Origin of the sequence: Jeotgalibacillus sp. R-1-5s-1, from assembly GCF_004405105.1 — a bacterium.
GTDB lineage: Bacteria > Bacillota > Bacilli > Bacillales > Jeotgalibacillaceae > Jeotgalibacillus.
The window spans coordinates 1-56965 of the sequence record NZ_SORW01000022.1 but is presented as its reverse complement, the minus strand read 5'-3'; the positions used below and the strand labels follow the sequence as shown (position 1 = coordinate 56965).

Below are 56965 nucleotides of genomic sequence, written 5' to 3'. Positions count from 1 at the left end.
AAAGCAATGAACGACGCCTACGAGCTGGGCAAACAGGACGCATCCAATCAATAACCCATCAAACAGGACCAATGCCCATCAGCCTTGGTCCTGTTTTTAATTTAAAGTAACAATTGAAAACTTGGCAGGACTCATCTGGTAAGAATTACAAAAGCCGGACCGGAAGCCCCCTACGCTCCGTGGCCGGGCGGTGAACCCGCTGTGCTTCGCACATCGGTTTCACCTGTCCCTTTTCGCCACAGGAGTCTTCGGGGGCTTCCGGTCCTCTGGTTTAAATTTAGTAAAATAAATGGATTTTATACTCATATTGTATTATGTGGAGATCCTTCAATAAATTTGGATTAAAATTTGATAGAAAGTGAACTCTCCGGTCTTTGCACTTTTTCAGTTGTTCAAAATTATTAGCTTAATGATGATCAAACTCAAAGGGCAGGACTCATCCGTAGACTCCTGCGGCAGAGAAGCGACAGGTGAGACAGCGTAGTGCGAAGCACTAGCTGGCTCACCGCGCGGCCGCGGAAAGCGAAGGATGAGTCCTGCCCGGTTTTATGGTTAATTTCTCGTTATTTATAAAAGTGAAGGCTTTCTGTCCGACTTTTTATAAAAATTATGTGGGTCACAAACCAGCAAAGTGACTCTCCAGTTGAAAAAAATAAAAACATCCGATAAAATTAGTACCAAGTCATAATAATTGATCATATAATTTTACCAGCATGAAAATAGACCATAGAAAGAAGGAAGATATATGCGTGCAGGAGTATGGGGGATCGGCAGATATTTACCGGAACAGGTCGTAACCAATGCAGACCTTGAAAAAAGAATGGATACATCAGATGAATGGATCCGCACCCGCACTGGAATTGAAGAGAGAAGAGTAGCAGGTGACGATATTGATACTTCTGACATGGCATTAAGAGCAGCAGAAAAAGCCCTTGAGGATGCAGGAGTGAAGGCTGAAGAGCTTGATATGATTCTTGTTGCAACCGTAACGCCGGATCGTCCGTTTCCATCGGTAGCCACTATTCTTCAGCATAAACTTGGTGCTGTTAAAGCGGCAGCAATGGATTTATCTGCAGCATGTGCCGGCTTTATGTACGGCATGGTTACTGCAAAACAGTTTATTGAAAATGCCGGATATCAGAAGGTTTTGGTTGTAGGGGTTGAAAAGCTCTCAAAAATCACAAACTGGGAAGACCGGAATACGGCGGTGCTGTTTGGTGACGGCGCAGGTGCCATGGTACTTGGACCTGTTGATGATTCTAAAGGGATTTTATCTTTTGAACTTGGTGCCGACGGTTCAGGTGGATCACACCTTTATCAGGCTGATGACGGAATTTTCATGAATGGTCGTGAAGTATTTAAGTTTGCTGTACGTCAAATGGGTGAATCAAGTATTAATGTATTGGAGAAAGCCGGACTGACAAAGGAAGATGTTGATTATCTTATCCCTCATCAGGCTAATATCCGTATTATGGAAGCATCTAGACAGAGGCTTGAGCTTCCGGTTGAAAAAATGTCAATGACGGTTAATAAGTACGGAAATACGTCTGCTGCTTCGATTCCGATCTCTTTAGTAGAAGATCTGGAAAGTGGAAAAGTGAAGGATGGAGACTTACTGGTCATGGTCGGTTTCGGCGGTGGACTTACATGGGGCGCGATTGCTATGCGCTGGGGAAAATAAAACATACAGGTAACGGGGAGATGAAAGTATGACGAAGCGACGTGTAGTAGTAACAGGTCTTGGAATGGTTTCGCCTGTTGGGAATGATGTGGAAACTTCATGGAATAATATTGTAAATGGTCAATCAGGGATTGGAGAGCTGACAAGACTTAATCAGGAGGAGTTTCCTGCAAGGGCTGTTGCTGAACTGAAAGACTTCAATATTGAAGATTATATGGAGAAAAAAGACGCGCGTAAAATGGACCGTTTTACGCAGTATGCAGTCGTTGCTTCTGAAATGGCTGTGAAAGACTCCGGACTTGATATCAGTAAAAACGCAGAGCGTATCGGAGTGTGGATCGGATCAGGTATTGGCGGAATGGAGACGTTTGAAAAGCAGTTTGAAACTTTTCAGAAGAGAGGATATAAGCGTGTAAGTCCATTTTTTGTTCCGATGATGATTCCTGACATGGCGGCAGGGCAAGTGTCGATTTCACTTGGGGCGAAAGGCATGAACTCCTGTACCGTTACAGCGTGTGCGAGCGGGACAAACTCTATTGGTGATGCGTTTAAAGTGATCCAGCGCGGAGATGCTGATGCGATGATCACAGGAGGAACGGAAGCGCCAATTTCTCAAATGGCAATGGCAGGGTTTGTCGCAAATACGGCTCTCACGTTGAATGAAGATATTTCAAAGGCAAGTCGTCCTTTTGATAAAAACCGTGATGGTTTTGTGATGGGAGAAGGGGCAGGTATTCTTGTCCTGGAGGAATTAGAGCATGCGTTAGCACGAAACGCGACCATTTATGCTGAAATCGTCGGCTATGGTTCAACAGGAGATGCGTATCATATTACGGCTCCTGCTCCTGGTGGTGAAGGCGGCGTCCGTGCGATGAAACAGTCTCTTGAGGATGCAGGTCTGGATCCTTCATCAGTCGGTTATATTAATGCACATGGAACGAGCACACCATATAACGATAAATACGAGACGATGGCAATTAAAGAAGTATTCGGTGAACATGCTTATAAACTCGCTGTCAGTTCGACAAAATCCATGACGGGACATCTTCTTGGGGCAGCAGGTGGAGTGGAGGCGATCTTTACTGTTTTATCTCTTAAAGATCAGGTGCTTCCTCCAACGATTAACCTTGAGACACCGGATCCTGAGTGTGATCTGGATTACGTAGCGAATCAATCAAGGAAATCAGATTTAGACGTTGCGATGAGTAATTCGTTGGGCTTCGGTGGACATAATGCAACCATAGTATTCAAAACGTATAAAGCTTAATCATGAGTCTATAGACTCGATACCTATGCAGGGTGTGCAGACGCACACCCTGTTATTTTTTATCCAAATGAATGAATATTCATGCACCTTATTGTAATATAATTCATTTTACCCACTTGTATAACGTAAATATAAAAAAATTGTAAATTTACTTGTCGAAAATAACAATTTCAGAAAGAATTTGAGATTTTTTTATCGCAGAAAATCCTTATATATCAAGGGTTTTCAAGTAAATGAAAAGAAAAAATTAAAGAAATTAGAAAAAACAAGTTGAAAATGTAATCTATTTGTAATAGTATTTTATACAAATAATATAAATTGATTGAAAATAAGAAATATTAGAGGTGTTCAAATGGTTAGACAATCATCAGGACAAAATGACACACCACTTCTCGAAATAAATGAACTCCAGACGGGATTTAAAATCGGAAAAGATTATTATAATGCCGTTGAGAAAGTTTCATTTAAGGTAGACCGCCGTAAAATTGTCGGAATAGTCGGAGAATCCGGCTGTGGAAAAAGTGTTATGTCACTGTCCGTTATGCAGCTCCTTCCGAAAGGAATCGGAAAAGTACGCGGAGGAGAAATTAAATTTGAGGGAAGGAATCTGGAGAAGCTTTCTGAACGTGAAATGAACAAGATTCGCGGGAAAGAGATCTCAATGATTTTCCAGGAGCCGATGACCGCTCTTAACCCGGTATTTACAATTGGATATCAGTTGGAGGAAGTCCTGCTGAACCATGAGAATATAAATAAAAAAGAAGCAAGACAAAAAAGTGTAGCTCTTTTGAAGAGTGTCGGTATTCCAAGACCAGAAAAAATTGTTGAAGAATATCCTCACCAGCTTTCAGGAGGAATGAGACAGCGTATTATGATCGCGATGGCGATTGCTTGTCAGCCGAAGCTTCTGATTGCAGATGAGCCGACCACAGCACTAGATGTTACTGTACAAGCCCAGATCCTTGAGCTTTTGAAGGATATTCAGGAAGTAAATGATATGTCCATCATCATGATTACACACGATTTAGGCGTCGTCGCTGAAATTTGTGACGAGGTCATTGTTATGTATGCAGGTAAAATTGTTGAGCGGACTGATGTAGAGGAGCTTTTCGAAAATCCAAAACATCCTTATACTCAACTGTTAATGGGTGCCATCCCGAAAATGGATGAAAAGGTTGAAACGCTTGCAACGATTGAAGGGCTTGTACCATCCATTCAGAAGATGCCACAGGTTGGCTGCCGATTTGCGAACCGCTGCCCTCAGGCAATGCCTGAATGCTTCACGGTAACACCTGAACTTGCTGAGGATGCTCCACAGCACGAAGTGGCATGTCTCCTTTATGAAAACAGCAAGCCGAAAGAAAGGGTGGGAGACAGATGACCATGACACAATCAAGAGAAACAGCCGTTGACCAGCCAAAAACTGAAAAAGAAGTTCTTTTAGATATTCAGAATCTAAAAACCTACTATCCTGTTAAAGGCGGATTCTTTAAACGGACTGTCGGTTATGTTAAAGCCGTTGATGACATCAATATCCAGCTCAAAAAAGGTGAAACGTTCGGCCTTGTAGGGGAGTCAGGCTGTGGTAAATCAACAACGGGTCGTACGATTTTAAGACTATTGACACCAACAGAAGGTAAAATCCTGTTTGATGGTAAAGATATTACGAAAATTAAAGGATCGGCATTAAGAAAAGCACGCCAGGATTTCCAGATGGTATTCCAGGATCCTTATGCTTCACTTAATCCAACTCAGAGTGTTGGGGATATTATCTCTGAACCGATTCGTAATTTCAGAAAAGTCAGTAAAAAAGAACTGAAAAGTGAAGTGCTTGAGCTGCTTCGCAGAGTAGGTTTACCACCTGAAGCGTATGACAAATACGCGCATGAGTTTTCAGGCGGTCAGCGTCAGCGTATCGGTATTGCGCGAGCACTTGCACTTAAACCAAAGCTGATCATTGCTGATGAGCCGGTATCAGCACTGGACGTATCAGTTCAGTCCCAGGTTTTAAATCTTTTAAAAGAGCTGCAGAACGAATTCGATCTCACTTACTTATTTATTGCCCATGATTTAAGTGTGGTTAAACATATGAGCGATCGAATTGGTGTTATGTACTTAGGAAACATGGTGGAAGTTGCGACAAATGACAGTCTGTATGCTGAACCATTGCATCCATATACTCAGGCCTTGATCTCTGCCATTCCTGAAACGGATCCGAAGAAACGGAAAGAAAGAATCGTCCTTCAGGGAGATGTACCATCACCTCAAAATCCACCATCAGGCTGCCCGTTCCATACGCGCTGTCCAATGGCAAAAGAGGAATGTTCGCAGATCAAGCCTGCTTTAAAGGAGGTGAAACCTGGTCATCACGTAGCTTGCATTCTTTATTAACAAACAAACATTTTTGGGGGGAACAGAATGAAAAAGAAGTCCTTATTGCTAATGCTTGCTATGCTGTTAATTCTATCAGCATTCCTTGCAGCATGTAGCTCAGACAATGCAGAGCCTGCAGAAACAGATAATGAAACTGAAACAGAAGATGGTACAGCTGGTGAAGCACAGTCCGGCGGTACACTAACATACGGTTTTGAAACTGCGCCGGAAGGTCTTTTCAACCCTGCATTCTACGGAATCGCAACAGATGCAGAAGTACTTGCATTATTTGACGAAGCCTTAATTACTTATGATGAAAACCTTCAGCCTGAACCTGGTATTGCCAGCTGGGAAACTGAAGATAACAAAGTTTTCACATTTACATTTGAGCAAGGTGTAATGTGGCATGACGGTGTTGAATTAACAGTTAATGACTGGGTGTTCGCACTTGAAACAATTGCAAGTCCTGATTATGATGGACAGCGTTATTCTAACGTACAGACTATTGAAGGAGCAGAAGCTTTCCGTAACGGCGAAGCTGATTCGATCTCAGGTCTTAATGTAATTGACGATTACACAATTGAGATCACTTTCGACCAGGCTCGTGTTAACAACCTTGTTAACGTTTGGTCTTACCCAATGTCACGTGCACAGTTCGAAGGTATTCCAGTTGCAGAAATGTCTGCATCAGAACAGGTACGTACAAAGCCGGTTGGTCTTGGACCATTCAAAGTTACAAACGTAATTCCTGGTGAAGCAGTAGAAATGGTGAAGTTTGAAGATTACTGGAGAGGCGAGCCTAAGCTTGATGGAATCAACATCCGTGTTCTTGACAGCTCAACAATCGTTGGAGCTCTTGGACAAGGGGATATCGATATGGTTACTCTTGCTCCTGTAAATGCTCCTGAAGTTGAAGAACTTGACAACGTAGAAGTTATTACAGCACCTGGATTAACTTACTACTACATTGGATTCAAACTTGGAACATTCAATAACGAAACAAAAGAAATTACTGAAGACAAAGAAAAATATGCTGACCTGAACCTGCGTAAAGCAATGGCTCACGCAATTGACCGTCAGGCATGGGTAGACGCATTCTTCTTCGGTTATGGTAAGCCAATTGATGGACCAGTACCATCTAACCACTGGATCGCTGCAGACTCTGCTGATCTTGAAACGTATGATTATGATCCAGAGAGAGCAAAAGAACTTCTTGAAGAAGCTGGTTATGTAGATGTAGACGGTGACGGATTTGTTGAAGATCCAAATGGAGAGCCTTTCGTAGCGAAGTTCTCTCACTATGCAACTGGTAACCCAACATTTGAAACACGTGCTCAGGCAATTGTTCAGTACTGGCAGGAAGTTGGTATTAATGCTGAGCTTGAAATGACTGAAGTTAACCTTTACTACGAAATGATCGAAAAAGATGATCCTGCAATGGAAACATTCTTTGGTGGATGGGGAACTGGAGCAGATCCAGATCCAACAGCTCTTTGGGGATCTGACCAGCTTTGGAACTACCCACGTTTCAAAAACGAAGAGTCTGACAAGCTTCTTGCTGACGCTCTAAACGTTGATGTGGTTGGTACAGATGAAGAGTTGCGTAAAGACCTTTACGTTCAGTGGCAGCAGCTTGTAGCCTCTGAAGTTCCTATGATCTTTATTGCTGAGCTTGATGAAATCTGGGGCCTAAGTGACCGCGTTGAAAACGTAACATTCGACGTATCTGGTTACAACAACCCTTACGAGTGGTCACTTGCTCAATAAGACTTAATTAAGTAATGCTTGATAAGGAGAGTATCTATGTTAAAGTATACAATTCGCCGATTAATCGGTATGATTCCAATGCTTCTCCTTATCTCCTTTGTGGTGTTTCTCCTGGCGAAAGCAATGCCGGGAGATTCACTCAGCGGGGAGATTGATCCACTGAATACAAATCCTCAATATATTGAAGAAATGCGTGAAAAACTGGGGTATAACGATCCTCTCCCAGTACAGTATTTCAACTGGGTAAGTGGATTCCTACAAGGCGACTTTGGAAAATCAACACGATATAAAGTACCTGTTTCTACACTGTTGGCAGAGAGACTGCCAAATACTATCTTTTTAGGTGTGACGTCACTTGTAATTACGTATATTCTAGCTTTTGCGATGGGGATTTTTGCGGGGCGAAGGCCTTATACAATAGGTGATAATATTATCGGTGGTCTGAATTATCTCGGACTTGCGATTCCATCATTTATTGCCGGGGTATTTGCGATTTATTTCTTCTCGTTTAATCTTGGATGGATCCCTTATGCAGGATCTGTTGAGGTTGGACTTGAACGTGGAACCTTTGAATATTATGTAAGCCGTGTGCATCACGTGTTAATGCCGGCAATCGTGCTTGGGCTGTTGGGTACTGCGAGTTACACCCAATTCCTGAGAAACGATATTATCGAGAATAGCCGTAAGGACTTTGTCCGTACTGCACGTGCGAAAGGTACACCAACTTCAAAGATTTACAACGTTCATATTATGAGAAATTCTATTATTCCGCTTATCACATTTTTAGGCTTTGATATTGCGACATTAATAAGTGGTGCGATCATTACCGAAACGATCTTCACATATCCTGGAATCGGACAGCTGTTCCTGGAATCGGTAGGTAATCGAGATTACCCGACATTAATGGTTATTACAATGATGCTATCAACACTGACATTAGTAGGTAATCTAGTTGCTGATATTTTGTATGGTGTTGTTGATCCAAGAATACGTCTGGATTGATGGAGGAGGAATGTAAATGGTGAACGTAACAGCAGATACAGGAAAGTCACAGGAAAAAACCATTAATATGTCTCCTTGGGCCATTGCCAGACGTAAGTTTCTTCGGAACAAACTGGCTATGATCAGCAGTTTCTTCCTGTTGACTGTTATTATTATTTCGTTTTTAGCGCCGTATATTACGACGGCCGACATCTCAAAAGTAAACATCAGTCAGATGTCACTTGAGCCGAGTGGAGAACACTGGCTTGGAACAGACAAATCAGGTCGTGATATTTTCACCCGTATTTTGTACGGAGGACGTGTATCTCTTCTCGTTGGAATGTCATGTACAGCGCTAGTAATCCTGTTTGGAACAATTGTTGGAGCCATTGCAGGGTTTTACGGCGGTTTTGTTGACTCAGCACTAATGAGATTTACAGACTTCGTCTTGAACTTCCCATTCCTTGTGTTCGTAATCGTTATCGGTGCGATCTTCCAGGGACAGATCGACGGTTTAACCATTTTGATTGCCGTTATCAGTTTACTCAGCTGGGGTGGGGTTGCCCGTATTGTACGGAGTAAAATCCTTGCTGAGAAAGAAAATGAATATATTCTTGCAGCGGTTTCAATCGGCTGTAAGCCATCAAAAGTGATTATTAAGCATCTTTTACCGAATGTGCTTTCTACAATCATTGTACAGGCAACGATTCTATTTGCTGGTCTGATTGTCGCTGAATCCGGGTTAAGTTATCTTGGTTATGGTGTACCACAGACGATTCCTAGCTGGGGGAACATGCTGTCTGCTTCGCAGGAGTCAGATGTGTTAGCCAATAAGCCTTGGATCTGGATGCCGCCTGCGATTATTCTTACGGTGACGATTCTTTCAATTAACTTTATTGGTGAAGGGTTGAAGGATGCGTTTAATCCTAAATCAAATCGATAATATTTTTTCTTGAAAAAGCTGAGACTTTGTCTCGGCTTTTTTGTATATAAAAGCCGGAGCTGGGACATCCTGCGCTTTCCTTTGTCTAGCTGCGGCGGGCAGGGACTAGCAAACTTCCCGTCCCCTCGTCCGATAAGTCAACATCAGCTCACTCCGTTCACTGTGTTTCCTTTATCTCCGTCGGGGCCAGTCCAGTTTGTACGTCCCTAAACGCCCGCCTCCGCTTTTCTTAATGTCTAGCTGCGGCGACTAGCCCCTCGAGGTCATAAGTCAAAGATGAACGGGGGCAAAGGTCAGCCCACTTTTCATCTTCGACTTATGCTTGTCGGGGCTGTGCGAGTCGCCTCCGCTTTTCCAAGGCCGCGCGGTGAGCCAGCTGTGCTGCGCACATCTGTCTCACCTGTCGCTTCTCTGCCGCAGGAGTCTCCGGATGTCCCAGCTTCTTTGAATGCTTCAAAAATATTTTAGATTTAATTAATATTCCATGGCAGGACTAGCAAACTTCCCGTCCTCTCGTTCGATAAGTCAACATCAGCTCACTCGCCCGCAGTAGTTTTCAGATCTTGCTGCTATATTATAAATATAAATCCAATTTGAATTGATATTAAAAGATGAAAAAATTTCCCGGGGAATTTTTGGATCTTGTGCATAGATTGTATTGAGGTGGGGGAGATGTTAAGGGTTTGTGTTTATTTGGCTGGTTTTTGGCTGTTGTGCTTTGGTACGATACATAGTGCGGTTTTTTTGAATTTGATTCCATCGGGATATACGGAAGAGGAGTACGTTACTTATATGTTTTCTCATACTGAGACGTATTTTATTCCGGTGGGGTTATTGTTGATTCATTTGTCCACGATTAAAAGAAAAAGCCCGGACTGAATTCCAGGCTTTTTTTGTGTTTATTTTCTTTTGCGGCCGAGACCCATGGCGTTTTCCATTTTCTTCAGCATTCTTGTAGCTTCTGCATTGGCCTTTTCTGCGCCTTTATCAAGGATACGGTCAAGTTCCTCAGAGTTCATTAACTCATTGTAACGATCTTGAATCGGTTTAATACAATTGACAACAACTTCTGCTAAATCAGATTTGAAGTCACCGTATCCTTTCCCTTCATACATTTCTTCAATCTCACTGATGGCTTTACCTGATAAAATTGAATAAATGGATAGAAGGTTAGAAACGCCGGGTTTGTTTTCTTTATCAAATTTCACAATACCTTCTGAGTCAGTAACAGCACTTTTAATCTTTTTAGTGATTTGTGAAGGCTCATCCAGCATGGAGATAAATGATTTTTTGTTTGGGTCGGATTTACTCATCTTTTTAAGCGGGTCCTGTAATGACATGATACGGGCCCCTGTTTTCGGGATACGCACTTCTGGAATCGTAAAGATATCATTAAACTTCTTATTGAATCGTTCAGCAAGGTCTCTTGTCAGCTCAAGATGCTGTTTTTGATCCTCACCAACAGGGACAAGGTCCGTCTTATAAAGCAGGATATCTGCAGCCATTAATGGCGGATACGTGAGAAGGCCTGCTGAGACACCTTCTTTACCGTCAGACTTATCTTTAAACTGAGTCATCCGTTCGAGTTCCCCAATATAGGAAACACACTGGAGCATCCATCCTGCCTGAGCATGTGCAGGAACCTCTGACTGAATAAAGAGAGTCACTTTTTCAGGATCGAGTCCGCTTGCAATATACATGGCCGCAAGACTTTTCGTGTTTTTTCTTAGCTCTAAACGCTCCTGAGGGACGGTAATCGCATGCTGATCTACCACGCAAAAATAACAGTTATAATCATGCTGTAAATCGACAAATTGGCTCATTGCCCCAATATAATTTCCAAGGGTGATTGTACCACTTGGCTGAATACCTGAAAAAATTGTTTTCATTATGATCCTCCTGTTTTAAACAATATAAAAAACCATCCATCCCAACCTAAGTAAATAGGAAGGGACGAATGGTTGTTCCGCGGTGCCACCCTTGATTGCAGCGTCATGCTGCCACTTCATTTCCTCATAACGCTGAGGCGCGCCTAAGGCTAATACCCGATAAGGGGTTCACCGCGGAGCTCAAAAGTCCATTCGCTGTTTCCATGCATCTGCTTTCACCAGCCGCAGACTCTCTTAAGCATTTTTACAGGTACTATTCTTTATCACTGCCGTTACTTTATTTCCTTTTATTATAATAGATGAAGAATTAAATTATCAACTCGATTCAATTATATTTTTATAATTTGATTTTAGTCTATTTACCTAAAGTGAATTGAAAAAAATATGCTTTAATGCCTGTTTTGTATCAAAAACGAAATTATTAACAAAATCCTTTCAACACCCGTTTCAATTGGGCTGAATCATTGTTAAAATTAATACATACATAAAAATCAGACAAGTAGGAGAGATAAGTCGTGTCATTGAAAAAACTAACCGCAGCTGCCGGTAGCGCATTATTGGCCGTATCAATATTACAGCCCGCCATTAAGGCAGAAGAGAAAACAGAACATACACACGATCATCAGATCAGGGAGATGTTCCTGACAGCGAAAGCATTACCTGAATCGATGCCAAGGTTTGTCTATGACTCGGGTTTATCATTTGAATATCCTGATGCGGTAAGAGGGGTTTACGTAACAGGTCACTCTGCAGGAGGCGAGCGCTTCAATTCGCTTTTAGAGCTGATGAATACAACAGATTTAAACGCTATGGTGATTGATGTAAAAGAAGACCACGGATATCTTACATATATGCCTGAAGAAGGTTCTCCTTATTATGATATTGGCCAGCCTTACATAAAAGACATGAGAGCAGTACTTGAAACGCTTGAAGAAAATGATGTTTATCCGATTGCCAGAGTCGTTGTATTTAAAGACTCTATTTTAGCTGAAAAGAGACCTGACCTGTCCTTCCAGGATAATGGGGAAGTGTGGGCAAATGGACGTGGTGAATCGTTTGTCAACCCATTCGAAAAAGAGGTATGGGATTACAATGTAGACATTGCCATTGAGGCAGCGAAAATGGGCTTTCAGGAAATTCAGTTTGACTATGTCCGTTTCCCGGAAGGTTTTGAAAACAGGGATGATGAGCTCGTCTACGGAACAGGTGAATATGGAGATGATGAAGGTGACAATGTGTCAAAACGTGTTGATGCTGTCTCTGACTTTGTAGCGTATGCTTCTGAGCAGCTTGAACCTTATGATGTAGACGTGTCAGTTGATATTTTCGGTTATTCGGCAACTTTGCCTGAAGCGCCTGGGATCGGTCAGAACTTCAACCGTATATCAGAAAACGTTGATGTGATTTCATCCATGATCTATCCAAGTCACTGGACTTCTTATTTCGGCATTGAAAAGCCGGACCTGGAACCTTATAATCTGGTGGCTGAATATTCAAAGGTTGAAAATGCCAAGCTTGCGGAGCTTGAAAACCCTCCTGTTTCAAGACCATGGCTGCAGGACTTCACAGCCTCTTATCTTGGGTCCGGCAATTATCTGGTTTATGGTGCAGCGGAGGTAAGAGCTCAGATTGAGGCGCTTTACGATAATGGAATTAATGAATTCCTTTTATGGAATGCAGGAAACACTTATTCTGAAGGAGTGAATTATTTACCTTAATGACAGTCAGGCGTAACATGATACCGGTCAGTATCATGTCACGCCTTTTTTAATCGAAATTATAAATGTTTTTGAAAAAGTCAGGTTTAGAAATATTTATTCAGGGTAATAATAAGATGTTAGATACAACCCCACGAAACATCCTCATACAGTTCATATCCAACGCCTTATTTCAATTGAAAGGAAGAATGCCAATGCACTGGTATGAAAAGCTGAAAGATTACTTCCCGGTAGAAGAAATGAAATCCCGTGAGCATATGGAAACGCTCTTGAAAGACAAGGGAGATATTTATTATAAAGATGAAGGACCGAAGCATGTTTTAATGTACGTTGAAACAGATGAATTTATTTTTATTGATTATTTGTTTGTTTCGAGTGAAGCGCGTGGAGAAGGTCTTGGAGCAAAATTAATTCAAAAGCTGAAGGATAAAGGCAAGCCGATTATCCTTGAGGTGGAGCCTGTTGATTACGAAGATACGGACACGGAAAAACGGCTGCGCTTTTATAAACGGGCAGGCTTTGAGCATGCTGTTTCTATCGGTTATAACAGAAGATCTCTTGCCACTAATGAGGTTAATACAATGGAGATTCTTTACTGGGCACCAAACGGGGAGTCCGAGGAAGTTATTTATGAATCAATGAAAAAAACATATGAATCAATCCACACTTATAAAGATCAGGAATTGTATGGGGAACCATATGAACCCGTCGAAAAAGTGCTGAAAAATGACAGGCAGGATGGAAAAGATGTTCTTGAAGGGATATGACATTTTCAATCATATGCAGTAATTGAGAATGATTTATTCAATTAGAAAACATGTGTTTAAAAAAATGTATTTCGGGAATAGTAGTTGTATGTAAAATTCACATATTAAAAACCGCTCTATATCACTTTTATGACAATTTCGTTAACCCCCTGTTCAACTATTGTACACTTGTGTATAATAAAATTAAGATATCTAAGTTAAAACAATTTTAATGTAGGTATCTAAGTGAAGTAAAAAGATTTTAAATTTCTTTCATTGAGGGAGTGTGAATGGTTCATGGTAACTTTGTTCACTTCACCTAGCTGTACATCGTGCAGGAAAGCAAAGGCCTGGTTAGAAGAGCATGAGATTCCATATACAGAGCGCAACATCTTTTCTGAACCTTTAAGCATTGATGAAATTAAGGAAGTATTGAGAATGACTGAGGATGGAACTGACGAAATCATCTCAACGCGTTCTAAGATTTTTCAAAAGCTTAATGTGGATTTAGAATCTCTGCCACTACAAGACCTGTTTGAATTAATTCAGGCAAACCCGGGATTGCTTCGCAGACCGATCATTATGGACGAGAAACGTCTTCAGGTTGGATATAATGAAGATGAAATCCGTCGATTCCTGCCACGGAAAGTTAGAACTTTCCAGCTTCTTGAAGCTCAAAAAATGGTTAATTAATTTTTGATAGTGAGACTTGTCCTGTTTTCTGCCGGACAAGTCTTTTTCATTAATATAATTTATAATTTGAAATTATTTTTAAAAGTACCGAGCTAATCGTTCCAGCTTGAGACAGCCCGAATATTATAACTGAAAATGCTGCTACGAAACGTTGTTTGTTAAGGAACGAGCGTATCCACTGAATTCAGAATGCTTGAAATTAACGGCTAAATAGTCTACACTCAAGTGACAATCGATTTAAAGATTTGGACGTTTATAATTTCCCTTTGCAGAGTAATTATCATACAATAACAGTATAGAAAGATCACCCTATTCTCACAAGTAATGGAAGGTATTATCACCTATGACTTAGGGGGGAGATTCCCTTCATCCAACACATAGGAAGGGAGAGTTGAAAGATGGAAATAGAACGCATTAACGATCATACCGTAAAGTTTTACATTTCGTATGGCGATATTGAAGATAGAGGATTTGACCGGGAAGAAATCTGGTACAACAGGGACAAAAGCGAAGAGCTCTTCTGGGAAATGATGGATGAAGTTCATCAGGAAGAAGATTTTGCCGTTGAAGGCCCGCTATGGATTCAGGTTCAGGCCCTTGAAAAAGGACTGGAGATTCTCGTTACCAAAGCTCAGGTTACGAAAGATGGAGAGAAATTCGAGCTGCCTATGCCGGATGATAAGAATCAGTCAGGGTCGATTACGAACCAGATTGAAGATTACCTCGGTGACCATTTTGATATGGATGATGATTCTTCAGCTGAACAGGAAATGAATATTATGTTGAAATTTAAGGATTTCGAAGACGTAATTTCACTTTCGAATCGATTTGATCACGATGATCTCCATTCAAAATTGTTTGTTTTTGAAGGCATTTATTATCTGTATGTTGAATTCCCTGAAGAATATTTCGACGAGGCAGATCTTGAAAATATCTCAAGCATCCTTCTTGAGTACGGACAGGAAACTCAAATCACGATTCACCGTCTGGAAGAGTACGGCAAGGTCGTAATAAATGATCAGGTATTTAAAAACGTACAACAGTATTTCGCATAAAAATATTCTTCTGCACGGCTTTATTGATTTCAGTAAGGCTGTGCAGATTTTTTTTGAGGTGAAAAAATGCTGACTGCCCTTAACGAAAAAAATGAGCTCGTTTCTCTGATTCAATTTAGTTCAAGAGAACAGCTCCATTGCATCCACGCTACATCCTCTTTTATCTGCTCCTCATGTAGATCCCCTGTTATCCTGAAGGTAGGAAAAATAAAAACCCCCCATTTTGCTCATCGTTCCAGGAAGAATTGTCCATCTTCTTCTGAAGGTGAAACTGATAATCACCTGAAAGGGAAGAAGTCTTTGTATCTCTGGTTACAGAGTATCGGACTGAATCCTGAAGTTGAACAGGTTTATCAGCAAATTGGACGAAGAGCGGATATTGCTGTTCATACTGGTGATCAGGAATATGCCATTGAATTTCAGTGCTCGCCGATTTCTTCTAAGGTAATGTTGGAACGGTCAAAGGATTACTATTCATTAAACATTATCCCGGTTTGGATTTTATCTTATGAGGCTCTTCAGCTTTCAGCGAGCGGGATAATTAAATTTACAGAATTCCATCAGCAGTTTCTGCGCTATTCAGAAACCCTCAAGCAATATTTTCTTCTTTCTTACTCATCAGAAAAAAACATCTTTATCATCATTTATCTTATTTCCCCGATTTCAAAACATTCCTTTATCGTAACAGTTGAACATGTCCTACATCAGTCTTTTCCTTTTCCAAAGTTTCCATTGACAGCCATCAGCCTTAATACTGATCATGTCGGCTCATATATTCTTTACCGGGAAAAGTGGATTGTCAGCCGCTTTAAATATAATCAGGGACATAAAGATCATTTTCTGCGCAAACTGTATGAAGAACAGGAAACGATTCTGCTTAATCCTCCGTGGAATGGACTCCCTTTGTGTTCAAATACATATTTCGTTACGCATTCCTGTGAATGGCAGACTTATTTATATTTGCACATGAAGAAGGAGAAGGCACTGACAAAAGAGAGGTTACTTGCTCATTTTATCCAGCTAATTAAGCAGAAGATAATCGAAACAAGACAGCTTCAAATAAATGGTAGCATTGATTATGCTGTGAAATCTGTATCAGAATGGCTGAAGATGATGGAGCTGTGTCATGTGGTCACCAAACAAGGAAAGATGTATTTTATAAACGATAATTGCATGAAACATAAGGTTGAGACGGTTGAAAAGAGGGATGAAGCAGTGAAAAATTTTATGAATAAATATATGAATGACATCATAAACTTATATAATGCCAGATAGTTGCAAGTTGCATTGAAAAAAGAGAAAATAAAGAAAGTTCTAGAAAATGATAGGGGGACGAAATGAATGGCAGAACAGGCAGTACAAACTTTGAAGGAACGACGTGAAGTACCCGTCGAATTAACTTGGGATTTAGAAGCTATTTTTTCCACAGATGAAAAATGGGATGAGGAATATAAGGCTGTTCTTGAAGATTCAAAAAAAGCTCATGATTTAAAAGGCACACTATCAAAAGATGCGGATTCTTTTTATCAGGCGCTGGATTTCCAAAGTCAGATCATGCAAAGACTTGAAAGACTTTATACATATTCTCATATGCGATTTGATCAGGACACAACCAACTCGTTCTATCAGGGGATGGATGACCGTGCTAAAAATCTGGTATCACAGGTAAGCAGTTCATTTGCCTTTTTAGTACCGGAAATTCTTTCGATCGAGGAAGAAAAAATTAATCAGTTTATTGAAGAGAAGGAAGAGCTGCAGTCATACAAGCATTCCATTGAAGTGATCAATGCACAGCGTCCGCACGTGTTATCAGCCGAAATGGAAGGTCTGCTTGCAGAAGCTTCAGAGGTTCTGAATGCGTCTTCAAACACGTTCGGTACACTGAACAATGCAGATTTGACATTTCCAACGATTAAAAATGAAAAAGGTGAAGAGGTCGAAGTTACACATGGCCGCTTTGTGAATTTTCTTGAAAGCAGTGACCCGCGTGTCAGAAGAGATGCGTTTAAAGCTGTGTATGACACGTATGGAAAGTATCGCAACACGTTTGCATCGACACTTGGAGGTCAGGTGAAAAAAGACAATTTCTCTGCGAGGGTACGTAACTACGATTCTGCCCGTCACGCTGCGTTATCTGTCAATAGTATTCCTGAGGACGTGTATGAGAACCTTGTTAATACTGTAAATAAAAACCTTCCACTGCTGCATCGCTATGTGAAGCTGCGTAAAAAGGTGCTTGGTTTGAACGAACTTCATATGTACGATCTGTATACGCCGCTTGTGAAGGATGTAGACATGAAAGTCCCTTATGAAGAGGCAAAACAAATGATGGTTGAAGGTCTCAAACCGCTCGGAGAGGAATACCAGGCAATTGTGAACGAAGGGCTTGAAAACCGTTGGGTGGATGTCGAAGAAAACAAAGGCAAACGCAGCGGTGCATATTCATCTGGCGCTTTTGGAACAAACCCTTATATTCTTATGAATTGGCAGGATAATGTGAATAATCTCTTCACACTGGCTCATGAATTTGGACACAGTGTGCACAGCTATTATTCAAGAAAAAATCAGCCGTATCATGACAGCGGTTATTCGATTTTCGTTGCTGAGGTTGCCTCAACTTGTAATGAAGCGCTGTTGAATGATTATCTGTTAAATACAATCACCGATGAGAAGAAGCGCTTATATATTTTAAACCATTTCCTTGAAGGATTTAGAGGGACGGTTTTCCGCCAGACGATGTTCGCTGAATTCGAGCATATTATTCACCAAAAGGCTCAAAATGGTGAAGCACTTACAGCTGAATCACTCACTGAAGAATACTACCAGCTGAATAAAAAGTATTTTGGTGAAGATGTGATTGTAGACGAGGAAATCGGACTGGAATGGGCGAGAATTCCACACTTCTACTATAACTATTATGTTTATCAATATGCGACAGGCTACAGTGCTGCAACAGCATTGAGCAAAAAAATTCTGCAGGAGGGACAGCCTGCAGTAGAGCAGTATATCAACGAATTCCTTAAGGCCGGCAGCTCTGATTATCCAATCGAAGTATTGAAGAAAGCGGGCGTAGACATGACAACGGCAGAACCGATTGAAGCTGCATGTAAAGTATTTGAAGAAAAGCTGAAGGAAATGGAAGAGCTATTGTCTTAAATCACTTTCTTTTGTGAACAAAAGAAGCCGGCTGAGGCCGGCTTCTTTTTTTATGCCCTGACTTACATCATCTTCTGCTCAGTGCCTCCTTGAAAATAAACCTGAACGATTAAACGTCTTACTGTAGTGAAACGTCCAGATGAAAAACAGAATGGATAAAAAGAGAAATAGTGATGAGAGAAAAACACTGTAGATCTCAAGCAGCGCAAGAAGATGAAAGATAAAAGCCGCCGGGATGACGAAAATACACATAATCAATCGAATCCATTTCATCGCATTTCCTCCCATTTGAATGTATGTATCCAAAAACAAATTTATTCAGCCAAATGACTTGTCACACTTGTAAATACATGATAAGCTAGACGTGTGAAATTGATCACATGCAAACATATACCCCTTTGTTTGACCGTGAAAAATTTCTCCCATCCCCTTTGTTCGTAATGAAAAGCCTTCATCTGCTGATGAAGGCTTTTCGCTTTTTAAAGCTAATATTTATATCCATGAATCATTCAAAAAAGCTGGATCAGATCTCCATGAAGATCTGATCCAGCTTTTCATTAGATTAATAAAGATAACGCCAAAATGTTCCCTGTTGTGCATCGATTTTTTCTATTTTGTTTTTGAACATCAGCTTCTTTAATGATTTTTCAGCTTCCGCGGTTGTGAGTCCATAGACTTCAGCAACCTCAGGAGTTGATGCGAGCCGGTAGCGTTTAATGAATTCCTCAATTGAAGGGAGTTCTTTTTTCTCCACTTTTCTTTCAAGCATTTCTTCCACAATTTGCGCATAAATCTCGTAAGGATACAGACCGTCTACTTTAATTCCCTCATCCTCAATATTTTCATTGAAGAATACAAGTGTCGGTGTACTTTCAACGTCCATTTCACCGGCTATTTTGACATCGCACTGAAAGGCTTTGGAAGCCGTTGCAGAATTGATATCATGTATAAATTCCTCTGTGTCCAGCTGCGCTTTTTCAGCACACTGTATGAGAACGTCAAATTTTGAGATGTTCTGCTTTTCCATAAACAGTTGTTCCTGAATCGCTCTGAGAAAGCGGCTGCCTGCTTTTTTTCCTTGAAGTTCTGCTGCCTTAACGGCAATAGAGGCGATAAATGGAGACTCTACAGGATTTTCGATCCATAAAGAGCCGTCACATGGCATATCAGAATGCTCTGCTGTTGCTTTCCATACATTTGCTAATTCTTTTCTCTTTTTCGCTGTGCAGCAATTTAGAGTGGAGAGGTCGCTGCTTAAAATATATTTGATCCGGATATACGGTTCGTATTCGATCATCAGCTTTTTCAGTTTCGGTTCCAATGCCCAGCATTTAGAACAGAGCGGATCCGTGAATAGATAGATTTCCAGTGGCTTTTGGTCCTGGGTATACCAATTGGCCTCAGTCCATTTTTTTGCAGTCAATCCAAATCACCCTCATCAGCTGGAAACGTATTCACCATATGGTTGGCTGTTAACGTAAGCCTGGAGAATAGAAAGTCTCTGAATTCTCCTTCAACACCTGTTTCAGTCATGGCTTCATCCATACAGGTGAGCCAGGCTTTCGCACGTTCCGGCGTAATTTCATGTGGCAGATGTCTTGCTCTCAGCATTGGATGTCCGTGCTCTTCTGTGTAATAGGCTGGTCCGCCTAAATATTGAGTCAGAAATTGTTTTTGTTTTCGAATGGTTTCTGTCAGATCATCCGGGAAAATAGGTATAAGTAGCGGATGGTTCCCGACTTTTTCGTAAAAAGCATGTACAAGCTCAGTCAGCTTGGCTTCCCCGATCATCTCGTATGGTGTTTCTGTCTGTTCAGCCATGATACATAACCCCTTTACGCTCGATTTCTTGTCGATTGTATGTATATTGTAGCAACCAGGGATTGTTTTCTCAAATAACTCGCTTTGGGAGAATCAGACAGGTGTATATGTATAAGAAGTTTTTGGAGTAGTTGATGCTTATTATAAGCAGAAGAATCGGACCGGTGTCATCCTTCGCTTTCCATGGCCGGGCGGTGAACCCGCCTGTGCTTCGCACATTCGGTTTCACCTGACCCTTTCCGCCATAGGAGTCTACGGATGACACCGCCCCTAGAATTGTAGTTAACCGTCTTACTAAGGAGATAAAAAAAGTTCCTTAATAAAGAAAAAAAGATATTTTTTTATTGTGAATATACTTTTGGTGGTGTCCTTGCCCATAATTTTTTTTGCCAAAGTAGCCTACGGTTGACACCAGCCCTTTGTAGAAGACAGCAGGCTTTTAATTGTACAGTTATGAAATCAAAAAACCTTGCTGCATGTTTGGCAAGGTTTTTTGATATTTGTTTGTGATTTTACTTGAATGTGAATTATGCCAGGTATGAGTCCATTACTTTTCTTACATAGTTGGTGGTTTCTTTGAATGGCGGGATGCCATTGTATTTGTCGACGTTTCCTGGTCCTGCGTTGTAGGCGGCCAGGGCAAGTTTTGGGTCCTGGTTGTAGCGGTTCAGCATGTCGCGCAGATATTTAACGCCGCCTGTGACGTTTTCCTGCGGGTCAAAGATATTTTTTACACCTAGCCATTTGGCTGTTCCGGGCATTAATTGCATTAAGCCTGAAGCACCTGCATGGCTGACAGCGGCCGGGTTGAAGTTGGATTCATGTTTGATGACAGCTCTGACCAGTTTTTCAGGGACACCGTAGCGTGCTGAGGCTTCTGAAATAATCCTGTCTATTGAATTACCGGCTTTAGGCATCTCGCTTACAGATTTCTCTGGTGCTGGCGGCTGCAATAAGGCAGACTGATTGATTAGAGGCAGGAGAGACTCCTTTTGTTCAAGAAGCCCAGCTACGGAACCAAGCATGTTCGGATTCAGATCAGCCTGCTGGAGCAGCTGGCTGAAGGAACCTAGACCAAAATCCATGGTGTCCGATTGGGATGACTGTTGAGATCCAAGTGTTTGCATAGCCTGGAGCTGAAGCATTTTATTAAGGGATTGAATGTCCATATTATGATTGCATCTCCTTCAGAAGACAGTGTGTTCCTGTCGTCATTGTGGATTATCGTCCTGATTGAATAAGGCGAACTTTTTCCTTATAAAATCTCTTTATCTTACTATCGGTTTCACGGACAGGAATTTCATAGGAAGATAGTAACGACATGAATTTTGTTTCTCCGTCCTGTTTGTTACTCACTTCATATTCGAGTTCAAAATCTTCTTTGTTTAAATAAAAGCTGTGGTCAAGCACGAGAAGACCACCTTCATATTCCGTTTCCACCCGTTCTGTTGTCAGGCTTCCGAAGTGAATAATGTCACTGACAGGGATGTTGAGGAGCTCAAGCAGATCTGAAATTTCTCCGCGTTTCAGTCCGCCGCCGTTCATCATGTCCTCTGCATCAAGTGATGTAATCACCTGATGAGTTTCAAGAATCCCTTCTTCAACAGGTTGTTTTAAAGTGAGCACTGTTTTTTTTCCTTTTTTTCTGATTCTGAGAGCAGCCCCGGATTCCTTCAGATGGAATAGAGGGGTATCAAAATAGTGATTAACCTGGCTGACGGGGGACGTATGTCCGTATTCATCCATCAAACGCTTATATTCATCTTCTGTCAGGAGGTTCTTAAATTCAATTTCAAGTTCTTGTGACATTGTTATGCGCTCCCTTTACATGATATCTTCAATTATGGATGGTTTTATGAGAAACTGCAATGCCGGGATGAAAACCTTGAGCCGGCTGTGCTAAAATAAAAAAGCGGGAAGGGGTCATGTCATTATGATAAAAAAAGTATGGCTTAACAGCCTTGAATTAAAAGAAAATGAATGTACATTAACAGGAGAATCCAACGATACGTTTGGCGTACTTTCTCCGGCAGGGAAAATGATCGTTGATTCAGATGAAAGAGCCTTTGTTTATCTGGCTGATGAAGAAAATTCAGCTCATTATACATATCTATACATCCCCGATTTTTTATGGACAGATCTTAAACGTTCCCTCGGTGTTCATCCGGTATACGTCTCTCTTGAAGGACAGAAGCTTCTTTTAACGGACCTTGAGGAAGAAATTGAGTATTTAATTTCCAATATTGAGGGTAACAGTAATTATGGAGAAGAAATGGTCAAACAGGTTGAGCATATTTTTCTTGAAAAGAAGACAGAGGAATAATTCTGCAGCATACAAACTGAAGAGGTGATGCGGATGAAGAACTGGGAGGCTTTTTTAGAACCGTATAAGCAGGCCGTTGACGAGCTGAAGATCAAATTAAAAGGGATGAGAAATCAGTTCCAGCTGGAGCAAACTCATTCTCCTATAGAGTTTGTGACCGGAAGAGTGAAGCCTGTAGCGAGTATAAAAGATAAAGCCCGTGAAAAGAATATCCGAATGGACCGGATCGCGGAGGAAATGCAGGATATCGCCGGGGTCAGAATGATGTGCCAGTTTGTCGATGACATTGAGCGTGTTGTGGCGCTTCTGAGACTCAGAAAAGACTTTGTAATTGTGGAGGAAAAAGATTATATTTCCAATAAGAAAATCAGCGGTTACAGATCCTATCATGTGGTAATCGAGTACCCTGTACAGACGATAACTGGAGAAAAAAAAATCCTGGCAGAGATACAGATCAGAACGCTTGCGATGAATTTCTGGGCAACGATTGAACACTCACTGAATTATAAGTATCAGGGACAATTCCCGGAAGATATTCAGAACCGTCTTCAGCGCGCAGCGGAAGCCGCTTTCCGCCTTGATGAGGAAATGTCTGAGATCAGAGAGGAAATTCAGGAAGCTCAGGCGTTCTTTCAGAAAAAGAAGGACGACAGTAATGAAAAAGCCATTCGAAAACATGATCAGAATCGCTGGAGAGAAGGGGGGCGCTATATATGAAATTTGCCATTACATCAAAAGGGGATGCCAAATCGAATGCCCTGATGCATAAAATGAGGACATATTTAAAAGATTTTAACCTCGAATATGATGAAAATGAACCTGAGATTGTCATTTCTGTCGGTGGAGACGGAACCCTTTTGTATGCTTTTCACCGTTACAGTTCCCGACTTTCCAAAACAGCCTTTGTAGGGGTTCATACGGGGCATCTCGGATTTTATGCAGACTGGGTCCCTGATGAGATTGAAAAGCTCGTGATTGCGATCGCCAAAACGCCATATCAGATTATCGAATATCCGCTTTTGGAAGCGATTATCCGTTATAAGAGCGGTGGACGTGAAACGCGCTATCTGGCTTTAAATGAGTCAACCGTTAAAAGTGTGGATGGAACACTTGTAATGGATGTTGAAATTCGCGGCCAGCATTTTGAGGTGTTTCGCGGCGACGGTTTGTGTCTTTCTACTCCTTCCGGTTCAACAGCCTACAATAAAGCGCTCGGCGGGGCGATTATTCACCCTTCTTTACCTTCCATTCAGCTTGCAGAGATGGCTTCAATTAATAACAGGGTGTTCAGAACCGTTGGATCCCCTCTCATTATGCCGGCCCATCATACGTGTATGCTGAAGCCTGTAAACCGTTCCGATTTTATGATTACCATTGATCATCTTACCCTGGTACATAAAGATGTGAAATCGATTCAGTACCGCGTTGCCGACGAAAAAATCAGATTTGCAAGGTTCCGTCCGTTTCCATTCTGGAAGCGGGTGCACGATTCGTTTATCGATGGATAAGCAGTTTTCGCTCGAATGGACGGTTCAACAGCAGGAGGATCAACTTCTGCTGAGAGATTTTCTGGCAATAAAAGGCGTTTCAAAAAGAGCACTCACCTCTATCAAATTTGATGGCGGCCTGATTACAGTCAATCAAAATGAAGTAACGGTCCGTTATGTACTAAAGCAGGATGACCATGTGAAAATCTGGTTTCCGGTAGAGCAGATTAGTGAACAGCTCAAGCCGGAAGAGGCCACGCTGGATATTGTATATGAGGATGACTATGTTCTGGTGGTCAATAAACCGCCTGTCATGAATACGATTCCTTCAAGAGAGCATCCGTCAGGATCGGTTGCCAATCTGCTTGCCGGATACTATCTGAAAAAAGGTATTTATTCCGGCATTCACATTGTTACGAGGCTGGATCGTGATACGTCAGGAGCTATGCTTATCGCCAAGCATTCGCATATACATCATCTTTTGAGTGAGATGCAGAAGCAAAAGGAAATTAATAGAACGTATGAAGCGATTGCAGAAGGTGAGATCACTCAAATGTCCGGAACCATTGATTTGCCGATTGCGAGAAAAAACAGCAGCATCATTGAGCGTGAGGTAAGCAGTTCCGGAAAACGGGCGGTCACTCATTACGAAGTTCAGAAGAGCAGACGGGGGTTCAGTCACCTGTTTATCAGGCTTGAAACGGGAAGGACCCATCAAATTCGTGTTCATTTTTCGTACCTTGGATACCCACTGGCAGGGGACGATTTGTATGGGGGAAGCAGAGAAATAATTTCAAGACAGGCGCTTCATTGCCGATCTGTTGCTTTTGTTCATCCGGTAACAGGAGAGGACCATCAAATTTTTGTGCCTGTACCTTTTGATATGCAGCAAATGTTAACAGACATCATAAACAGTCCTGATTGAAGTTTCAATTCTTCAATCAGGACTGTTTTCATTTTCCTGCTGCAGTTGGCTGGCTCATGCTTCAAACTCTTCATCCCTGAACTTTTCAGGAACATAAGGCCTTGAAGAAGGAACTGAGACAACGTCCATTTCCGGATACCTCAGGGCAGTGAGTTTGTTACCAAAAACACAGCCTGTATCGATATTGACTGTGTTGTGTTTAAAGCGTGGAGCATGAACAGGAGTATGCCCATATACGACAAACGGGTCACCTTTATAATGCTTAGCCCAATCACGTCTGACCGGCATACCTTTTTCGTTTTTCTCCCCTGTAATGTCTCCATATAACACAAAGGTTGCAATGCGTTTATTCGTCTGACCGATATCGTGCTCTCTGATCCCTGCATGCGCTATGACCAGCTTTTTCTGATCAAGCATATGGTAAAGAGGGGCCTTTTCGTATAAAGTCATGAATTGGTTCTTAATATCACCGTATTCATCAGGGTTCAGTCTGTTTAATTCCTCCACAGTCGTTTCTAAACCGTGTACGATTTTTACATTATTTCCTGAGAAATAACGGTAGAGCTTATTGCAGTGATTTCCTGGAACGTAATAACCACCATGGTGTTCAACGATACCGTATACATCCCGGATGACACCGAGTGAGTCAGGCCCCCTGTCAGTCAGGTCTCCCACAAAGGCAAGCTTTCTGTCATCCGGGTGAACAGGGAGACCGCCAGACCAGTCGTAACCGAGTTCCTTTGTTAGCTGAATCCATTCTTCCCGGCATCCGTGGATGTCACCAATAATATCTATTTTCATATCAAAGCCTCCAGTTTCAATTCTTTCCTTCTGAATCAGGCAATTAGACACTTTTCAATCAGTTTACCACCATATGCGGTGAAAAATAAGCAAACTCCTGCTATGATTATGTTTGGATGGAAAGGAGTGTAGATAAAATGGCTGAACAGCAAATGGATAATGAACAAAAAGTATTTGATGAAGTATTGCTGATAAATTTACTGGAACAAAATGATTTTGATACGTTCAGGGAAGAATATTTTGATCTGCACCCTTATGATCGTGCACAATTTTATTTCCGCCTGGAACCTTCACAACGTGTGAAAATATACGAGTATCTGTCTCCCGAAGAAATGGGAGAAATAATGGAAAACATTGATGCAGATGATGAAGACTATGAGCCGCTTTTTGCAGAGATGAATCCTCAATATGCTGCTGATCTGCTTTCTCACATGTACACAGATGACGCGGTTGATGTGCTGAATGAACTCGATAAAGACCAGGTAGCAAGCTACTTAACGATCATGGATAAAGAATCGGCAGAGGAAATCAAAAATCTTCTGCATTATGAGGAATATACAGCCGGTTCTATTATGACGACAGAGTTTGTCTCGATTCCTGAGCATTCTACTGTTAGATCTGCCATGGCAATCTTAAGAAACAAAGCGCCTGGCGCCGAGACGATCTATTATACATTTGTCATAAATGAAGATAGAAAACTTGTAGGTGTTGTATCCCTGAGAGACCTGATCACGTCTGATGAAGATGTACTCATTAAAGATATTATGTCAGAGCGTGTTGTGTCGGTATCGGTCGGAGATGACCAGGAAGATGTTGCCCGTACCATGAAGGATTATGACTTTCTTGCACTTCCTGTAGTGGATTTTCAAAATCATCTATTGGGGATTATCACAGTTGATGATATTATCGACGTTCTTGAAGAAGAGGCTTCAGATGACTACTCCAAGCTTGCCGGGATATCAGATATGGACTCCCGGGACCGTACGCCGTTTCGTGCAGCGAGAAAACGTCTGCCTTGGCTGATTGCCTTATTATTTTTAGGAATGATGACGGCTAATCTTATTGGCCGCTTTGAAGACACCCTTGAACAGGTGGCGATTCTTGCGGTATTTATCCCACTTATTGCCGGAATGGCAGGAAATACAGGCACTCAGGCACTCGCCGTTGCAGTCAGAAGCATCGCAACCGGTGATATCAAAGACGAAAGTAAAATGAAGTTGATTTTAAGAGAAGCTGGAACTGGCTTTATTACAGGCAGCATATGTGGTGTCATCGTAATCGGCATCGTCTACGTCTGGCAGGATTCATTCTTCCTAGGGGTCCTGGTCGGCATATCCATTTTCGCCTCACTGATCGTAGCAACACTTGCGGGATCGCTCGTCCCACTCGTCATGCACCGCTTCAACATCGACCCTGCCGTTGCATCCGGCCCATTTATCACAACAATTAACGATATTATCAGTATTCTTATTTATTTCGGAATCGCAACTTCGTTTATGAGTTATTTATAGTATGTTAAAAAGGACCACCCACACCCGTAGACTCCTGCAGCAGAGAAGGGTGTGGGTGGTCCGGTTTTTGATAAAAATGAATTTTACTTCATTATCATAAAGGGGGCTGGGACATCCGGAGACTCCTGTGGCGGAAAGGGACAGGTGAAACCATTGTGCGAAGCACAAGGGGTTCACCGCCCGGCCACGGAAAGCGCAGGATGTCCCAGCCACCGATTTTATAAAAATAAATACATATCATTGATAAAATCATCATGAATATGCTAAATTAGTATCAGGTACTAATAACTTGTTCTAAAACAGGAGGCCAACAATGAGCTTATCGTTAAAAGGAAAAACCATCGTCGTCATGGGTGTGGCAAATAAGCGCAGCATCGCATGGGGAATCGCTAAGTCACTTGATCAGGCAGGAGCCAATCTGATTTTTACATATGCAGGGGAAAGATTTGAGAAACCTGTCCGTGATCTCGTCAGCACACTTGAAGGAAATCACGAGCTGATTCTTCCTTGTGACATCACAAATGATGAAGAAATCAAAGAATGCTTTAACATTATTAAAGAAAAAGCAGGCGTGATCCACGGATTCGCTCACTGTATTGCTTTCGCTGAAAAAGAGGACCTTCAGGGTGAATACTTAAGTACAAACCGTGATAACTTCTTACTTGCTCACAACATCAGCTCATATTCACTGACAGCTGTTGCAAAAGAGGCACGCCCTTTAATGACTGAAGGTGGAAGTATTGTCACGCTAACTTACCTTGGCGGAGAGCGCATCCTTCCCAATTACAATGTAATGGGTGTCGCCAAAGCCTCTCTTGAAGCAAGTGTCCGTTATCTGGCTGGGGATCTTGGTAAAGACCAGATCCGGGTTAACTCGATTTCAGCCGGCCCGATCCGTACACTTTCTGCAAAAGGAATCAGCGATTTTAATTCAATTCTGAAAGAAATTGAAGAAAAAGCGCCTCTTAGAAGAAATACGACTCCGGAAGAAGTTGGGGATACCGCTGCATTTTTGTTCAGCGATTACTCAAGAGGATTAACAGGAGAAAATCTTCATGTGGACTCGGGCTATCATATTGTAGGTTAATCAAAAGCTGTCTGACCATTGTGTCAGGCGGCTTTTTTTGAAAAAAGGGCTGGTAATTGAAGGGCTGAATAGATTTCCGAAAACCTGCATATCGTTTACCATACAAGGAGGGATCTTGATGGATCAAAAGAGTCAGTCAGGAAAACCGTTGCTGTATGTGAATCAGCCTGATTTCAAGTCAGTGAAACCGGTTATGCAGCATGTTTATCAGTCATCAGCCGATGTGCAAAAACCCGTACCTAAAAAGAAGGTCCCATTACCTCCGCTTGAATTTGTAGAAAAAGAAACCGAACATAAAAAACCGGTAGAAGAGCCCATTGCTGAAAAGAAAGAAACAAAGCAAAAAGCACTGCCTTTTTTTACAGAATTAAAACCGTTCCGCAAAATGACATTGACAGAAAAAATGGATTACCTTCATTCCTTCGCAGGAAGAAGAGCACCTTACAGTTGTATATTTACTTTTAACGAAGGAGAACCAGTGAACGGTTATCTTCATTCAATAAAAGGAGAACTATTCGAAATTAAAACACTCTCGGGAGATATCACTGAATACAAAAAGAAGGATCTTCAAGCTATCATGATTCAATAATCAGCTGTGATACTTTTTTTATAAAAAACCTTTTGTTGCGTTTTTGTCTTAGTTGTCATGACGTTTAATTTTGAAAGGTAACTAATATTCAGAGGGCCGGATTTCCCCGAAGACTCCTACGGCAGTGAAGGGACAGGTGAACCCATTGTGCGAAGCACAAGGGGTTCACCGCCCGGCCGTGGAAAGCGAAGGGGGAATCCGGCCCGGTTTACATATCAACAAAATTGAAGAAACCGAAATCCAATAAGGATTCCGGTTTTTTTAGAAAGATCAGGGAGTTCCCTTCGTTAGTCGCAAATACCGAGATAAACGTCCTTGATACACTGCACAGCGCAGAAGCAGCTCAAATCAACCGTAATACAGCTGTCAGTTGATTCAAAATCGTATACCTTACATAACTTGCCCAGCTTAATTTTCGTGCCGCATTCATTCAGAAGGTCCACTTCTTTTCCTTCCTTATCCTTCGGCTCAAGCACTCTCAACGTGGCACAGCAGCCATCAAAAATGCTCTCCACTCGGAAAAAGACAGAAATACAGTCATGGTCGTACTTGTCACCGTCTCTATAAAAAGCATGGAATGGTGAACCATCCTTTGTTTTTAGTACGAATACGCGTGTATCCGCACGGCGGCGTCTTGAAGGTGCAACAAGATCACCCAGCGGCTCAAGAAAACAGTTTGTTAAACAAGGCTGGCAATCCACATCAACTGCGTTATCCTGGATATCTTTAATCGCGCGTACAACCTCACAAACGCAATTGCGGTCAAAGCGATCTCCAGCTACATCATTATTCTTACCACAGCAACCCATTTTTTCTCCTCCTTTTATTGGATTCTCTATACGGTATTCAATTTGGAATCACATGGAGTGGTCATTCGCCGTTATTTTAAAAATTGGGCATGAAAACTTAAAAAGTGAAGCAGACTACTGCTATATAAATGATAAAGAGGCGATGGTATGAAAAAAGGATTAATAGTTGTCATATTAATCAGTTCGATTTTATCCGGCTGCGTTTTGTTTGAAGAAAAAGGAGCCTCTCATGCAGTGATCCATACTTCACAGGAGGAAACCATTACTCAGATTGCTGAACGGCTGGAGGATACGAAGGAATTATATGACACAGTTGTGATTGCGGCAGATTCTTCACTGCTGATCAGCTATAAGGTGAAGCATTTATACCGTTTTGATATGAAAGGAATTGAAAAAGATCTTGAGGCGTGGCTTAAGGATCAATATCCGGATCAGGAAATTACGTTGTCGAGTGATTATAAGATTTTCCTTGAATCGTTTCAGCTTTTTGAAAAGTTATCACAAAAAAACATATCTGAAAAAGAGGCTTTAAGTGAAATGAAGAAAATCATTTCATTAAAGAATGAGCTGACATAGGGAGCTGCATAAGATGAGTCAACAAAAAGAACCGCTGTTCCAGGCTGAAACATCGCGGCATGATAAAAAGAGACCTCTCGTTAAAAACTGCATAAAAGCATTTGTTGTTGGAGGCATTATTTGTACAATCGGTCAGCTTGTCACGGTACTGCTGATTATTTATTTCCCTTTTACTGAACAGACAGCAGGGAATCCAACAGTTTCAATTATGGTCTTTTTATCCATGCTTCTGACCGGCTTCGGGTTATATAACAAATTAGGTCAATTTGCAGGAGCGGGTAGTGCTGTTCCGGTTACAGGATTTGGCAATGCTGTAGTGAGTGCAGCCATTGAGCATCGTAGTGAAGGGCTGGTGCTCGGTGTTGGGGGGAATATTTTTAAGCTTGCAGGATCAGTCATTGTATATGGTGTCGTATCCGCTTTTTTTCTCGCGCTCATTAAAACGCTTCTCATACAATGGGGGGTTCTGTGATGACAAAAACGTGGATATTCGAATCAAAACCCGCTATCTTATCGGCCGGCATTTCAGGAGGGCCATTTGAAAAAGAGAGTCCTTTTGCCAAGCATTTTGATTTTTTTTCGGACGATTTGTATAACGAGGAGAAAAGCTTTGAGAAGGCACAAAGAAGTCTGATTGAAAAATCGATCACAAACTCACTCGAAAAAGGGCAGGTCACTGAATCAGAAGTAGATGCTCTATTAATGGGAGACTTAATTAATCAGCTGACGCCATCAGGATTTGCAGCAAGACAGTTTGATATTCCGTACCTTGGTCTATTCAGTGCATGTGCAACCTCCATGCAGGGATTAGCGCTTTCTGCTGCATTAATTGATGGAGGCTATTGCGAAAAAGTCCTGACAGGCGCATCGAGTCATAATGCTGCCGTTGAAAAACAGTTTCGTTATCCGACTGAATATGGCGGTCAGAAACCTCCTACAGCACAATGGACTGTTACAGGTGCCGGTGTCGTACTCGTTGGAAAAAGCACAGATCCACTGGCACAAGCCTATATTGAAAAAGCAACAATCGGCCGGGTCAGGGATATTAACGTATCGGACCCATTTAATATGGGAGCAGCGATGTCGCTTGCCGCGGCAGATGTGATTGAAAGACACTTTATTCACTCTGGTGATACGGTTGACGATTATGATTTTATCGTGACGGGTGACCTTGCAGAGATCGGTCACAGTATCACAAAAGATATATTATCTGAACGGGGGGTCAGTATACCGGATGAAAAATTCCTTGATTGTGGAAAAATGATTTACGGAAATCGTCCTGAAGTACTTGCCGGTGCAAGTGGACCTGCGTGTTCAGCGCTGATGATCTACGGTTACTTTCTGGATGAACTGAAAGCCGGTAACATGAAAAGAATATTATCAGTTGCAACTGGCGCTCTATTATCCCCACTCAGTTTTCAGCAAAAAGAAACGATACCCTGTATCGCCCATGCCGTTGCGATTACGAGTCATAAGGGAGGAGTGGTCTGATGTGGATGATGTTTTTCTGGGCGTTTATTGTGGGGGGATTGATTTGTGTAATTGGACAGATCATGATGGATGCATTTAAATTGACGCCTGCTCATACCCTGAGTACATTAGTCGTTGCGGGTGCTTTACTGGAGGCGTTTGATCTTTATGAACCATTAATTGATTTTGCGGGAGCGGGAGCAACTGTGCCAATCACTTCGTTTGGAAATGCCTTGCTGCACGGGGCAATGGCTGAGGCTGAAAAGCACGGCGTTATTGGTGTAATGACCGGTATGTTTGAAGTTACAAGCTCGGGGATATCTGCTGCGATTATCTTTGGTTTTATTGGAGCACTGATTTTTAAACCAAAAACCAATTAATAGTGCCCACTCTTCTTTTTGTCTTCTACATATGATGTAGATAGCAGGGAGGTGAGGAGATGGGCTACGGATATGGCTATGGCGGCTGTGGATATGGCTACGGTGGGGGTTATTCAACTTTTATCCTGATTGTGGTTCTGTTTATTCTGCTGATTATTGTTGGTGCAAGCTTCGTTTAAAAGAGTAAGGCGGAATCTACTATGATGCCGCCTTTTCATCCTTTGATTATCAGAGAACATAAAAGGAGGAATCTTGATGAACGATGCTTTCTTTAAAAAAATGGAGAGTAAAACTGGTGTCAGCATGGAAAAGATGTTTGCGCTGGCGAATGCGTTTCAAAACGCTGATTTTCGTGATGAAAAAACTGTCAGGAAACTTATCCGGCAGGTATCGGAAGCGGCAAACAAACCGGTCGCTAAAGATATGGAAGATAAAATTGTGCAGACCATTACCGCAAAAGGGAAATCAATTGACTTTAATACATTGTCAAACATGATAAATAAAAAATAACCCCCATAAAAAACGACCTGTTTACGTAATATGTTTTATCACGTTTGAGAAGGCTTTCAAGCGGTAATAATATGAGCAAACAGGGGGTGAGAAGGATGGGTTATATCGCACCGGTTAACAACTATCAGTATCAGCAATATGCTGAAAGAGTAACGATGAAGGATTACGATCCTTATCAATTAACGCCTGTGTACCGTGTACAGCCTTACAGAAGATCAAACAGGGATTTTGAAGATCAGCTTGAAAGGCAGATGAACCGGACTGATCAGACAGATGAAGTAACGATAAAAAAAGAACTGCCACTATACCATTCTGCACCAATTCCACCTCACTTAATCCCGAAGTACACAGGAAAAGGCCAGCATTTTAATGAATCCATCTAATATGAAAAGCCCTTTGCATATCCGCGAAGGGCTTTTGGATGTGTAAGAAACTATGAAAGGATCTTTTCCATTGTGACATGAGGAATTCCGGCATCCAGAAATTCTTCAGAAGTAACGGAGTATCCGAGTTTTTCATAGAATCCTAATGCGTGCGTCTGGGCATTCAGAATGAGTGAAAGGACGGACTGTTCTCTGGCAAAGAGCTCCATGGCATCCATCACCATTACACCTGCATTCTTGCCACGGTATTCTGATAAGACACAGACGCGCTCTATTTTACCTTTTCCATCCTTTACCCTGAACCTTCCTGCACCAGCAGGGAGGTTTTTATCATACAGGACAAAATGAGTTGCGGTTTCATCGAATTGATCGAGTTCCTCTTCTTCAGGAACCCGCTGTTCTTCAACAAATACTTTCTTTCTGACAGCAAATGCATGCTGTTTTTCCTGTTCTGTTTCAGCTACCTTTACGATCATCAGGATTCAGCACCACCCAGGCGGTAGGTTTCATACACGGTCCATGATCCATTTTCAAGCTGGTATAACAAATGAAAACGGTCCACTGTTTCTTCGTGATCCACACCAGCCATCCGTAGAGAGCCATATACATCTGAATGTTCATCATTTGAAAGCTTTTGTGCGATCGTGATGTGTGGAACAAACGCATACTCAGGTTTGCCGCCAAGATCTTCAGTATGAAGCTCTTCATGAAGCTGCAATAATTCTGGTGTAGCGTCGACTTTAAAGTAAATCACGTTATTAACAGGCTGGAAAGAACTGATTTTATAGGCTCTGAGTGTAAATGGACGAGTTTTTTTAGCCGTTTCGGAAAGTTTTTTTGCCATTTCATTAATTTCTTCCTCTGATGCCTCAAATGGGTTTTTCAGTGTAAGATGAGGCGGAATGAGCGAGTAATGCGGGTCATATCGCTTTCTATAAGAATTAGCAAGGTCCTGTAATTTTTTTGAAGGGAATACAGCAATTCCGAATTTCATCATGTTTCAGCCTCCTTGGTCAGTTCTGTCATAATCAGTTTTATTATAGCAAAAAAATCAACACGTACGCTGTTTAAATGAAGTCAGTGATGAATGAAATCAATATCCCGTGAATAAATATGCCTTTAATAATTCGTTTTTTTGAACATGATGTCCATCACTCTCTCAAGGTCGGGTTGCCAGTATTTCCATGTATGACCGCCATCGAATTCATCATAAAAAACAGTGTAGCCACTTTCAGTCATGAGCTCGTGCAATTGACGGTTTGGAGTAAGGAAATCTTCTTCGGAACCCCGGGTTGTTTTAACGGAAGTTTCCTGATTGCCGATAATATGGTAGAAATTAATCAGATGCTTATCTTTGAAGCCTGAAGCTGCTTCCAGAACCTGCTCATTCACAAGTGGAGATTGCATAACGACCCGGCCAAATGTATTTGGATATTTTAATGCCGTCATAAATGAAACGGTTCCTGCCAGAGAATCTCCTATTAAAGCTCTGCCAAGTCCCATTTGATACGTTGGAAAATGCTCATCAATGTATGGAGTCAGCTCTCTTGCAAGAAACCGGATATATGCTTCATGCTGAGCACCTTCCGGATGATATTTTTCATAACGGTCTTTTACATTTTGATAAGGAACGCCAACAAAGATCATGTTTTCGATTTTTTCTTCAGACTGAAGGCGGTCCAGAAGACGTGGAACCCTTCCAAGTTGAAAATAATCTTTCCCATCTTGTGCCACCACAACGGTATACTTATATAAAGGAGAGTAATTTGAGGGTAGATAAACAAGAAATGAGATCTCTTCCTGCAAGGCCTCACTGTAGATTGTATGTTCATTCACTGTGCCTGTATTCGCCATAACGAGTCCTCCTGTTTCGACAAAAAAATTTGAAGCGTTTACAGATAGATTGTATCATATCATGCTAGAGAGGACGCTTTTTAAACCGATATAAATAGAAAAGGGGTAATCATTGATGAATCAAAATCGTGTTCATTCACATGAGGTTACAAAAGCCGCTCACGAATCGCTGATCGAGCGTGGAGTCAGTATTCAGGACATTGCTGATATTGTGTACGAAATGCAATCACCTTATAACGGAAAACTGACAATGGATGAATGTGTCGACAGCGTTGAAAAGGTACTGTTAAAAAGAGAGATGCAGCACGCAATCCTCGTAGCCATTGAGCTTGACCGGCTTGCCGAACAGAAAAAGCTTTCTGAACCGCTGCAATCAATCGTTGAATCAGACGAAGGGCTATTTGGCGTAGATGAGACCATTGCACTGGGAGCATCACTCGGTTACGGCAGTATTGCTGTGACAACATTTGGTCATCTTGATAAGAACAAGATCGGCATCATTCAGAAGCTTGATACTAAAAGAGGTGGCGGTGTGCATACTTTTCTGGACGATATGGTTGCAGCCATTGCCGCCAATGCTTCTTCAAGACTTGCCCACAAGTTAAGAGACATTGAAGAAAATCTCCCTGAAAATGAAAGAAGAATTATTGAAGACGAATGATTTCATACAAAATCTATGCAAAGTTCTGCAGGGTGTATTGTAAATGAAATATAAATGAAGGATACAACACGAAAAAAATGAATGCGTTTAATCCTTATTATATCAAGGATTAAACGCATTTGTATTTTTGTTCCTGTCACATGATGTTTGACATAAATGTAACATTGCATGATAAAATGGTATACGTAGTTATGTAAATTTATAAGAGGGGGAAACAAAAATGAACAAGAAAAAGATTTTTGGTACCGTGGCACCGATTCTTGCTGCATCGATGATTCTTGCTGCTTGCGGCGGCGAAGAAAGCAGTGGCGGAGGAGAAGGTGGCGGTTCCGAGACACCTGATTTCCTAAACATTGCAACGGGCGGTACAGGTGGTACTTATTATCCGCTTGGTGGTACTTTTGCACAGTTAATTCAGGATGAAACAGGTATTGATACGACAGCAAATACATCTAATGCATCCGCTGAAAATATGGTTCTGATTAACGATGGAGATGCTGAGATCGCATTTGTACAAACGGATATTGCTTCATACGCTGTTGAAGGAACGCAGATGTTTGACGGGCCGATTGAAACAATTCAGGGACTTGCAACGCTATACCCTGAAACAATTCAAATCGTAACGACGGCTGATTCAGGAATTGAGTCTGTTGAAGATTTAGCAGGCAAAACAGTTTCAGTTGGTGAATCAGGATCAGGAACGCGTCTGAATGCTGAGCAGATCCTTGAAGTACACGGAATGTCTTTTGAAGACATGGATGTACAAAACCTGTCATTCGATGATTCAACTACAGGTATCCAGGACGGCTCAATTGACGCCGCCTTTATCACAGGTGGAACGCCAACAGGTGCCGTTGAGGGACTTGCGGCTCAGGTAGACGTAGTCATTGTACCGGTAGAAGCAGATATGGCTGAAGCCCTGATGGAAGAATACCCATACTACTCAGTGGATGAAGTAGCTTCAGGAACTTACGGACTTGAAGAAACAGTTCCAACAGTAGCGGTTCAGGCGATGCTAGCCGTTTCTTCAGAGCTTTCTGAGGATGTAGTATATGACATTACAAAAGCAATTTTTGAAAATACAGATTCAATTACTCACCCGAAAGGTGAATTTATTACTGTTGATACAGCACTTGAGGGGATCGGCATTGACGTTCACCCTGGTGCCCAGCGTTACTTTGATGAACAGTAATCAATAAGCTTTAAAATGGCAAACAGGTCCGAAGGGGCCTGTTTGCCCATTCTTATGGAGTTGTACTGAAGATGAAAAACAAAAACATTAAATGGATTTTAATTATTTTTATGGCTGGATTCATAATAACCGTATTTTTCCTGCCTTTTCAACACGTTATTGCTTTTCATCATCAGCGGACAAACGAATTGTTGGCTTATATCCCCGCAAATGAAAATGCTGCTTTTCAGCTTGAATACACTCATTCTATTCATCGTTCACCAGTCATTGATTATTATGAAATGACAGAGGACAACCAAATCAGGCAAACTGCGCTGGAATTTGAAGATACGGCGATCGGGATGCCATCCAATTCTTTGTATGAAGGCGAAACCTTTGTACAGGAAGACGGGAAATTCAGAATTGAAAACATGAACAGGTTACTTCCTGCAATCAATTTGTACACAAGCCAGGTCGTGGTCAGTCATGTATTCAGATATAATCAGGATGCTCACGCTCTGGATGATTATATAGAACCGGGGACTGCGATTTCTATTTCAGTGAAAGACTTAACATTATGGGAATTGTTGAGAGGAGTGAAGATGGATGTCAGATCATAAGAACCCTGAACTTGAGAATAAAAATGATGAACAGTTCAGTGAACAGGACCAAAAGGATCTACTGGCTAAATATGACCCGGATGCCAGAACGAAACAATATAAAGGAATATTAAACTGGGTTGTCTTTATTGGCTTGATTGCTTTTTCAACTTTTCAGATCTATGCCGCTATTACACAATCCATCCCTCGTCAGACCTTGCTGTCCATTCATCTTGGATTTGCACTGACACTGGTATTTTTACTATTTCCAGCTTCTAAAAAGAAGATCGGTCACAATAAGCTCAAATGGTATGATGCACTCTTAGCTCTGACCTCTATTTGGGTTGGTGCCTATTACCCGTTGAATGAAGAACGAATTGTTAATACGATTGGATCTGTTTCACCGATGGACTTCTGGACGGGCCTTATTGCGATTATTTTAGTACTGGAAGCGACCAGACGAGCTGTCGGCCTTCCAATTATGATTATTGCGATGACTTTTATCGCTTATGCCTATTTTGGACCTTATATGCCTGGATTCCTGCGCCATAGAGGTCAGGATATAGAGTCCATTGTAAATACGTTATTTATTTCTTCTGAAGGTATTTTCGGAACTCCGTTATATGTATCAGCAACGTTTATCTTCCTGTTTCTGTTGTTTGGAGCGTTCCTCGTTAAAACGGGGATCGGTCAGTACTTTAACGATCTGGCAGTTGCCTTTGCCGGTAAAGCCGTTGGAGGTCCTGCAAAGGTTGCGATCTTCTCTAGTGCCATGCAGGGTACAATCAGTGGAAGCTCTGTAGCAAACGTTGTGACTTCCGGTTCCTTTACCATTCCGATGATGAAACGACTCGGTTATCGTAAAGAGTTTGCCGGTGGAGTAGAAGCTGCCGCATCTACAGGTGGTCAGCTGATGCCACCAATCATGGGAGCTGCAGCGTTCCTGATGGTTGAATTCATCGGGGGCGTCACTTACTGGGAAATTGCGAAAGCAGCAGCGATTCCTGCAGTGCTGTACTTTGCAGGGATCTGGATTATTACACACTTTGAAGCTAAAAGAATTGGATTAACCGGACTTCCGGACAGTGAGATTCCAAAGAAGTCTGTTGTACTTAAGAAAATTTATCTGTTAACACCAATTTTTGCTGTTATCTTCCTGCTGCTTGACGGTAACTCCATTATCCGTGCTGCTCTTTATTCAATTGTCATTACGATTCTTGTCAGTATGATTCGAAAGGATACACGAATTAATATCAGAAAGTTCTTTGATGGATTGGCTGACGGGGCAAGAACGGCACTATCCGTTGCGGTTGCAACTGCATGTGCGGGTATTATTGTTGGAGTTGTAACCCGTACAGGACTTGGATTAAAGCTTGCTAATGGTATTGTAGATCTGTCCGGCGGCATCCTGCTGTTAACGTTATTCTTCACCATGTTTGCAGCGATTATTCTCGGAATGGGATCACCTACTACTGCAAACTATGTTATTACAGCAACGATTGCTGCTCCGGCATTGATTCTGCTTGATGTACCGCCGCTCGCAGCTCACCTGTTTGTATTCTACTTTGGTATTGTGGCTGACATTACGCCTCCGGTAGCACTTGCTGCTTTTGCCGCCTCAGGGGTGTCGGGAGGAGAACCGATACGAACCGGGATCAATGCCGCCAAGTTGGCAATAGGGGCATTTATTATCCCGTATATGTTTGTTCTGTCTCCTCAGTTATTGTTGATCGATACGAATGCACTTGAGATATCACTCTCGGTAGTTACAGCACTTGCGGGTATGACCGCTATTGGAGCGGCTGTAATCGGGTACTGGTACAGACCGGTTCACCCAATTGAGCGTATTCTTGCGCTGGCTGCGGGTATTATGCTTGTGTATCCTGAAGGAATTACGGATATTCTTGGTGCAGCGTTGTTTGTTGGTTTATTGGTGCTCCAGTTTGTTTGGAAGCGGAAAGATAAGGATAAGCTTCAGACGGCGAGTGCCTGATGATATGATCTTGAGCGAAGCCGGGACGGTGTTGTCCCGGCTTTTTATATTGTATGGGGTAGAACGGGTAACTATAAGTCGGTCCGGGCCTCAGGGAAATCAATCCACTACTTTTTTTCTTATGATGTGAAAAGCCGGTCAGGACTTATGCTTAGCGTGGCTGGTTTCACCTCACCCTTTCCGTCATAGGAGTTTGAGGATGAATCAGGATCTCAGAGTAAAGTCATATTTCAGGCGTACTACGGGTACTTTAATGGTTGTTTTAATATAAGGTAATTTGAAAAGCAATTTAGAGAGTGCAGGTTTGATTATGAACTGATCAGGTATGGGTTTTTCCGTTTGGCTGGAGCGGCTGACAGGATGCAATCGATTTGAAATGTGCGGATGGATTTTCTGGTGAAGCAGTAGGCACGTATGGAATTTGCAGCAATGGTATATACGATAATTTTACGTCTTGTGAATGTTCCTGTCCGGTCAAGATAGATGATCTCAACTGGTGTTTGGTCAGCCATCCATTTTCTTAATTGTGTTTGCACGGGAATCCCTCCTTGATTATAGTATATACGAACATACGTTCTTTATTCAAGGTTTAAGTGTTCTGGAAAAAAAGCTTTTGAACCCTGCTTTTTCATTGACATCAGCTTGTTTTGCGATTAATATAAAAGATGTCGATTAATCCTACATATCATGATTCCGTAGCTCAGTTGGGAGAGCGCCACCTTGACAGGGTGGAGGTCGCTGGTTCGAGACCAGTCGGAATCATAATGCTGAACGCTCATCTTCCAATGGAATGAGCGTTTTTTATTTTTCGGGGAGTGTGTTTTAAATGAAGAAAATGATCGTAATTGGTGGCGGGATTCTTGGCGCGTCTACTGCCTACCATTTAGCGGTAAGAGGGTTTCAGGTTACAGTGGTGGATCGAAAAGATCAGGGGCAGGCAACGGGAGCAGCAGCAGGCATTATTTGCCCATGGCTGTCACAGAGAAGAAATAAAGCATGGTATGCCCTGGTCAGGGAAGGGGCTGCTTATTACCGTGAGCTTATTCCGATGCTGAATGAAGCAGGGGAGAGTGATCATGGATTTAAGCAGACCGGAGCGATTTGTCTTCATGATGATCCCGTTAAAAGGGACAAGATGCTTAAGCGAGCACTTCAAAAAAGGGAAGAGGCACCGGAGATTGGGGAACTAACTCCTGTAAGTAATGAAGAAATAAATCGGTATTTTCCTTATTTAACAGATGAATACGCAGGCCTCTATGTTGAAGGTGCGGCGAGGGTGGATGGTGCGAAACTTCGGGACTCACTTCTGTCGGCAGCTGTTAAGTCTGGAGCCAGGATTTTGGAGGGACAGGCGGATTTGGCGATTGAACAGGGGAGCATGAAAGGCGTTCACGTTTCGGGACAGTTTATTTCAGCAGATATGGTTATCGTAACAGCAGGTGCATGGGCAAAAGAGCTGTTTTCTGCAGCGGGGATTGAAATCGATGTGTCCTATCAGAAAGCGCAGATTTTGCATTTGAAGGTAGAAGATCAAACAGACCACTGGCCGGTCGTTATCCCGCCTGGAGACCAGTATCTGCTCGCGTTTGATGATGGAAGGCTCGTTGCCGGTGCCACTCATGAAAATGATGTGCCAATGGATGATCGTTTGACGGTTTCCGGTATACGCGAAGTGTTTGATAAAGCGACCCTTATTGCCCCTGCTCTAGAAGAAGCTGAATTCATTGAAGGCCGGGTTGGCTATCGTCCTTTTACACCTGGCTTTTTGCCGGTGATCGGTGAGTTTCCCGGAATCAAAAATCTATTGTTTGCCAATGGGCTTGGTGCATCCGGTTTAACATCCGGTCCGTTTCTTGGTGCGGAGCTTGCCAGGCTTGCAGCCGGTGAAGAAACGGTTTTGGACTTGTCACCATATACACCCGAATCTATTCTGAAATAAGTAAAACCCGTAACAGCCGTTACGGGTTTTACCTTTATTCATGAGGCGCTTCATCATGTATAGGTAGCGTGATGATAAATTCAGTTCCCTTATCAGGTTCGCTGGTCACATCTATCTGTCCATTCAGCGCACGAATGATGCTGTATGAGACCATCAGACCGAGCCCTGTACCTTTATTTTTGGTTGAAAAGTAGGGCTCGCCAAGACGGTTGATTTCTTCTTTTTTCATACCTTGACCTTCATCACGGATGTTGATCACGACATGTTCTGATTCGAGACCGCAGTTGATATACAGGTTTCCACCATCCGGCATGGCTTCGATGCCGTTTTTTATAATATTGATCATACACTGTTTGAACTTTTTCGGTTCAGTTTTGACAAGCCGATCTGTTGGCAGTGTAAGAACATGGTGTATAACCACATTATTCATATTGGCGAGCGGTTTCATTACGTTAATGCTTTGCGTAATCTCTTCAGTGATTCTGACATGCATTTGCTGCTCCGGAGCAGGTTTTGCAAAGGTTAAATAATCGTTAATGATGTCAGTGGCACGGTCTATTTCTTTTAATGCGGTTGACAGATAGTCAGAGGTTTCCCGATTGTTCTGTTGTTGGATGGCCATTTGTATAAATCCTTTGCTGACTGTTAACGGATTTCTTACTTCATGAGAAATACTGGCAGCTAAATGACTGATAACGGCCAGCTTCTCCGCTTTAATCAGGTCATTTAAAATCACAAAATTTGTTCTGATAATTTCCCATAAAATGATCGCAAGTATCATCCCAATGATATTTATGAAAATATATTCCATCCAAATGAATAGGCTCATTTCAACGTCAAATAGTATAAATGCCAGTAATGCGTTCGACAATACAAAGACTGTGACGAGGATGCAGGATACTGTGGTTTTAACTAAAATAGATGAGCTTCTGAAATATTTAACAGCAAAAGGGAGCAGAATACACATTAATAAAAGGGTATAGGTGATGACCAGCACACCATCTCCACCAATCATGATGCGTGATATCAGCATGACACCAATCAGAAAAAACGCCATACGGTAACCGCCATATAAAGCACCGATGATGAGAGGGACGCCTCTTAAATCCCAAAGGAAGCCTTCATTAACAGAGAAGGGAAAAAGCATGCACAAAACAATTGATACTGCCGGAAACAGGGCAGCCAGCCATTCTTTGCTGCTCTCGAGCCTTTGTCTGTATGAATAAAAATAGACGATCTGTATAAACAGTAAAGGTAAAATCATGAGTAAAAAGTTGACAAGTAAATCTTTTGTTAGAACATCCATCATTTAAACTCCAGTACATAATTTGTCTCAAGTATCATAACATATTGTTATGCAGGCTTAACAATTGAACTTTTAAGTAAACTGCGCTATGATTCAATTCAGGCTGCATTGTGCGTAAGTTCTAAGTAAGTTTTAACCTTTGAGCTGTAACAGGGAGTTTTAAATAAAAGCGGGATTGTTATGCCTCTGTCATCTTGACAAGGAGGACGCACATGAAGGCTTTTGCGAACACCCACTTTGAGAAGTGGTGGTTTAAAAACTTTCTTAATTCAACTACGGCAAAAGCGGCTTGAGCAGGCTGTCCAATTTTTTGGACAGCCTATTTTTATTTTCCAGGATAAGCGGGGCTTTGGCTATAGTTCCGTTCTCAGCTCCCATAATTCCGGGAAAAAAGATTGTTCAAGGACGCTTTTTAAATAGTTTACACCTGACGATCCCCCGGTCCCCATTTTAAAACCGATAATCCGTTCCACTGTTTTCATATGTCGGAAACGCCACTGCTGAAGGCAGTCCTCAATATCCACGAGTTTTTCAGCCAGCTGATACAGCGTCCAGTGGGCATCTTTATTTTTGTACACATTCATCCATGCCTGTTTGACACTCTCGTTCGACTCATATGACTGCCTGACATCACGTGCAAGAACTTTAGGATCAATCGTAAAGCCGGCCTCTGCAAGTTTTTCAATAGACAGATCGTAAATGCTTTTCGTGTTGAAGGCTTCCTTCAGTACCTCGAGCAGGTCCGGATCCTTTTCATAGATTTTTAATACGTGTGGTGTCTTGTGTCCGAGCAGAAACTCGATTTGCCTGTACTGAAAGGACTGAAATCCGGAGGCTTTACCAAGCGTATCCCGAAATTCAATATATTCCGATGGTGTCATTGTTGCCAGCACGTCCCATGCCTGAATAATCTGATTCTGAATTTTGGACACACGTGCAAGCTGTTTAAAGGCAGCTTCAAAAGAATTGACTCCAATCGATTGACAGGCAGCTCTCAGTTCATGCAGAATCAATTTCATCCAGAGTTCGCTCACCTGATGGATCACGATAAATAGCATTTCATCGTGATGGTTGGACAACCTTTTTTGAGCACCGAGAACCTGATCAAGTGACAGGTACTCGGAATATGTCATCGAATGCTTAAAATCAGTATGGGCATTTTCCTGCTTCATTTAATCCACTTCCCTCTACGTATTTGATAACGCTTTCATTTTATCAGAGTAAGCCCTCCGTTCATAAAAAATCTTGCAGACTGGCTGTTTTTTATGAGGTGTGTGGTAAAATAGTTTTATAAACATATAAAGAAACGGGTCTTTCTGCTTTGTTTATGAACATAATGAAGCATTTTACATTAAGAAGGTGAACGTTATGTCCAATGATTCGAATTCATCCTTTAGTCTTCAACAGCAAAAACTTTTCCAGCTTGCAAAATCAAAGAGAATCTCATCTGTTGAATTACAGCATACGATCGAACAGCTATGTGAAGGCATTGCTGAAATGATTCAGTGTGAACGGATCGGTGTCTGGCTGTTTGATGATGAGCAGCCTTCGTTAACTGCCCTTAATGTATATCAGCAGCATAATGGAAAGCATACGAGTGGAGAGCGGTTATACAAGCATCAGTTTCCTGCCTATTTTACTCTTTTAAAAGGAACGAGAGTGATCGCGATTTCCGATGTATCGAACGATGAGCGCGTGAAGGAATTGTATCCTGATTATTTCTCTGAGGCTGGCAATATACAGTCCATGATTGATGCTCCGATCGTTTTAGCCAATGGTGTGGCGGGTGTGGTTTGCTGTGAATCCTCTATAGCCCGCAGCTGGTCCAGGCTTGAGGAATCGCTTGCCGGGACGTTTTCAGATCTTGTCGGCTTTCTTCTGGATAGTCTTCAGCAGCAGGAAATGGAGAAAAAGCTGGAATATCTCGCCTACTATGATCAACTGACTGGACTTCCGAATCTGAATTTGTTTTACAGCGAAGTTAACGGATCAATACATCGTGCAAAGAACCCTGTCCTGTGTTATCTCCAGGTTGATCAGGTGGATCAGATTATTGATGCGTTGGGATACGACGGGGGAGATCAGATTATAAAAGAAATTGCAGGCCGTTTTAACAGGGTGTTAAAAAGCAACGAAACGGTTGCGCGGGCAGACCACGATCATTTTGCGCTGTTTCTTGATGAAGCAGACGTGGAAAACAGGCTGAAAAATATTCTTTTTTTGATGAGTCCACCGTTTCTGGTAACCGGCTATGATGTGACCGCAACATTCAGCGCAGGTGTCAGCCGCCACTTTCATGGTGAAAACCCCGCAAAAGAACTTCTGCAGAGCGCTCAGATTGCCCTTAACAGAGGAAAGATGAGATCAGCCAGGAGCTCTGTGACATGGTTTACGGAAGAGATGAAGGAATCAAGCAAGGATCATTTTGCCATTGAAATGGATTTAAGAAAAGGGCTTGATCTGAACCAGTTTATTTTATATTTTCAGCCTCAGGTTGAAGGGGAAGAAGGGGAGATAACAGGGTTTGAGTCTCTGATCCGATGGAATCACCCAGAGATTGGTCTGGTGCCACCCGGAGTCTTCATCCCTCTCGCGGAATCAACTGGTTTTATCATTCCTCTTGGTGAGTGGGTCATAAAAGAGTCGATTAAAGAGTTGAAGAAATTCCATGATAACGGTATGGATCAGGTGACGATATCGATTAATATTTCACCGAGGCAGTTTCTCCATCACAGGCTTCCTGCCATTATCAATGAAGGGCTAATGCAATATCATATTCCGCCTGAAAGGCTCTGTCTGGAAATTACAGAATCAGTGGCAATGGAGGAAGAGGACCTTGTTATTGAGCGATTAAAGCTGTTTGATGACATGGGTATTCAGCTGTCGGTTGATGATTTTGGTACAGGGTTTTCGGCTTTTGTGTATTTACAGGAATATCCGATAAAAGAAATTAAGATTGATAAAGAGTTTATCAGACGGTTAACGACCAACCATAAGAGTATAGCCATCGTAAAAACGATCATTGACCTTGCGGAAAACCTTAATATCAGTGTGATTGCGGAAGGGTTGGAAACAATTGAACAGTGGGCGCTTTTAAATGAACTGGGCTGTAAGAGGTTTCAGGGGTATTTGCTGAGCAGGCCTTTGCCGCCGGATGAGATTAATGGGTGGATCGATAGTTATAAGCGTGCTTCTTTTTATTCGATTACGAGAAGGAAATAAAACCGTGCCGGAGACATCCTTCGCTTTCCGCGGCCGCGCGGTGAGCCAGCTAGTGCTCCGCACTACGCTGTCTCACCTGTCGCTTCTCTGCCGCAGGAGTCTTCGGATGTCTCCGGCACTTTTTTAATCTGATTTAAAACAATTCCATTATAGAGATAATCATGATGTTTAAAATGGTTAACAGATCGAATCTTTTGGCTTAGGGTTTTTCAGGCCGAATAATGGTCGGATGAATAGGGCGAGGCCGGTTCCGAGCATGGCCATGATTGCCCATACCCAGCCGTGAAGGCTGAATGAGGCGATTCCGCCAAAATAGGCTCCAATGTTACAGCCGAATGCAAGGCGTGAGCCATAACCCATCAGTAAACCGCCAATAATAGAACTCATTGCGATACCTGGTTTGATTTTCCCCGGTTTGAAAGAACCGGTAGCTGTTGCAGCAATGAAGGCTCCAAGAATAATCCCGAAGTTCATAACGCTTGTTGAATCTGCCAGAATAGGATTCGCCAGCTGAGCTGCATTTGCCTGCCAGTAGCCCCATTGTGAAACGTCTACTCCGACTGCTTCGAGTCCTTTTGATCCCCATAGTGCAAATGCGGACGTAATACCCCATGGATTTCCACGAACCGTTAATGTTAGTGCATTTAATACAGCGAGTACAATAGCAGCAGTTAACAGCGGCCATGATCCTCTGAACACTTTCTTTAAGCCTGTTGTTGTTGGTAATGGCTTCATCATTGGTGGATTTTTTTTGCGTGCAATCAGAACAAGTACATAATAAATGATGCCAAACAGCGCCATTTGTACAGCCCATGCACCAAAAAAGCCAAGGCCTGTTGATTCTGCCAATGATATTGGTGGTAATGCCCACGTTTCTTCCATCCAGAATGTAAAGTGATAAGCACCTATAACAGATCCTGCGATGAAGCTGATTAATGTCAACAGCATTGAAGACTGTCCCCCTCCGACAGAGTACAGCGTTCCTGATGCACAGCCGCTACCAAGCTGCATCCCGATTCCAAATATGAATGAACCGAAAATAACGCTGATTCCTACAGGGGAAACGTACCCTTGCGGATCAACCCCGGTAAAACTGAATCCGGTACTTAAAATGATGGCAAAAAGGGTGGAGGCTACAGCCAGCATCACCATGTGTGCCTGTAATCCCTGTACGTTTCCAACAGCCATCAGACGTCTGAAAGCTGACGTGAATCCGAATCGCGCGTATAAAAGGGTCAGACCCAGCGCTAAACCGATCATGAACAGTACACCCTGCGTTATGTTAGTCGTTGTGATAATCCATGTGAATAATACAACAGCAGCAATAATGCCTAATATGACCTGAGGTTTCTGGATAGGCGACAAAGTGGTAACGACGGTTGTGCGTCCCGGTATCCAGCCCTTAGGTATCTCCTGTGTTTGCTGAGTCATTTGAATCCCTCATTTCATATTGGTTTTATCGGGATTTAATTTACCACGGGAAAGCAAATATGTAAACGAATTAAGCTCTGTAAACGGACTTTTTAAAAAAGCAAAACGGTTCCAGCTGCGACAGCTGAAACCGTTGATGAATAAGTATATGATAGCTGTTAAATATTTGTCAGAAATAATAGAATTGCTGTAATCACGCCGGTGCCTGCCAGACCTGTCAAAATATCTGATTTTGTATATGTAACCTGTTCGTCTCTCATGATTACGACCTCCCTGTATAATGTAATAGTAATCTATTCCCATTTTAATAAGAGGTAAACATTTTATAGAAAAAAATACCGCACTGACCTGACTTCAGTGCGGTAATGATAATATTATTCGGTTTTATACTGCATGTATGCAACATGCGTGATGAGGAAATCCTCCAGACCGTGTTTTCCATCTGCTCCGCCTAATCCTGATTTTCTAATTCCCGCATGATAACCCTGTATGGCTTCAAAGTTTTCACGGTTAACAAATGTTTCACCAAACTTCAATCCGTTAATGACTCTCATTGCCTCATGGTAGTTCTCTGTATAAACAGATGAGGAAAGTCCATAGTCAGTATCGTTACCCATTTCAATCGCCTCATCAAGCGTTTTATAAGTGACGATTGGCAGAACAGGACCAAATACTTCTTCCTTAATAATGGAATGATCATGTTTTACATTTGTCAAAAGCGTCGGGGGATAGAAAAATCCTTTATCACGGTCAAGAGGTTTGCCACCTGTCAGCACTTGTGCACCTTCTTGAATCGCCTTTTCTACCATCTCATGTACTTCATCCAGTCGGTCTTGGCTGACGAGTGGTCCGAGGTCAAGGTCTGATTCTTCTGCTGGATTACCAGCCTTGGCATTGGCCATGGCTTCCTTCATTTTTGCCGTGAATGCTTCAGCAACGGATTCCTGTACGTAAATACGTTCCGCATTTGTACATGCCTGACCGGAGTTCGTCAGTCTTGATGTAAGAATATGCTTAACGGCAAGGTCAAGGTCAGCATTCTCTGTCACGATGGCAGGTGCTTTACCACCCAGCTCGAGATTGACCTTCGTAATGTTTTTGGCAGCAGCCTCCATGACTTTTACTCCTGCACCGACGCTTCCGGTCATCGTTACAATGCCGACCTTCGGGTGGGATGCCATTACATTTCCGACAGTTGAACCGGTACCGGTAACATAGTTGTAAACGCCCTTCGGAATTTCACTCATGGAGTCGACAATTTTTGTGAATTCCGCTGCGGTATTAGGTGTCTGCTGACTCGGCTTAAGAACAATTGTGCAACCGGCAATCAGTGCGGTTGCGACCTTCCTTGCAAGAATAAAAACAGGAAAGTTCCACGGAACAATTCCGGCAACGACGCCAATCGGCTTTTTGAATATAAGGATATTTTCATTCGGACGGTCACTTGGAAGGATTTCTCCTTCGATTCTGCGAGCCCATTCAGACATGTAATAAAAATATTCAACAGCAGTATCTACTTCATCCGTGGCCTGGTCTTTCGGTTTCCCCTGTTCCTCAATTAATAGGGAGATGAATGTTTCTCTCTGTTCTTTCAGTTTATCTCCGAGCTTTCGGACGATTTGACCACGTTCATTAGAGGGAACCTTTTCCCATGTTTTTTGTGCCTCGAATGCGGCTTCAATGGCTTTGTTCACATCTTCTTCTGTGCTTTTTGGTGTCTTTGAAATTACCTCTTCCGTAGCAGGATTGATAATGTCAATCCATTCATTGCCTGTTGAATCTGTGTATTCACCGTTAATATAAAGCTTATGTTTTTGCATAAAAAAATCCTCCTGTATGTGGAATACTCTCTGTTTTCCACGTACAGGAAGGACAAAACATTAATAAGAACATTCAACTCTCGATAACGGGTTCTAATTCAATCTCGACATTTCCTTTTAATGCGCGTGAAATCATACAGCTTTCCTCTGATGATTCCATATAGCGCATAATTTTTTTATGAGAAGCCTGATCCGCTTTAACATATGGCCGGTGAATGATCTTGCGGTACGTAATGACGCCGTAATCATCTACCTCCACAAGTCCTTCAGATGTTAGTGCCATTTCTTCGATCTCTACTTTTCCGCGCTCAAGCTTAGCAGCGAGCGTAATAATATAACATGTTGCTGCGGCCCCGAGCAGCATTTCATCAGGATTAGTGCCTACTCCCGGACCGTTCATCTCAGGAGGAATTGAGATTTTTGTCTGCAGATTTTCAGTCTCAATCATCCCGACACTGTTACGTCCGCCGGGCCAGTCAGCTTTTAAATGAAATGAATGGATTGCCATCAAACATTCTCCTTTACAAAAGACATTCTTTTTTCAGTGTATCATCAGACCGCGTCAGGAAGGTGTAATATGCTTTGCCTGTGCTACAATTGAAGAAAAAAACAGGTGATCAGCATATGAAAAAAAGAATTTTAATTGTAGAGGATGAAGAGAAAATCGCCCGTGTATTAGAGCTCGAGTTATCATTCGAAGGATATGAAACAGAAAAAGCGCTCACGGGTTATGAAGGGCTTGAAAAATACCGTTCTGAGCAATGGGATTTAATCTTACTCGATGTCATGCTTCCTGAAATGACGGGTATTGAACTGTTAAGAAGAATCCGCTCAGGGGACGATAAAACGCCTGTCATCCTGCTGACAGCAAAAGATTCAGTTGAAGATAAAGTAACGGGTCTTGACCTTGGGGCCAATGATTATATAACAAAGCCCTTCCAGATTGAAGAACTGCTGGCTCGCGTACGTGCATCCTTAAGAATAAAAAAGGATAGCGTATCTGATGGCCTGACGGCAGGGAATCTTAAGCTGGATGAACACACGAGAGAGGTATACCGTGGAGGCAAAGAAATCGAACTGACGCCACGGGAATTTGATCTGCTGGTGTATTTAATGAAAAACGTCAGACAGGTTTTGAACCGTGAACAGATTTTAAATGCTGTATGGGGCTACGATTATTATGGAGATACAAATGTCGTAGACGTTTATATTAGATATTTACGTAAAAAAATAGATCTTCCTGAGGAAGCACCTCTTATCCATACGGTGAGAGGTGTAGGGTATGTACTGAAGGTGAATGAATGAAGCTTCAAAATAAAATTCATCTATACACTTCTGCTGTTTTTGCCCTTTTATTAGTCATGATCAGCCTGGCTGTCTACTTTACATTCAGTACACTGACTTATCAGAGTGAATTGCGGTCCTCTCAGGCGACTGCAGCTTCTACGGCAGCCGGTATTGCATCTTCGGCAGGAGTCATAGAGGATCAGGCGATATTGAGAGCCTATCCTCCCGCAAATGGAGCTGCTTCAATCATTCTTGAGGATAATACCTCAATTGGTCCTGTGACGTCAGTCGGACAGAATGATCTCAGAAATACAGAGGAAATTTTCTATTCTGAGGAGCGGGCTGAGATTATCGAGTTGAATGGAGAACGATATACGTTTGTCTCCATCCCTATCATATGGTCAAATGGATCCATTGCCAACCTGCAGATATACGAAAGTCTTGAAAATGCAGTAAACAATCTGCAAATACTCAGAAATGTGTTAATCGCTGTGACACTGATTGCCTTTATTCCTGTTATTATTTCAGGGCGTCTTCTTGGCAATGTGATTACAGTTCCAATCCGATCAATGATTAAAACGATCAAGTCCATTCAGCAGAGCGGCGAATTCAAAAGGATTCACCTGGAAGGCAAGTCCCGGGACGAATTATACGAAATGGGGGACTCCTTTAACCATATGATGTCGCTTCTCGAAACAAACTTTGATAAACAGGAGCAGTTTGTAGCGAATGCGTCACATGAATTAAAAACGCCGCTGACCGTCATTGAGAGCTATGCCAATCTAGTGAAAAGAAGAGGGCTTGATAACAGGGAGGTTGTGGAGGAATCCATCCATGCCATTCATTCAGAAGCCATCAGGATGAAAGAAATGACACAGCAGCTGCTGTTACTGGCAAAACACGGAGAGCAGTGGAAACTGTCTCCGGAGTCCATTTATGTTCCAGAGCTTCTGGAAGAATCAGTACAGGCCTTTACGAACGCATACGGAAGGGAAATTAAACTGATGATTAAAGAAGGATTGGAAATTGAAGCAGATAAACAGAAATTAAAGCAACTCATTTATATATTTCTGGATAACGCCCACAAATACAGTGACGACTCCATTGAGATTGTTTCAGGTATTGACGTCGATAGCGGCTACATCAGCATACAGGACAAAGGGATCGGTATTCCTAAAGATGATCTGCCAAAAGTATTTGACCGGTTTTACCGGGTTGATAAAGCAAGAACAAGAAAATCAGGGGGATCCGGACTTGGCTTATCTCTTGCTAAGGAATTGTCAGACGCACTCGGGATGAATGTTGAATTGAATAGTATTGAAGGAATGGGAACGGTAGCAACCATCAGAATATCTCTTTCCTAACTCTCATGTTCTTCTCATCTAATTCTCAGAATCTCCTGATAAACTGAATGTAATTAAACAGTCAGAGGTGAACAGCATGAAAAAACAGCGAATGATCTGGATGACAGGAGGCGCACTGCTGCTCGTTATCCTCATTGTGATCATCCAGCAATTTATGACGTCAATGACCTCGGCATCTCCAATAACCGAGGAAGAGGCAAGGGAACTTATTAATGAACGTTACCCGAACAGCGAAGTATTAACGGTTGAAGAAACCGCCGATGTATTCGATTTTACGTTTAAAACAAATGCAGGTGAATATCAGCTTCTATTAAACCGCGAAGATGGCTCTATCGCTTCCCTGGAACCTGTATCTGTAAACGCACAGGACGATCAGCCTATCGAAGAGCTGCTGACTGAGGAGCAGATCAGAGAAAAGGCAAATGCTGAAAAGAGCGGAGAGATCACAAACGTTGAATTACTCAATGAAGGTGATAGCCCTCAATACAAAGCAACAATTGAGGAAGGAAATACAAGAACCATTTTATATCTGAATGCTGTAACGGGCGAAGTGGATACGACAGAGGAGGAGACGATTGAGGAGGCTCCACCGTCAGAAGCACCGGCAGAACCGGAGCCGGCTAAAATCATAACAGCTGACGAGGCGGGTAATATAGCGCTGACGGCTGTTGCCGGTGAGATTGATGATATTGAGCAGGGGGAGAGTAACGGTGTACCGTATTATCTTGTTGAAATCGAAACAGAAGAAGATGACGCCACCGTCCAGGTAAACGCCATCTCAGGAGAAGTCATCAATATCACATGGGATGATTAATTTTAAAACGCATCAATTAGTGAGACGTTCAAAACCGAGCCGTGATGCATCCTTGCCGGGACATTTCTTAGATGTCCCCGGCAGATGGGAAAATGCCGCGGCTCGGTTTCTTCTATCCCACACGTGTTAAGGGTGAATGACAGGCAATACAATGGTGATCGTGGTTCCGTGGTTGACTTTGCTTTTTACGCGGATTTCTCCGCCGTGAGAATGTATAATGCGGTCTGAGATGACGAACCCGAGACCCGTTCCATTTTCTTTTGTTGTAAAAAACGGATCTTTAATTTTCTGAAGCACTTCCGGTTCCATGCCTGTTCCTGTATCCGTTATGCTGATTTCAATTGCAGGCTGCTGACGGTAAATGGTCTGTATGACTTCAATCCTGATATAGCCGCCGGAAGGTATCGCGTCCGCTGCATTTTTAAAAATGTTGAGCAGTACCTGCTTTAACTGATTTTCATCTCCATGCAGAAATACCGGAGACGTATCCCAGGTCTGTTCCACCTGGATATTTTTAAGATGAAGCTCTGTTTCAAATAAAGTCAGCGTCGTTGAAATCAGTTCTTCAAGTGAAACCTGTTTATAAATATCTGCCTGAGGTTTGGCGAGAACAAGAAACTCGCTGATAATCAGATTAATGCGCTGAATTTCTGATTCCATGACATTGGTATAGGTCGGGTACGGATTTTTAGGATCTTCATTCATCATTTGCAGGAAACCGGAAATGACGGTCAGCGGATTTCTGATTTCATGTGTAACACCTGCCGCAATTTCTCCTGCAAGTGACAGTTTTTCTGATTGAATCATATACTTTTCCGTTTCGACTTTATAAGACACATCACGAATGATGGCTGACATGGCAATCACCTGATCATCGTCATCGAAAATCGGCGATAAGGTGATTTCGACATCCACAAGCGAGCCATCTCGCCGCTGATCTTTTGTTCTGAAGGTCGAGAAGCTTTCTCCCTGCATCAATCGCTGCGTTCGATCAGATGCTTCCTCCAGTCTTTCTTTTGGCACAATCGGCAGGCGTTTTCCGATCGCCTCTTCTTTTGCCCATCCGTAAATTTTTTCGAAAGCAGGATTAACTTCAACGATGATTTCCTCAAGGTTATAGACGATGATGGCATCCTGTGCATGCTCAAACAATAAATTCTGATAGCCTTTTTTAGAGGTCAGTTCTTTTTTTGCCTGCGTTTCTTCCTGCTTGAGTTTTTTATGGATCTGCTGAATATAGGAGGTATAGATCAATAAAAAAGTCGTCAGTAAAATAAGAAACAATAGCAGGTACAATAGATCTGCGCGGCGAAAGCTTTCTGAGATTTCATTGAAATTTGCGAGAAAAAAATAACTGATCAAAACAGAGGAGAGACTGCTCGAAATCATCAATACTTTCCTGTTTAAATAGAACGATGACGCCAATACCCCGAAAAAGAAGAAGAGTATATTAACTAATAGCGGGTAATTAATATTGAAGTATAAAATGTATAAATATAGTCCGCTAAGCACGATCCACATCCCAATAGCCGGCTGTTTGATCAACAGGACGAGTGCGGTTGTGACTGAAATGATGATAAACCCGTGGGGCTGGAGGGATTGTTCGATCCGCTGGTCAACTATAAAAAAAGACAGTACCTGAAGACCGTAAGCGATCCATAATATAAAAAGCATTCTCTTATTTCTTTCTGTAATAAATTGCTCTTCAGACATTTTTTCACCTCTCTTAAAACAGGATGATTCGACCACCCCGTGCAGATTGTATTTTATTTTGTCTATAGTACACTATACTAGAATATAGTAATAAGCGAAAAGCCTAACTCAGGGGGATTCTTATGTATACACCAAATACAAAAGAAACAATGAATTTATTAAAGGACCTGGTCTTAATCCCAAGTCCATCCGGAAATACATTAGATATTATTCAATTTATACAAAAGTGGCTTAAAGAACGTCATGTTCCGTCAAGGATCACCAATAAAGGCGGACTCATTGTGACGCTTCAAGGAGAGGATACTTCCCGACACAGAGTGCTGACAGCGCACGTAGATACACTCGGTGCCATGGTGAAGGAAATAAAATCAGATGGAAGACTCAAGCTTTCCATGATCGGAGGCTTTCGCTGGAATGCGGTTGAGGGGGAGTATTGCTCAGTCGAGACCGCCATGGGAAATCGCTTCAGCGGAACGATTCTGATGCATCAGGCATCTGTTCATACATATAAAGATGCAGGTTCGGCTGAAAGAAGTGAACAAAATATTGAAGTGCGTCTGGATGAAGTCGTCCATTCAAAAAAAGATACAGAGGATCTGGGAATTTCTGTCGGTGACTTTGTTTCCTTCGATCCGCGTCCTGAAATCACCAAAAGCGGATTTTTCAAATCGAGGCATATTGATGACAAAGCAAGTGTTGCCATGCTTTTGAAAGTCATCGAATCCATTGTGGAAAATAAAGAAAAGCTACCTTACACAACCCATTTTATTATTGCGAACAACGAGGAAATCGGTTACGGTGGAAACTCGAACATTCCTTTTGAGACCGTAGAGTATCTGGCGGTTGATATGGGGGCACTCGGAGATGGACAGGCTTCAGATGAATTTACCGTTTCAATCTGTGCAAAAGACAGCTCAGGACCATACCATTATGGACTAAGGAAACATCTGGTCAGGTTAGCTGAGAAGCATCAGATTGATTATAAAATTGATTTGTATAATTATTATGGTTCAGATGCTTCTGCGGCAGTCCGATCAGGTGCTGATATTAAACACGCATTGATCGGCGCTGGGGTTGATGCTTCCCATGCAAATGAACGGACGCATGAAAAGTCCCTTCATCATACTGAATCATTGATCAGCCGGTATGTATTCTCACAATTGGCTGAATAACAGTAAACCATATTAATACGAGCGAGGATTACCTATGAAAACGACAACACTTTTTCATTCATTAAAGATGATTAAACAAATTGGAGAGCTGCCTGAAAAGGTGACTTCTCTTGAAACAGACTCAAGAAAGGTACTAGCGGGTTCAGTCTTTATCTGTATAAAAGGGTATACAGTGGATGGACATGATTATGCACGTCAGGCTGCAGAAAATGGAGCTGCGGTTATCGTTTCAGAAAAGGAGCTGGATCTGGCAGGAGCTGCGACTCAAATCGTCGTAAAAAGTACTGAGCGGACGCTTGCTGTTTTGGCTGACCGGTTCTTCCAGTCACCTTCAGAAAAATTGACCGTATTTGGTGTCACAGGTACAAACGGGAAAACTTCTGTAACGAACCTGATCCATGCATTGCTGAAAGCTTCTGGACAGAAGGCTGCATTGTCAGGGACAATCGGCTTCAATCTTGACGGTGAGCTGCACCAGAGTGCAAATACAACGAGCGATCTTCTCACGACTCAGAGAATGATGCAAACAGCCATTGACCACCGGATTCCAAATATGATTTTTGAAGTGTCTTCACACGGTCTGGTGGAAGGGCGACTCTGGGGTGTTGATTTTGATGTAGCGGTCTTTACAAATTTAAGCCATGATCATCTCGATTACCACGGGACGATGGAACATTACGGCTATGCCAAAGGACTTCTGTTTTCACAGATGGGACAGGATTTAACTAAAGATAAGGCAGTTGTGCTCAATCTTGATGATGAGTGGTTTGAACGCTACGCCCAGATGACACCATTTGATGTGATCAGCTACAGCATGGAGAGACCTGCAGACTTTTATGCTGAGAATATAGAGTACTTATCAGACCGTACACTATATACACTTCATTCTCCAGAAGGCGTTTATCAGCTTGAAACACAGCTTCTTGGAACCTTTAACGTTTCAAACACACTGGCAGCGATTGCAGCTCTCTACGCTAAAGGTTATAAGGTCAGCGAGCTGGTTGAACTTCTTCGTACTATTGCGCCGGTTTCGGGAAGAATGGAGAGGGTGCCAACGGATGCGCCGTTATCGATTTATATTGACTATGCCCATACGCCTGATGCCATTGAAAAAGCCATAAAATCTGTCATGCCGTTTAAGAAAAACCGAATCCTGTTTTTAATTGGCACCGGAGGCAACCGGGATAAATCCAAGCGGCCGGCTATGGCAGAAATGGCCTCACTAGCAGATTACGTCGTTCTGACGACAGATGACCCGCGTTATGAGGACTATGACAGCATCACAGGGGATCTCGAAAAAGGAATGACCCATGATCATTACGCATGCATCGGTGATAGAGGAGAGGCTGTCCGTCACCTCATGCAGCAGGCAGAACCGGACGATATCATCATCTTCGCTGGCAAGGGACACGAAGACTATCAAATTATCGAAAATACAAAATACCCGCACAGCGACAGTCAGATTGCACTCGAAGTTATAAAAGAACGCTTCTGAATTAAAAAAGCACAATAATAACTCGAGGGCCGTGACGCATCCGCAGACTCCTGTGGCGTAAAGGGACAGGTGAAACCGACTGTGCGAAGCGCAGACGGGTTCACCGCCCGGCCACGGAAAGTCAGCTATATTATAGTCAAGAGAAAAAACAGATCTTTTTTGGTTTTTTTTTGAGGATCATCG

Annotated in this window: 59 protein-coding genes, 1 tRNA gene, 1 other RNA gene and 1 other annotated feature (1 of these 62 cut by a window edge); of the genes, 42 read left to right on the top strand and 19 right to left on the bottom strand. The window is 42.3% G+C overall.

Annotated elements, in window-relative coordinates; genetic code table 11:
* The 9 genes from E2491_RS09290 to E2491_RS17860 form a co-directional block, all read left to right on the top strand.
* Positions 1-54 carry the 3' end of a ComZ family protein gene (locus tag E2491_RS09290; RefSeq protein WP_134375236.1) on the top strand. It extends 132 nt beyond the left edge of the window, so the window shows 54 of its 186 coding nt (coding positions 133-186); the start codon falls outside the window, past its left edge; the stop codon is at positions 52-54.
* Positions 55-745: 691 nt separating this feature from the next.
* Positions 746-1681 carry a beta-ketoacyl-ACP synthase III gene (locus tag E2491_RS09285; RefSeq protein WP_134375234.1) on the top strand — a complete coding sequence of 312 codons (936 nt, stop codon included), beginning with the start codon at positions 746-748 and terminating at the stop codon, positions 1679-1681.
* A 28-nt stretch (positions 1682-1709) separates the two neighbouring features.
* On the top strand, positions 1710-2948 hold the full coding sequence (gene fabF / locus E2491_RS09280) for a beta-ketoacyl-ACP synthase II (RefSeq protein WP_134375232.1): 1239 nt from the start codon (positions 1710-1712) through the stop codon (positions 2946-2948).
* 352 nt (positions 2949-3300) lie between these two features.
* Positions 3301-4329, top strand: coding sequence for an ABC transporter ATP-binding protein (locus tag E2491_RS09275; protein WP_134375230.1), 1029 nt, complete (start codon positions 3301-3303; stop codon positions 4327-4329).
* Between the two features lie 2 nt (positions 4330-4331).
* The gene (locus E2491_RS09270) at positions 4332-5339 is read left to right on the top strand and encodes an ABC transporter ATP-binding protein (protein WP_134375406.1); all 1008 of its coding nucleotides are present in this window, start codon (positions 4332-4334) and stop codon (positions 5337-5339) included.
* Positions 5340-5366: 27 nt separating this feature from the next.
* Positions 5367-7088, top strand: a complete 1722-nt coding sequence (gene opp4A / locus E2491_RS09265) for an oligopeptide ABC transporter substrate-binding protein (protein ID WP_134375228.1) — start codon at positions 5367-5369, stop codon at positions 7086-7088.
* A 36-nt stretch (positions 7089-7124) separates the two neighbouring features.
* Positions 7125-8090, top strand: coding sequence for an oligopeptide ABC transporter permease (gene opp4B / locus E2491_RS09260; RefSeq protein WP_134375226.1), 966 nt, complete (start codon positions 7125-7127; stop codon positions 8088-8090).
* A gap of 16 nt (positions 8091-8106) precedes the next feature.
* On the top strand, positions 8107-9012 hold the full coding sequence (gene opp4C / locus E2491_RS09255; RefSeq protein WP_134375224.1) for an oligopeptide ABC transporter permease: 906 nt from the start codon (positions 8107-8109) through the stop codon (positions 9010-9012).
* 672 nt (positions 9013-9684) lie between these two features.
* Complete coding sequence (locus tag E2491_RS17860) at positions 9685-9891, top strand: YuzI family membrane protein (protein WP_483299881.1); 207 nt, start codon at positions 9685-9687, stop codon at positions 9889-9891.
* A 20-nt stretch (positions 9892-9911) separates the two neighbouring features.
* Here the strand turns inward: E2491_RS17860 and trpS are convergent, their stop codons facing one another.
* Positions 9912-10904 (bottom strand): tryptophan--tRNA ligase, encoded by a 993-nt coding sequence (trpS, locus tag E2491_RS09250; protein WP_134375222.1) that lies wholly within the window; start codon positions 10902-10904, stop codon positions 9912-9914.
* Positions 10905-10958: 54 nt separating this feature from the next.
* Positions 10959-11177 (bottom strand) — a binding site (T-box leader).
* Positions 11178-11416: 239 nt separating this feature from the next.
* On the opposite strand from trpS, the gene E2491_RS09245 reads away from it, so the two are divergent.
* The 6 genes from E2491_RS09245 to pepF all read left to right on the top strand — a co-directional run bounded on the left by E2491_RS09245 (position 11417) and on the right by pepF (position 18269).
* The gene (locus E2491_RS09245; RefSeq protein ID WP_244093925.1) at positions 11417-12619 is read left to right on the top strand and encodes a putative glycoside hydrolase; all 1203 of its coding nucleotides are present in this window, start codon (positions 11417-11419) and stop codon (positions 12617-12619) included.
* A gap of 194 nt (positions 12620-12813) precedes the next feature.
* Positions 12814-13386, top strand: a complete 573-nt coding sequence (locus E2491_RS09240; protein WP_134375220.1) for a GNAT family N-acetyltransferase — start codon at positions 12814-12816, stop codon at positions 13384-13386.
* Positions 13387-13662: 276 nt separating this feature from the next.
* Entirely contained in the window at positions 13663-14058 is a 396-nt protein-coding gene (gene spxA, locus E2491_RS09235; protein WP_134375218.1) for a transcriptional regulator SpxA, read from the top strand.
* Positions 14059-14456: 398 nt separating this feature from the next.
* On the top strand, positions 14457-15113 hold the full coding sequence (gene mecA, locus E2491_RS09230; protein WP_134375216.1) for an adaptor protein MecA: 657 nt from the start codon (positions 14457-14459) through the stop codon (positions 15111-15113).
* 66 nt (positions 15114-15179) lie between these two features.
* On the top strand, positions 15180-16388 hold the full coding sequence (locus E2491_RS09225; RefSeq protein WP_134375214.1) for a competence protein CoiA: 1209 nt from the start codon (positions 15180-15182) through the stop codon (positions 16386-16388).
* Positions 16389-16454: 66 nt separating this feature from the next.
* The gene (gene pepF, locus E2491_RS09220) at positions 16455-18269 is read left to right on the top strand and encodes an oligoendopeptidase F (protein ID WP_134375212.1); all 1815 of its coding nucleotides are present in this window, start codon (positions 16455-16457) and stop codon (positions 18267-18269) included.
* Positions 18270-18347: 78 nt separating this feature from the next.
* Here pepF and E2491_RS09215 read toward each other — a convergent pair whose 3' ends face one another.
* From E2491_RS09215 to E2491_RS09190, 5 genes are all read right to left on the bottom strand, one after another.
* The gene (locus tag E2491_RS09215; protein WP_134375210.1) at positions 18348-18542 is read right to left on the bottom strand and encodes a hypothetical protein; all 195 of its coding nucleotides are present in this window, start codon (positions 18540-18542) and stop codon (positions 18348-18350) included.
* A gap of 289 nt (positions 18543-18831) precedes the next feature.
* Complete coding sequence (locus tag E2491_RS09205) at positions 18832-19692, bottom strand: ClpXP adapter SpxH family protein (protein ID WP_134375208.1); 861 nt, start codon at positions 19690-19692, stop codon at positions 18832-18834.
* Positions 19689-20090: a globin domain-containing protein gene (locus tag E2491_RS09200; RefSeq protein ID WP_134375206.1), complete on the bottom strand. Its 402-nt coding sequence runs from the start codon at positions 20088-20090 to the stop codon at positions 19689-19691. Before E2491_RS09200 ends, E2491_RS09205 begins: the two co-directional genes overlap by 4 nt.
* 527 nt (positions 20091-20617) lie before the next feature.
* Positions 20618-21259: a lytic transglycosylase domain-containing protein gene (locus tag E2491_RS09195; protein ID WP_134375204.1), complete on the bottom strand. Its 642-nt coding sequence runs from the start codon at positions 21257-21259 to the stop codon at positions 20618-20620.
* 52 nt (positions 21260-21311) lie between these two features.
* Positions 21312-21899, bottom strand: coding sequence for a CYTH domain-containing protein (locus E2491_RS09190; RefSeq protein ID WP_134375202.1), 588 nt, complete (start codon positions 21897-21899; stop codon positions 21312-21314).
* 124 nt (positions 21900-22023) lie between these two features.
* Here E2491_RS09190 and E2491_RS09185 point away from each other — a divergent pair, with 124 nt between their 5' ends.
* The 4 genes from E2491_RS09185 to E2491_RS09170 are packed head-to-tail and all read left to right on the top strand — an operon-like array spanning position 22024 to position 24825.
* Complete coding sequence (locus E2491_RS09185; RefSeq protein WP_134375200.1) at positions 22024-22413, top strand: UPF0738 family protein; 390 nt, start codon at positions 22024-22026, stop codon at positions 22411-22413.
* A 33-nt stretch (positions 22414-22446) separates the two neighbouring features.
* Positions 22447-23130 (top strand): GTP diphosphokinase, encoded by a 684-nt coding sequence (yjbM, locus tag E2491_RS09180; RefSeq protein WP_134375198.1) that lies wholly within the window; start codon positions 22447-22449, stop codon positions 23128-23130.
* Positions 23127-23921: an NAD kinase gene (locus E2491_RS09175; protein ID WP_134375196.1), complete on the top strand. Its 795-nt coding sequence runs from the start codon at positions 23127-23129 to the stop codon at positions 23919-23921. The genes yjbM and E2491_RS09175 overlap by 4 nt, the downstream gene beginning before the upstream one ends.
* Positions 23914-24825, top strand: a complete 912-nt coding sequence (locus tag E2491_RS09170; RefSeq protein ID WP_134375194.1) for an RluA family pseudouridine synthase — start codon at positions 23914-23916, stop codon at positions 24823-24825. The genes E2491_RS09175 and E2491_RS09170 overlap by 8 nt, the downstream gene beginning before the upstream one ends.
* 54 nt (positions 24826-24879) lie before the next feature.
* Here E2491_RS09170 and prpE read toward each other — a convergent pair whose 3' ends face one another.
* Positions 24880-25626, bottom strand: a complete 747-nt coding sequence (gene prpE, locus E2491_RS09165; RefSeq protein WP_134375192.1) for a bis(5'-nucleosyl)-tetraphosphatase PrpE — start codon at positions 25624-25626, stop codon at positions 24880-24882.
* A 137-nt stretch (positions 25627-25763) separates the two neighbouring features.
* On the opposite strand from prpE, the gene mgtE reads away from it, so the two are divergent.
* The 3 genes from mgtE (at position 25764) to E2491_RS09150 (ending at position 28813) form a co-directional block, all read left to right on the top strand.
* Positions 25764-27137 (top strand): magnesium transporter, encoded by a 1374-nt coding sequence (gene mgtE, locus E2491_RS09160; protein ID WP_134375190.1) that lies wholly within the window; start codon positions 25764-25766, stop codon positions 27135-27137.
* A 313-nt stretch (positions 27138-27450) separates the two neighbouring features.
* The gene (gene fabI / locus E2491_RS09155) at positions 27451-28224 is read left to right on the top strand and encodes an enoyl-ACP reductase FabI (RefSeq protein ID WP_134375188.1); all 774 of its coding nucleotides are present in this window, start codon (positions 27451-27453) and stop codon (positions 28222-28224) included.
* Positions 28225-28342: 118 nt separating this feature from the next.
* Positions 28343-28813 (top strand): hypothetical protein, encoded by a 471-nt coding sequence (locus E2491_RS09150; protein WP_134375186.1) that lies wholly within the window; start codon positions 28343-28345, stop codon positions 28811-28813.
* Positions 28814-29100: 287 nt separating this feature from the next.
* On the opposite strand, the gene E2491_RS09145 is transcribed toward E2491_RS09150, so the two are convergent.
* On the bottom strand, positions 29101-29622 hold the full coding sequence (locus tag E2491_RS09145; protein WP_134375184.1) for a CotY/CotZ family spore coat protein: 522 nt from the start codon (positions 29620-29622) through the stop codon (positions 29101-29103).
* A 147-nt stretch (positions 29623-29769) separates the two neighbouring features.
* On the opposite strand from E2491_RS09145, the gene E2491_RS09140 reads away from it, so the two are divergent.
* The 7 genes from E2491_RS09140 to E2491_RS09110 all read left to right on the top strand — a co-directional run bounded on the left by E2491_RS09140 (position 29770) and on the right by E2491_RS09110 (position 32941).
* On the top strand, positions 29770-30198 hold the full coding sequence (locus E2491_RS09140) for a sporulation protein (protein WP_134375182.1): 429 nt from the start codon (positions 29770-29772) through the stop codon (positions 30196-30198).
* Between the two features lie 13 nt (positions 30199-30211).
* On the top strand, positions 30212-30670 hold the full coding sequence (spoVAC, locus tag E2491_RS09135; protein ID WP_134375180.1) for a stage V sporulation protein AC: 459 nt from the start codon (positions 30212-30214) through the stop codon (positions 30668-30670).
* Positions 30670-31689 (top strand): stage V sporulation protein AD, encoded by a 1020-nt coding sequence (gene spoVAD, locus E2491_RS09130; protein ID WP_134375178.1) that lies wholly within the window; start codon positions 30670-30672, stop codon positions 31687-31689. Before spoVAC ends, spoVAD begins: the two co-directional genes overlap by 1 nt.
* Positions 31689-32048 carry a stage V sporulation protein AE gene (gene spoVAE / locus E2491_RS09125; RefSeq protein WP_134375176.1) on the top strand — a complete coding sequence of 120 codons (360 nt, stop codon included), beginning with the start codon at positions 31689-31691 and terminating at the stop codon, positions 32046-32048. Before spoVAD ends, spoVAE begins: the two co-directional genes overlap by 1 nt.
* Positions 32049-32107: 59 nt before the next feature.
* Positions 32108-32227, top strand: a complete 120-nt coding sequence (locus tag E2491_RS09120) for a YjcZ family sporulation protein (RefSeq protein ID WP_134375174.1) — start codon at positions 32108-32110, stop codon at positions 32225-32227.
* Positions 32228-32303: 76 nt separating this feature from the next.
* Positions 32304-32558 (top strand): stage VI sporulation protein F, encoded by a 255-nt coding sequence (locus E2491_RS09115; RefSeq protein WP_134375172.1) that lies wholly within the window; start codon positions 32304-32306, stop codon positions 32556-32558.
* A gap of 95 nt (positions 32559-32653) precedes the next feature.
* Positions 32654-32941 carry a hypothetical protein gene (locus tag E2491_RS09110; RefSeq protein WP_134375170.1) on the top strand — a complete coding sequence of 96 codons (288 nt, stop codon included), beginning with the start codon at positions 32654-32656 and terminating at the stop codon, positions 32939-32941.
* Between the two features lie 50 nt (positions 32942-32991).
* Here E2491_RS09110 and E2491_RS09105 read toward each other — a convergent pair whose 3' ends face one another.
* The 3 genes from E2491_RS09105 to E2491_RS09095 form a co-directional block, all read right to left on the bottom strand.
* The gene (locus tag E2491_RS09105) at positions 32992-33417 is read right to left on the bottom strand and encodes a GNAT family N-acetyltransferase (RefSeq protein ID WP_134375168.1); all 426 of its coding nucleotides are present in this window, start codon (positions 33415-33417) and stop codon (positions 32992-32994) included.
* Positions 33417-33935, bottom strand: a complete 519-nt coding sequence (locus E2491_RS09100) for a YjcG family protein (protein ID WP_134375402.1) — start codon at positions 33933-33935, stop codon at positions 33417-33419. The genes E2491_RS09105 and E2491_RS09100 overlap by 1 nt, the downstream gene beginning before the upstream one ends.
* A 125-nt stretch (positions 33936-34060) precedes the next feature.
* A complete protein-coding gene (locus E2491_RS09095) occupies positions 34061-34795 on the bottom strand; it encodes an alpha/beta hydrolase (RefSeq protein WP_134375166.1) in 735 nt (244 codons plus the stop codon).
* Positions 34796-34910: 115 nt separating this feature from the next.
* Between E2491_RS09095 and E2491_RS09090 the strand changes: the two genes are divergently transcribed.
* The 4 genes from E2491_RS09090 (at position 34911) to E2491_RS09075 (ending at position 39219) form a co-directional block, all read left to right on the top strand.
* Positions 34911-35456, top strand: coding sequence for a phosphatidylglycerophosphatase A family protein (locus tag E2491_RS09090; protein ID WP_134375164.1), 546 nt, complete (start codon positions 34911-34913; stop codon positions 35454-35456).
* A 220-nt stretch (positions 35457-35676) separates the two neighbouring features.
* The gene (locus tag E2491_RS09085; protein WP_134375162.1) at positions 35677-36648 is read left to right on the top strand and encodes a TAXI family TRAP transporter solute-binding subunit; all 972 of its coding nucleotides are present in this window, start codon (positions 35677-35679) and stop codon (positions 36646-36648) included.
* A gap of 71 nt (positions 36649-36719) precedes the next feature.
* Complete coding sequence (locus E2491_RS09080) at positions 36720-37247, top strand: DUF1850 domain-containing protein (protein ID WP_134375160.1); 528 nt, start codon at positions 36720-36722, stop codon at positions 37245-37247.
* On the top strand, positions 37234-39219 hold the full coding sequence (locus E2491_RS09075) for a TRAP transporter permease (RefSeq protein WP_134375158.1): 1986 nt from the start codon (positions 37234-37236) through the stop codon (positions 39217-39219). Before E2491_RS09080 ends, E2491_RS09075 begins: the two co-directional genes overlap by 14 nt.
* Before the next feature lie 308 nt (positions 39220-39527).
* Here E2491_RS09075 and E2491_RS09070 read toward each other — a convergent pair whose 3' ends face one another.
* Positions 39528-39755: a WYL domain-containing protein gene (locus E2491_RS09070; RefSeq protein WP_244093924.1), complete on the bottom strand. Its 228-nt coding sequence runs from the start codon at positions 39753-39755 to the stop codon at positions 39528-39530.
* 153 nt (positions 39756-39908) lie between these two features.
* On the opposite strand from E2491_RS09070, the gene E2491_RS09065 reads away from it, so the two are divergent.
* A tRNA-Val gene (locus tag E2491_RS09065) sits at positions 39909-39981 on the top strand.
* Between the two features lie 64 nt (positions 39982-40045).
* Complete coding sequence (locus E2491_RS09060; protein ID WP_134375156.1) at positions 40046-41158, top strand: NAD(P)/FAD-dependent oxidoreductase; 1113 nt, start codon at positions 40046-40048, stop codon at positions 41156-41158.
* Between the two features lie 34 nt (positions 41159-41192).
* Here E2491_RS09060 and E2491_RS09055 read toward each other — a convergent pair whose 3' ends face one another.
* Positions 41193-42467 carry an ATP-binding protein gene (locus tag E2491_RS09055; protein WP_134375154.1) on the bottom strand — a complete coding sequence of 425 codons (1275 nt, stop codon included), beginning with the start codon at positions 42465-42467 and terminating at the stop codon, positions 41193-41195.
* A 94-nt stretch (positions 42468-42561) separates the two neighbouring features.
* Here E2491_RS09055 and ssrS point away from each other — a divergent pair.
* Positions 42562-42759: non-coding RNA, 6S RNA (gene ssrS / locus E2491_RS09050), on the top strand.
* 58 nt (positions 42760-42817) lie between these two features.
* On the opposite strand, the gene kynA is transcribed toward ssrS, so the two are convergent.
* Positions 42818-43636: a tryptophan 2,3-dioxygenase gene (gene kynA, locus E2491_RS09045; protein WP_134375152.1), complete on the bottom strand. Its 819-nt coding sequence runs from the start codon at positions 43634-43636 to the stop codon at positions 42818-42820.
* 196 nt (positions 43637-43832) lie between these two features.
* Here kynA and E2491_RS09040 point away from each other — a divergent pair, with 196 nt between their 5' ends.
* Positions 43833-45686, top strand: coding sequence for a sensor domain-containing phosphodiesterase (locus E2491_RS09040; protein ID WP_134375150.1), 1854 nt, complete (start codon positions 43833-43835; stop codon positions 45684-45686).
* A 177-nt stretch (positions 45687-45863) separates the two neighbouring features.
* On the opposite strand, the gene E2491_RS09035 is transcribed toward E2491_RS09040, so the two are convergent.
* The 4 genes from E2491_RS09035 to E2491_RS09020 form a co-directional block, all read right to left on the bottom strand.
* Positions 45864-47117, bottom strand: coding sequence for a YeeE/YedE family protein (locus tag E2491_RS09035; protein ID WP_134375148.1), 1254 nt, complete (start codon positions 47115-47117; stop codon positions 45864-45866).
* Positions 47118-47275: 158 nt separating this feature from the next.
* A complete protein-coding gene (locus E2491_RS09030) occupies positions 47276-47377 on the bottom strand; it encodes a DUF3948 family protein (protein WP_134375146.1) in 102 nt (33 codons plus the stop codon).
* 114 nt (positions 47378-47491) lie between these two features.
* The gene (aldA, locus tag E2491_RS09025) at positions 47492-48937 is read right to left on the bottom strand and encodes an aldehyde dehydrogenase (RefSeq protein ID WP_134375144.1); all 1446 of its coding nucleotides are present in this window, start codon (positions 48935-48937) and stop codon (positions 47492-47494) included.
* Between the two features lie 73 nt (positions 48938-49010).
* A complete protein-coding gene (locus E2491_RS09020; protein WP_134375142.1) occupies positions 49011-49445 on the bottom strand; it encodes an SACOL1771 family peroxiredoxin in 435 nt (144 codons plus the stop codon).
* A 116-nt stretch (positions 49446-49561) separates the two neighbouring features.
* Between E2491_RS09020 and E2491_RS09015 the strand changes: the two genes are divergently transcribed.
* The 3 genes from E2491_RS09015 (at position 49562) to E2491_RS09005 (ending at position 52402) form a co-directional block, all read left to right on the top strand.
* Positions 49562-50242, top strand: a complete 681-nt coding sequence (locus E2491_RS09015) for a response regulator transcription factor (protein WP_134375140.1) — start codon at positions 49562-49564, stop codon at positions 50240-50242.
* Complete coding sequence (locus E2491_RS09010) at positions 50239-51588, top strand: sensor histidine kinase (protein WP_134375138.1); 1350 nt, start codon at positions 50239-50241, stop codon at positions 51586-51588. The genes E2491_RS09015 and E2491_RS09010 overlap by 4 nt, the downstream gene beginning before the upstream one ends.
* 76 nt (positions 51589-51664) lie before the next feature.
* Positions 51665-52402 carry a PepSY domain-containing protein gene (locus E2491_RS09005; protein WP_134375136.1) on the top strand — a complete coding sequence of 246 codons (738 nt, stop codon included), beginning with the start codon at positions 51665-51667 and terminating at the stop codon, positions 52400-52402.
* Between the two features lie 126 nt (positions 52403-52528).
* On the opposite strand, the gene E2491_RS09000 is transcribed toward E2491_RS09005, so the two are convergent.
* On the bottom strand, positions 52529-54115 hold the full coding sequence (locus tag E2491_RS09000; protein WP_134375134.1) for a two-component system sensor histidine kinase NtrB: 1587 nt from the start codon (positions 54113-54115) through the stop codon (positions 52529-52531).
* A 122-nt stretch (positions 54116-54237) separates the two neighbouring features.
* On the opposite strand from E2491_RS09000, the gene E2491_RS08995 reads away from it, so the two are divergent.
* Entirely contained in the window at positions 54238-55287 is a 1050-nt protein-coding gene (locus E2491_RS08995; RefSeq protein ID WP_134375132.1) for a M42 family metallopeptidase, read from the top strand.
* Between the two features lie 34 nt (positions 55288-55321).
* Positions 55322-56782, top strand: a complete 1461-nt coding sequence (locus E2491_RS08990) for a UDP-N-acetylmuramoyl-L-alanyl-D-glutamate--2,6-diaminopimelate ligase (RefSeq protein ID WP_134375130.1) — start codon at positions 55322-55324, stop codon at positions 56780-56782.
* Positions 56783-56965: the final 183 nt, after the last annotated feature.

Coding starts and splice junctions, on each gene's coding strand:
- E2491_RS09285 (WP_134375234.1), top strand. CDS start 746: ATGCGTGCAGGAGTATGGGGGATCGGCAGATATTTACCGGAACAGGTC.
- fabF (WP_134375232.1), top strand. CDS start 1,710: ATGACGAAGCGACGTGTAGTAGTAACAGGTCTTGGAATGGTTTCGCCT.
- E2491_RS09275 (WP_134375230.1), top strand. CDS start 3,301: ATGGTTAGACAATCATCAGGACAAAATGACACACCACTTCTCGAAATA.
- E2491_RS09270 (WP_134375406.1), top strand. CDS start 4,332: ATGACACAATCAAGAGAAACAGCCGTTGACCAGCCAAAAACTGAAAAA.
- opp4A (WP_134375228.1), top strand. CDS start 5,367: ATGAAAAAGAAGTCCTTATTGCTAATGCTTGCTATGCTGTTAATTCTA.
- opp4B (WP_134375226.1), top strand. CDS start 7,125: ATGTTAAAGTATACAATTCGCCGATTAATCGGTATGATTCCAATGCTT.
- opp4C (WP_134375224.1), top strand. CDS start 8,107: ATGGTGAACGTAACAGCAGATACAGGAAAGTCACAGGAAAAAACCATT.
- E2491_RS17860 (WP_483299881.1), top strand. CDS start 9,685: ATGTTAAGGGTTTGTGTTTATTTGGCTGGTTTTTGGCTGTTGTGCTTT.
- E2491_RS09240 (WP_134375220.1), top strand. CDS start 12,814: ATGCACTGGTATGAAAAGCTGAAAGATTACTTCCCGGTAGAAGAAATG.
- spxA (WP_134375218.1), top strand. CDS start 13,663: ATGGTAACTTTGTTCACTTCACCTAGCTGTACATCGTGCAGGAAAGCA.
- mecA (WP_134375216.1), top strand. CDS start 14,457: ATGGAAATAGAACGCATTAACGATCATACCGTAAAGTTTTACATTTCG.
- E2491_RS09225 (WP_134375214.1), top strand. CDS start 15,180: ATGCTGACTGCCCTTAACGAAAAAAATGAGCTCGTTTCTCTGATTCAA.
- pepF (WP_134375212.1), top strand. CDS start 16,455: ATGGCAGAACAGGCAGTACAAACTTTGAAGGAACGACGTGAAGTACCC.
- E2491_RS09215 (WP_134375210.1), bottom strand. CDS start 18,542: ATGAAATGGATTCGATTGATTATGTGTATTTTCGTCATCCCGGCGGCT.
- E2491_RS09200 (WP_134375206.1), bottom strand. CDS start 20,090: ATGGCTGAACAGACAGAAACACCATACGAGATGATCGGGGAAGCCAAG.
- E2491_RS09195 (WP_134375204.1), bottom strand. CDS start 21,259: ATGGACATTCAATCCCTTAATAAAATGCTTCAGCTCCAGGCTATGCAA.
- E2491_RS09190 (WP_134375202.1), bottom strand. CDS start 21,899: ATGTCACAAGAACTTGAAATTGAATTTAAGAACCTCCTGACAGAAGAT.
- E2491_RS09185 (WP_134375200.1), top strand. CDS start 22,024: ATGATAAAAAAAGTATGGCTTAACAGCCTTGAATTAAAAGAAAATGAA.
- yjbM (WP_134375198.1), top strand. CDS start 22,447: ATGAAGAACTGGGAGGCTTTTTTAGAACCGTATAAGCAGGCCGTTGAC.
- E2491_RS09175 (WP_134375196.1), top strand. CDS start 23,127: ATGAAATTTGCCATTACATCAAAAGGGGATGCCAAATCGAATGCCCTG.
- E2491_RS09170 (WP_134375194.1), top strand. CDS start 23,914: ATGGATAAGCAGTTTTCGCTCGAATGGACGGTTCAACAGCAGGAGGAT.
- prpE (WP_134375192.1), bottom strand. CDS start 25,626: ATGAAAATAGATATTATTGGTGACATCCACGGATGCCGGGAAGAATGG.
- mgtE (WP_134375190.1), top strand. CDS start 25,764: ATGGCTGAACAGCAAATGGATAATGAACAAAAAGTATTTGATGAAGTA.
- fabI (WP_134375188.1), top strand. CDS start 27,451: ATGAGCTTATCGTTAAAAGGAAAAACCATCGTCGTCATGGGTGTGGCA.
- E2491_RS09150 (WP_134375186.1), top strand. CDS start 28,343: ATGGATCAAAAGAGTCAGTCAGGAAAACCGTTGCTGTATGTGAATCAG.
- E2491_RS09145 (WP_134375184.1), bottom strand. CDS start 29,622: ATGGGTTGCTGTGGTAAGAATAATGATGTAGCTGGAGATCGCTTTGAC.
- E2491_RS09140 (WP_134375182.1), top strand. CDS start 29,770: ATGAAAAAAGGATTAATAGTTGTCATATTAATCAGTTCGATTTTATCC.
- spoVAC (WP_134375180.1), top strand. CDS start 30,212: ATGAGTCAACAAAAAGAACCGCTGTTCCAGGCTGAAACATCGCGGCAT.
- spoVAD (WP_134375178.1), top strand. CDS start 30,670: ATGACAAAAACGTGGATATTCGAATCAAAACCCGCTATCTTATCGGCC.
- spoVAE (WP_134375176.1), top strand. CDS start 31,689: ATGTGGATGATGTTTTTCTGGGCGTTTATTGTGGGGGGATTGATTTGT.
- E2491_RS09120 (WP_134375174.1), top strand. CDS start 32,108: ATGGGCTACGGATATGGCTATGGCGGCTGTGGATATGGCTACGGTGGG.
- E2491_RS09115 (WP_134375172.1), top strand. CDS start 32,304: ATGAACGATGCTTTCTTTAAAAAAATGGAGAGTAAAACTGGTGTCAGC.
- E2491_RS09110 (WP_134375170.1), top strand. CDS start 32,654: ATGGGTTATATCGCACCGGTTAACAACTATCAGTATCAGCAATATGCT.
- E2491_RS09105 (WP_134375168.1), bottom strand. CDS start 33,417: ATGATCGTAAAGGTAGCTGAAACAGAACAGGAAAAACAGCATGCATTT.
- E2491_RS09100 (WP_134375402.1), bottom strand. CDS start 33,935: ATGAAATTCGGAATTGCTGTATTCCCTTCAAAAAAATTACAGGACCTT.
- E2491_RS09095 (WP_134375166.1), bottom strand. CDS start 34,795: ATGGCGAATACAGGCACAGTGAATGAACATACAATCTACAGTGAGGCC.
- E2491_RS09090 (WP_134375164.1), top strand. CDS start 34,911: ATGAATCAAAATCGTGTTCATTCACATGAGGTTACAAAAGCCGCTCAC.
- E2491_RS09085 (WP_134375162.1), top strand. CDS start 35,677: ATGAACAAGAAAAAGATTTTTGGTACCGTGGCACCGATTCTTGCTGCA.
- E2491_RS09080 (WP_134375160.1), top strand. CDS start 36,720: ATGAAAAACAAAAACATTAAATGGATTTTAATTATTTTTATGGCTGGA.
- E2491_RS09075 (WP_134375158.1), top strand. CDS start 37,234: ATGTCAGATCATAAGAACCCTGAACTTGAGAATAAAAATGATGAACAG.
- E2491_RS09060 (WP_134375156.1), top strand. CDS start 40,046: ATGAAGAAAATGATCGTAATTGGTGGCGGGATTCTTGGCGCGTCTACT.
- E2491_RS09055 (WP_134375154.1), bottom strand. CDS start 42,467: ATGATGGATGTTCTAACAAAAGATTTACTTGTCAACTTTTTACTCATG.
- kynA (WP_134375152.1), bottom strand. CDS start 43,636: ATGAAGCAGGAAAATGCCCATACTGATTTTAAGCATTCGATGACATAT.
- E2491_RS09040 (WP_134375150.1), top strand. CDS start 43,833: ATGTCCAATGATTCGAATTCATCCTTTAGTCTTCAACAGCAAAAACTT.
- E2491_RS09035 (WP_134375148.1), bottom strand. CDS start 47,117: ATGACTCAGCAAACACAGGAGATACCTAAGGGCTGGATACCGGGACGC.
- E2491_RS09030 (WP_134375146.1), bottom strand. CDS start 47,377: ATGAGAGACGAACAGGTTACATATACAAAATCAGATATTTTGACAGGT.
- aldA (WP_134375144.1), bottom strand. CDS start 48,937: ATGCAAAAACATAAGCTTTATATTAACGGTGAATACACAGATTCAACA.
- E2491_RS09020 (WP_134375142.1), bottom strand. CDS start 49,445: ATGGCAATCCATTCATTTCATTTAAAAGCTGACTGGCCCGGCGGACGT.
- E2491_RS09015 (WP_134375140.1), top strand. CDS start 49,562: ATGAAAAAAAGAATTTTAATTGTAGAGGATGAAGAGAAAATCGCCCGT.
- E2491_RS09010 (WP_134375138.1), top strand. CDS start 50,239: ATGAAGCTTCAAAATAAAATTCATCTATACACTTCTGCTGTTTTTGCC.
- E2491_RS09005 (WP_134375136.1), top strand. CDS start 51,665: ATGAAAAAACAGCGAATGATCTGGATGACAGGAGGCGCACTGCTGCTC.
- E2491_RS09000 (WP_134375134.1), bottom strand. CDS start 54,115: ATGTCTGAAGAGCAATTTATTACAGAAAGAAATAAGAGAATGCTTTTT.
- E2491_RS08995 (WP_134375132.1), top strand. CDS start 54,238: ATGTATACACCAAATACAAAAGAAACAATGAATTTATTAAAGGACCTG.
- E2491_RS08990 (WP_134375130.1), top strand. CDS start 55,322: ATGAAAACGACAACACTTTTTCATTCATTAAAGATGATTAAACAAATT.